This window comes from Kurthia gibsonii, from assembly GCF_006539985.1.
Classification (GTDB): domain Bacteria; phylum Bacillota; class Bacilli; order Bacillales_A; family Planococcaceae; genus Kurthia; species Kurthia gibsonii.
This window is the reverse complement of sequence record NZ_BJOB01000003.1, coordinates 1-57,671: the sequence shown is the minus strand read 5'-3', so window position 1 is coordinate 57,671 and position 57,671 is coordinate 1. Positions and strand designations below refer to the sequence as shown.

The 57,671-nt window shown below is 35.5% G+C and carries 62 protein-coding genes (1 of these 62 running past the window's edge); 12 read left to right on the top strand and 50 right to left on the bottom strand.

All coding sequences use genetic code 11. The annotated features are described in order from the left end of the window. From KGI01_RS01615 to KGI01_RS01520, 20 genes are all read right to left on the bottom strand, one after another. Nucleotides 1-326, bottom strand: the 5' portion of a protein-coding gene (locus KGI01_RS01615) for a DivIVA domain-containing protein (protein WP_068455061.1). Its footprint begins 184 nt before the window's first position; only the first 326 of its 510 coding nucleotides appear in the window; the start codon lies at nt 324-326; its stop codon lies beyond the left edge, outside the window. A 92-nt stretch (nt 327-418) separates the two neighbouring features. Then, entirely contained in the window at nt 419-1,207 is a 789-nt protein-coding gene (locus KGI01_RS01610) for a YlmH family RNA-binding protein (RefSeq protein WP_141272718.1), read from the bottom strand. Nucleotides 1,208-1,290: 83 nt separating this feature from the next. Further along, the gene (locus KGI01_RS01605; protein ID WP_141272716.1) at nt 1,291-1,551 is read right to left on the bottom strand and encodes a YggT family protein; all 261 of its coding nucleotides are present in this window, start codon (nt 1,549-1,551) and stop codon (nt 1,291-1,293) included. A gap of 12 nt (nt 1,552-1,563) precedes the next feature. Continuing rightward, on the bottom strand, nt 1,564-2,079 hold the full coding sequence (locus tag KGI01_RS01600) for a cell division protein SepF (protein ID WP_141272789.1): 516 nt from the start codon (nt 2,077-2,079) through the stop codon (nt 1,564-1,566). A 2-nt stretch (nt 2,080-2,081) separates the two neighbouring features. Continuing rightward, nucleotides 2,082-2,774: a YggS family pyridoxal phosphate-dependent enzyme gene (locus KGI01_RS01595; RefSeq protein WP_068455073.1), complete on the bottom strand. Its 693-nt coding sequence runs from the start codon at nt 2,772-2,774 to the stop codon at nt 2,082-2,084. 169 nt (nt 2,775-2,943) lie between these two features. After that, on the bottom strand, nt 2,944-4,092 hold the full coding sequence (ftsZ, locus tag KGI01_RS01590; protein WP_068455074.1) for a cell division protein FtsZ: 1,149 nt from the start codon (nt 4,090-4,092) through the stop codon (nt 2,944-2,946). Nucleotides 4,093-4,149: 57 nt separating this feature from the next. Then, complete coding sequence (ftsA, locus tag KGI01_RS01585; protein ID WP_141272714.1) at nt 4,150-5,439, bottom strand: cell division protein FtsA; 1,290 nt, start codon at nt 5,437-5,439, stop codon at nt 4,150-4,152. A gap of 313 nt (nt 5,440-5,752) precedes the next feature. Beyond that, nucleotides 5,753-6,502, bottom strand: a complete 750-nt coding sequence (locus tag KGI01_RS01580) for a cell division protein FtsQ/DivIB (protein WP_141272712.1) — start codon at nt 6,500-6,502, stop codon at nt 5,753-5,755. A gap of 12 nt (nt 6,503-6,514) precedes the next feature. Beyond that, a complete protein-coding gene (murD, locus tag KGI01_RS01575) occupies nt 6,515-7,873 on the bottom strand; it encodes a UDP-N-acetylmuramoyl-L-alanine--D-glutamate ligase (protein WP_141272710.1) in 1,359 nt (452 codons plus the stop codon). A gap of 1 nt (nt 7,874) precedes the next feature. Then, on the bottom strand, nt 7,875-8,846 hold the full coding sequence (mraY, locus tag KGI01_RS01570; RefSeq protein WP_141272708.1) for a phospho-N-acetylmuramoyl-pentapeptide-transferase: 972 nt from the start codon (nt 8,844-8,846) through the stop codon (nt 7,875-7,877). Between the two features lie 148 nt (nt 8,847-8,994). Further along, on the bottom strand, nt 8,995-11,139 hold the full coding sequence (locus KGI01_RS01565; RefSeq protein WP_141272706.1) for a penicillin-binding transpeptidase domain-containing protein: 2,145 nt from the start codon (nt 11,137-11,139) through the stop codon (nt 8,995-8,997). A gap of 38 nt (nt 11,140-11,177) precedes the next feature. Further along, the gene (gene ftsL2 / locus KGI01_RS01560) at nt 11,178-11,573 is read right to left on the bottom strand and encodes a cell division protein FtsL (protein ID WP_141272704.1); all 396 of its coding nucleotides are present in this window, start codon (nt 11,571-11,573) and stop codon (nt 11,178-11,180) included. An 18-nt stretch (nt 11,574-11,591) separates the two neighbouring features. Continuing rightward, nucleotides 11,592-12,530, bottom strand: a complete 939-nt coding sequence (rsmH, locus tag KGI01_RS01555) for a 16S rRNA (cytosine(1402)-N(4))-methyltransferase RsmH (protein ID WP_068455098.1) — start codon at nt 12,528-12,530, stop codon at nt 11,592-11,594. Nucleotides 12,531-12,954: 424 nt separating this feature from the next. After that, the gene (gene bshC / locus KGI01_RS01550) at nt 12,955-14,568 is read right to left on the bottom strand and encodes a bacillithiol biosynthesis cysteine-adding enzyme BshC (protein ID WP_141272702.1); all 1,614 of its coding nucleotides are present in this window, start codon (nt 14,566-14,568) and stop codon (nt 12,955-12,957) included. Nucleotides 14,569-14,650: 82 nt separating this feature from the next. After that, the gene (locus KGI01_RS01545) at nt 14,651-15,046 is read right to left on the bottom strand and encodes a DUF3397 domain-containing protein (protein WP_141272700.1); all 396 of its coding nucleotides are present in this window, start codon (nt 15,044-15,046) and stop codon (nt 14,651-14,653) included. 59 nt (nt 15,047-15,105) lie between these two features. Continuing rightward, nucleotides 15,106-15,867 carry an enoyl-CoA hydratase/isomerase family protein gene (locus KGI01_RS01540; RefSeq protein ID WP_141272698.1) on the bottom strand — a complete coding sequence of 254 codons (762 nt, stop codon included), beginning with the start codon at nt 15,865-15,867 and terminating at the stop codon, nt 15,106-15,108. A gap of 244 nt (nt 15,868-16,111) precedes the next feature. Continuing rightward, nucleotides 16,112-16,375 (bottom strand): hypothetical protein, encoded by a 264-nt coding sequence (locus KGI01_RS01535; RefSeq protein WP_141272696.1) that lies wholly within the window; start codon nt 16,373-16,375, stop codon nt 16,112-16,114. Nucleotides 16,376-16,460: 85 nt separating this feature from the next. Next, a complete protein-coding gene (locus KGI01_RS01530; protein WP_141272694.1) occupies nt 16,461-17,024 on the bottom strand; it encodes a hypothetical protein in 564 nt (187 codons plus the stop codon). A 459-nt stretch (nt 17,025-17,483) separates the two neighbouring features. Then, a complete protein-coding gene (rpmF, locus tag KGI01_RS01525) occupies nt 17,484-17,657 on the bottom strand; it encodes a 50S ribosomal protein L32 (protein ID WP_068455109.1) in 174 nt (57 codons plus the stop codon). A gap of 26 nt (nt 17,658-17,683) precedes the next feature. After that, nucleotides 17,684-18,214, bottom strand: a complete 531-nt coding sequence (locus KGI01_RS01520) for a YceD family protein (protein ID WP_068455110.1) — start codon at nt 18,212-18,214, stop codon at nt 17,684-17,686. A gap of 126 nt (nt 18,215-18,340) precedes the next feature. On the opposite strand from KGI01_RS01520, the gene KGI01_RS01515 reads away from it, so the two are divergent. Further along, nucleotides 18,341-19,528 carry a nucleotidyltransferase gene (locus KGI01_RS01515; protein ID WP_141272692.1) on the top strand — a complete coding sequence of 396 codons (1,188 nt, stop codon included), beginning with the start codon at nt 18,341-18,343 and terminating at the stop codon, nt 19,526-19,528. Between the two features lie 42 nt (nt 19,529-19,570). Here the strand turns inward: KGI01_RS01515 and KGI01_RS01510 are convergent, their stop codons facing one another. The 4 genes from KGI01_RS01510 to KGI01_RS01495 form a co-directional block, all read right to left on the bottom strand. Continuing rightward, nucleotides 19,571-20,617, bottom strand: a complete 1,047-nt coding sequence (locus KGI01_RS01510) for a SepM family pheromone-processing serine protease (protein ID WP_255314702.1) — start codon at nt 20,615-20,617, stop codon at nt 19,571-19,573. A 200-nt stretch (nt 20,618-20,817) separates the two neighbouring features. Beyond that, complete coding sequence (gene coaD / locus KGI01_RS01505; RefSeq protein WP_068455117.1) at nt 20,818-21,300, bottom strand: pantetheine-phosphate adenylyltransferase; 483 nt, start codon at nt 21,298-21,300, stop codon at nt 20,818-20,820. Then, nucleotides 21,293-21,868 (bottom strand): 16S rRNA (guanine(966)-N(2))-methyltransferase RsmD, encoded by a 576-nt coding sequence (gene rsmD, locus KGI01_RS01500; RefSeq protein ID WP_068455120.1) that lies wholly within the window; start codon nt 21,866-21,868, stop codon nt 21,293-21,295. The genes coaD and rsmD overlap by 8 nt, the downstream gene beginning before the upstream one ends. Nucleotides 21,869-21,932: 64 nt before the next feature. Further along, a complete protein-coding gene (locus tag KGI01_RS01495; protein ID WP_141272690.1) occupies nt 21,933-23,369 on the bottom strand; it encodes a hypothetical protein in 1,437 nt (478 codons plus the stop codon). 55 nt (nt 23,370-23,424) lie between these two features. Here KGI01_RS01495 and KGI01_RS01490 point away from each other — a divergent pair, with 55 nt between their 5' ends. Further along, nucleotides 23,425-23,814, top strand: coding sequence for a DUF7147 family protein (locus KGI01_RS01490; protein ID WP_068455126.1), 390 nt, complete (start codon nt 23,425-23,427; stop codon nt 23,812-23,814). A gap of 72 nt (nt 23,815-23,886) precedes the next feature. Here KGI01_RS01490 and KGI01_RS01485 read toward each other — a convergent pair whose 3' ends face one another. Beyond that, complete coding sequence (locus KGI01_RS01485; protein WP_068455130.1) at nt 23,887-24,159, bottom strand: YlbG family protein; 273 nt, start codon at nt 24,157-24,159, stop codon at nt 23,887-23,889. Nucleotides 24,160-24,294: 135 nt separating this feature from the next. Between KGI01_RS01485 and KGI01_RS01480 the strand changes: the two genes are divergently transcribed. Both KGI01_RS01480 and KGI01_RS01475 read left to right on the top strand, forming a co-directional pair. After that, nucleotides 24,295-25,203: a glycerophosphodiester phosphodiesterase family protein gene (locus tag KGI01_RS01480; RefSeq protein WP_068455133.1), complete on the top strand. Its 909-nt coding sequence runs from the start codon at nt 24,295-24,297 to the stop codon at nt 25,201-25,203. A 138-nt stretch (nt 25,204-25,341) separates the two neighbouring features. After that, nucleotides 25,342-25,593, top strand: a complete 252-nt coding sequence (locus KGI01_RS01475) for a hypothetical protein (protein ID WP_141272688.1) — start codon at nt 25,342-25,344, stop codon at nt 25,591-25,593. Here KGI01_RS01475 and KGI01_RS01470 read toward each other — a convergent pair. The 8 genes from KGI01_RS01470 to KGI01_RS01435 form a co-directional block, all read right to left on the bottom strand. Then, on the bottom strand, nt 25,577-26,314 hold the full coding sequence (locus KGI01_RS01470; protein WP_141272686.1) for an alpha/beta hydrolase: 738 nt from the start codon (nt 26,312-26,314) through the stop codon (nt 25,577-25,579). The two genes, KGI01_RS01475 and KGI01_RS01470, sit on opposite strands and share 17 nt — an antisense overlap. Nucleotides 26,315-26,375: 61 nt before the next feature. Beyond that, nucleotides 26,376-26,822: a YlbF/YmcA family competence regulator gene (locus KGI01_RS01465; protein WP_068455141.1), complete on the bottom strand. Its 447-nt coding sequence runs from the start codon at nt 26,820-26,822 to the stop codon at nt 26,376-26,378. 51 nt (nt 26,823-26,873) lie between these two features. After that, complete coding sequence (locus KGI01_RS01460; RefSeq protein WP_255314700.1) at nt 26,874-27,932, bottom strand: CAP domain-containing protein; 1,059 nt, start codon at nt 27,930-27,932, stop codon at nt 26,874-26,876. Between the two features lie 215 nt (nt 27,933-28,147). Then, nucleotides 28,148-28,606 carry a DUF420 domain-containing protein gene (locus tag KGI01_RS01455; RefSeq protein WP_141272684.1) on the bottom strand — a complete coding sequence of 153 codons (459 nt, stop codon included), beginning with the start codon at nt 28,604-28,606 and terminating at the stop codon, nt 28,148-28,150. 25 nt (nt 28,607-28,631) lie between these two features. After that, nucleotides 28,632-29,480 (bottom strand): cytochrome c oxidase assembly protein, encoded by an 849-nt coding sequence (locus KGI01_RS01450; RefSeq protein ID WP_141272682.1) that lies wholly within the window; start codon nt 29,478-29,480, stop codon nt 28,632-28,634. 148 nt (nt 29,481-29,628) lie between these two features. Continuing rightward, on the bottom strand, nt 29,629-33,063 hold the full coding sequence (gene pyc / locus KGI01_RS01445; protein ID WP_141272680.1) for a pyruvate carboxylase: 3,435 nt from the start codon (nt 33,061-33,063) through the stop codon (nt 29,629-29,631). Nucleotides 33,064-33,089: 26 nt separating this feature from the next. Further along, entirely contained in the window at nt 33,090-34,232 is a 1,143-nt protein-coding gene (locus KGI01_RS01440) for an FtsW/RodA/SpoVE family cell cycle protein (protein ID WP_255314699.1), read from the bottom strand. Nucleotides 34,233-34,319: 87 nt separating this feature from the next. Continuing rightward, nucleotides 34,320-34,601 (bottom strand): Fpa/YlaN family protein, encoded by a 282-nt coding sequence (locus KGI01_RS01435; protein WP_068455160.1) that lies wholly within the window; start codon nt 34,599-34,601, stop codon nt 34,320-34,322. Nucleotides 34,602-34,781: 180 nt separating this feature from the next. Between KGI01_RS01435 and KGI01_RS01430 the strand changes: the two genes are divergently transcribed. Together KGI01_RS01430 and KGI01_RS01425 are read left to right on the top strand one after the other, a co-directional pair. Further along, nucleotides 34,782-35,282 carry a peptidyl-prolyl cis-trans isomerase gene (locus KGI01_RS01430; protein ID WP_174795783.1) on the top strand — a complete coding sequence of 167 codons (501 nt, stop codon included), beginning with the start codon at nt 34,782-34,784 and terminating at the stop codon, nt 35,280-35,282. Between the two features lie 12 nt (nt 35,283-35,294). Next, entirely contained in the window at nt 35,295-35,498 is a 204-nt protein-coding gene (locus tag KGI01_RS01425; protein WP_141272678.1) for a YlaI family protein, read from the top strand. A 106-nt stretch (nt 35,499-35,604) separates the two neighbouring features. Here KGI01_RS01425 and typA read toward each other — a convergent pair whose 3' ends face one another. After that, entirely contained in the window at nt 35,605-37,449 is a 1,845-nt protein-coding gene (typA, locus tag KGI01_RS01420) for a translational GTPase TypA (protein WP_068455171.1), read from the bottom strand. 187 nt (nt 37,450-37,636) lie between these two features. Between typA and KGI01_RS01415 the strand changes: the two genes are divergently transcribed. Then, nucleotides 37,637-37,822, top strand: a complete 186-nt coding sequence (locus KGI01_RS01415) for a DUF5325 family protein (RefSeq protein ID WP_068457524.1) — start codon at nt 37,637-37,639, stop codon at nt 37,820-37,822. A gap of 220 nt (nt 37,823-38,042) precedes the next feature. Here KGI01_RS01415 and KGI01_RS01410 read toward each other — a convergent pair whose 3' ends face one another. After that, nucleotides 38,043-38,837, bottom strand: coding sequence for an inositol monophosphatase family protein (locus KGI01_RS01410; RefSeq protein WP_141272675.1), 795 nt, complete (start codon nt 38,835-38,837; stop codon nt 38,043-38,045). 117 nt (nt 38,838-38,954) lie between these two features. Continuing rightward, nucleotides 38,955-39,152 carry a YkzI domain-containing protein gene (locus tag KGI01_RS01405; RefSeq protein ID WP_068455177.1) on the bottom strand — a complete coding sequence of 66 codons (198 nt, stop codon included), beginning with the start codon at nt 39,150-39,152 and terminating at the stop codon, nt 38,955-38,957. A 143-nt stretch (nt 39,153-39,295) separates the two neighbouring features. Here KGI01_RS01405 and KGI01_RS01400 point away from each other — a divergent pair, with 143 nt between their 5' ends. Next, nucleotides 39,296-39,919 (top strand): YktB family protein, encoded by a 624-nt coding sequence (locus tag KGI01_RS01400; protein ID WP_141272673.1) that lies wholly within the window; start codon nt 39,296-39,298, stop codon nt 39,917-39,919. Between the two features lie 136 nt (nt 39,920-40,055). On the opposite strand, the gene KGI01_RS01395 is transcribed toward KGI01_RS01400, so the two are convergent. The 4 genes from KGI01_RS01395 to KGI01_RS01380 form a co-directional block, all read right to left on the bottom strand. Then, entirely contained in the window at nt 40,056-40,349 is a 294-nt protein-coding gene (locus KGI01_RS01395; protein WP_068455181.1) for a UPF0223 family protein, read from the bottom strand. A 67-nt stretch (nt 40,350-40,416) separates the two neighbouring features. Then, nucleotides 40,417-41,097: an LrgB family protein gene (locus KGI01_RS01390; protein ID WP_141272671.1), complete on the bottom strand. Its 681-nt coding sequence runs from the start codon at nt 41,095-41,097 to the stop codon at nt 40,417-40,419. Beyond that, complete coding sequence (locus tag KGI01_RS01385; RefSeq protein WP_255314698.1) at nt 41,081-41,485, bottom strand: CidA/LrgA family protein; 405 nt, start codon at nt 41,483-41,485, stop codon at nt 41,081-41,083. Before KGI01_RS01385 ends, KGI01_RS01390 begins: the two co-directional genes overlap by 17 nt. A gap of 127 nt (nt 41,486-41,612) precedes the next feature. Further along, nucleotides 41,613-44,738: an efflux RND transporter permease subunit gene (locus KGI01_RS01380; RefSeq protein ID WP_141272669.1), complete on the bottom strand. Its 3,126-nt coding sequence runs from the start codon at nt 44,736-44,738 to the stop codon at nt 41,613-41,615. A 148-nt stretch (nt 44,739-44,886) separates the two neighbouring features. Here KGI01_RS01380 and KGI01_RS14245 point away from each other — a divergent pair, with 148 nt between their 5' ends. Continuing rightward, on the top strand, nt 44,887-45,735 hold the full coding sequence (locus KGI01_RS14245) for a TetR/AcrR family transcriptional regulator (RefSeq protein ID WP_170214696.1): 849 nt from the start codon (nt 44,887-44,889) through the stop codon (nt 45,733-45,735). Between the two features lie 73 nt (nt 45,736-45,808). On the opposite strand, the gene KGI01_RS01370 is transcribed toward KGI01_RS14245, so the two are convergent. The 6 genes from KGI01_RS01370 to pdhA all read right to left on the bottom strand — a co-directional run bounded on the left by KGI01_RS01370 (nt 45,809) and on the right by pdhA (nt 51,944). After that, nucleotides 45,809-46,012, bottom strand: coding sequence for a hypothetical protein (locus tag KGI01_RS01370; RefSeq protein WP_068455190.1), 204 nt, complete (start codon nt 46,010-46,012; stop codon nt 45,809-45,811). 138 nt (nt 46,013-46,150) lie between these two features. After that, on the bottom strand, nt 46,151-46,933 hold the full coding sequence (locus KGI01_RS01365; RefSeq protein ID WP_141272665.1) for an SDR family NAD(P)-dependent oxidoreductase: 783 nt from the start codon (nt 46,931-46,933) through the stop codon (nt 46,151-46,153). 169 nt (nt 46,934-47,102) lie between these two features. After that, nucleotides 47,103-48,518: a dihydrolipoyl dehydrogenase gene (gene lpdA, locus KGI01_RS01360; protein ID WP_141272663.1), complete on the bottom strand. Its 1,416-nt coding sequence runs from the start codon at nt 48,516-48,518 to the stop codon at nt 47,103-47,105. A 4-nt stretch (nt 48,519-48,522) separates the two neighbouring features. Then, entirely contained in the window at nt 48,523-49,824 is a 1,302-nt protein-coding gene (locus KGI01_RS01355; RefSeq protein WP_141272661.1) for a dihydrolipoamide acetyltransferase family protein, read from the bottom strand. 26 nt (nt 49,825-49,850) lie between these two features. Next, nucleotides 49,851-50,828, bottom strand: a complete 978-nt coding sequence (locus KGI01_RS01350; RefSeq protein ID WP_141272659.1) for an alpha-ketoacid dehydrogenase subunit beta — start codon at nt 50,826-50,828, stop codon at nt 49,851-49,853. Nucleotides 50,829-50,831: 3 nt separating this feature from the next. After that, complete coding sequence (gene pdhA, locus KGI01_RS01345) at nt 50,832-51,944, bottom strand: pyruvate dehydrogenase (acetyl-transferring) E1 component subunit alpha (RefSeq protein ID WP_141272657.1); 1,113 nt, start codon at nt 51,942-51,944, stop codon at nt 50,832-50,834. 353 nt (nt 51,945-52,297) lie between these two features. Here pdhA and def point away from each other — a divergent pair, with 353 nt between their 5' ends. After that, nucleotides 52,298-52,855 carry a peptide deformylase gene (gene def / locus KGI01_RS01340; RefSeq protein WP_141272655.1) on the top strand — a complete coding sequence of 186 codons (558 nt, stop codon included), beginning with the start codon at nt 52,298-52,300 and terminating at the stop codon, nt 52,853-52,855. A 52-nt stretch (nt 52,856-52,907) separates the two neighbouring features. Here the strand turns inward: def and KGI01_RS01335 are convergent, their stop codons facing one another. Continuing rightward, on the bottom strand, nt 52,908-53,693 hold the full coding sequence (locus KGI01_RS01335) for a Cof-type HAD-IIB family hydrolase (protein WP_141272653.1): 786 nt from the start codon (nt 53,691-53,693) through the stop codon (nt 52,908-52,910). Nucleotides 53,694-54,097: 404 nt separating this feature from the next. On the opposite strand from KGI01_RS01335, the gene KGI01_RS01330 reads away from it, so the two are divergent. Together KGI01_RS01330 and rnjA are read left to right on the top strand one after the other, a co-directional pair. Next, nucleotides 54,098-54,307: a DNA-dependent RNA polymerase subunit epsilon gene (locus KGI01_RS01330; protein ID WP_068455218.1), complete on the top strand. Its 210-nt coding sequence runs from the start codon at nt 54,098-54,100 to the stop codon at nt 54,305-54,307. A 4-nt stretch (nt 54,308-54,311) separates the two neighbouring features. Continuing rightward, nucleotides 54,312-55,979, top strand: a complete 1,668-nt coding sequence (gene rnjA, locus KGI01_RS01325; protein ID WP_141272651.1) for a ribonuclease J1 — start codon at nt 54,312-54,314, stop codon at nt 55,977-55,979. Between the two features lie 196 nt (nt 55,980-56,175). On the opposite strand, the gene KGI01_RS01320 is transcribed toward rnjA, so the two are convergent. The 3 genes from KGI01_RS01320 to KGI01_RS13765 form a co-directional block, all read right to left on the bottom strand. After that, nucleotides 56,176-56,673 (bottom strand): hypothetical protein, encoded by a 498-nt coding sequence (locus KGI01_RS01320; protein ID WP_087682399.1) that lies wholly within the window; start codon nt 56,671-56,673, stop codon nt 56,176-56,178. After that, nucleotides 56,666-57,319, bottom strand: coding sequence for an ATP-binding cassette domain-containing protein (locus tag KGI01_RS01315; protein ID WP_121175760.1), 654 nt, complete (start codon nt 57,317-57,319; stop codon nt 56,666-56,668). Before KGI01_RS01315 ends, KGI01_RS01320 begins: the two co-directional genes overlap by 8 nt. Nucleotides 57,320-57,332: 13 nt before the next feature. Continuing rightward, nucleotides 57,333-57,671: hypothetical protein (locus KGI01_RS13765; protein ID WP_170214695.1), on the bottom strand; the 339-nt coding region annotated here is incomplete at its 5' end.

The window sequence follows — 57,671 nt, the reverse complement described above, 5'->3', positions numbered from 1 at the left end:
GAAAGTGCTTCGTTCACAATGCGATCGGCATTTTTCTCTGCTTCTTTCACAATTAACTTCGCTTCTTTTTGTGAATTACGACGCACTTCTTCAGCCGCTTCTTGTGCCACAATAATCGACTTTTGAAGTGTATCTTCTAAAGAGTTATAATGACCAATTTGCTCATTCATCGATACCAGACGGTTTTCCAATTCCTTTTTTTCGTCTAAAATGACTTTCAAATCTTCCATGACTTGTTCTAAAAACTCATTAACCTCATCTTCATTATATCCACGAAACGCGCGGTTGAATTCCTTATTATGTATATCGATTGGTGATATTGGCATATTTTTCTCCCCTTTTTCCTGTCAATATAGATAGGTTTATTATACCCCTCATTAGGTATAACTTCATCTACTATTATTATTTTTTATAATTTTTATCTTTTTCTTTCTAATTTCCCAAATACAATACGAATTTTATCTTTTTTTGTACGTCCTTCGATTGAACGAATCATAGAGCGACCAAACCCCCGAATTGAGATTAAATCTTGTTCTTCTAACTCCATTGTTCCTTGCTCTTGTTGCTGATGATTCACTTTTACTTTTCCAGCTTGAATCAATTGGGATGCCTTTTGACGTGATATTTTATAAACAGATGCAATTACTGTATCTAAACGTAACGAAGATACCGTATCATATTGTTCCGTCCATTGATCTTGTGGCAAAAGATAATGAGCTTCTTCTGTCACTTCCATTAAATGAACCTTCGCTTTATGAATGGACTCTAAATTAACCATAATAAAGGATGCAAATGCTTTTTGTATAACAAATTGGATTTTTTCTCCATCTATTCTAATATCCCCAAACTTACCACGATCTAAACCTGTCGCCATTAACGCACCTAAAACATCACCGTGTTTTAATTGTAAGAATTTTGCAGGGTAACGTAATTCATATACCACTAACTCGAAATCATTCTTTTCTGGCTCAAAGTAATCTGGGTATAGCAGTACACGTTGTCTTTCTGCTTCTACAAAACCACCAGATGTTTGAATCTTTACATCACCATTTTGACCTACTAAAGATGTAATAATAGCAATTTGGCGTGGATCTAAAAAAGCGGTTAGTTTCGGTGTATATCTTAATGCCACATCTGCAATCCATTCTTTCGCTTGAATAACAAAAGGCTGCTCATCTTCTCGAAAGTGTTGTAAAATTTCTTCCATGTTTTCACCTCAAAAAAATGACCTTCTCTCAGTATAGTGACTTACGAACGATACTGTGAAAAGGTCACCCTTCAACATTCTATTTAATACATTAGATAAAACAATACTTTGATTACACCAAGTTGAATAAAATTCAGTGCGATGATTGCAACAATTGGTGAAATATCAATCATACCAATCGGTGGAATAATCTTTCTGAAAATTTCCAAATAAGGTTCAACAATCTTGCCAATCACTTGACCAAAAGTAGACTCTTGTAATGCCGGTAACCATGACATCAATACATAAGCAATAATGACATAAAAATAAATTTCAAACGCGATATTAATTACGTTTATTAACATGTAATATCTCCTCTAATCATCAAAATGATAATTTGAAATAGTCCCATCTACTTCAACATTATCAGGTGTGCATAAAAATATATTTGAACCGACTTGTTTAATATCACCATTTAAAGCGAAAATGACACCACTTAGAAAATCAATCATACGACTTCCTTGTACTTTATCAATACGCTGTAAATTTACAACTGCTGCTCGTTTATTTTTTAAACAGTCTCCGATATTTTCTACTTCTGTATAAGAAAATGGTTCAAATAAAATCACTTTTGATGTTTTTTGTGTAAAACTCACCACGTTATGAATCGAGCCTACCTGCTCATTTTCAATAACAGTTGGTACTGCTGTCGGCTTTTTTGACTTATTCGGACGTGGTCGATTTGGAATCGCCATTGCATTCTTTGATACTTCTTGAACAGGTGGTTGTGCTTCTGGTTGTTGTTTTGATTTTACTTGTGTCGATGTTGTTTCCTCTTCTTCATAGAATTCTTCATCATCTAGTCTAAAAAAGTTTTTAACGACATTTTTCATTTTCACTCTGAAACACTTCCTTCACTTCCAACTAAAGCCGTACCAATTCTCACAAAGGTTGCACCTTCTTCAATTGCAATTGCATAATCATTCGACATACCCATCGAAAGTTCTGAACATGGCGCATACGGGATTTGTAAATCTACGACTTGTTGTTGTAATTTTTTTAAACCCTTAAATGTGTAGCGAATAATTTCTTCGTCCTCTGTATTTGGTGCCATCGTCATTAAGCCTACAATTTGAATTTTAGAATACGCTGCTAAATCTTTAATAAATGGAATCGTTTCTTCTACACTTAAACCATGCTTAGCTTCTTCTTCTGAAACATTGACCTGTACGAAACACTTTACTACTTGATTTGCTCTTTTTTCAATTTCTTCTGCTAAGCTAAGACGATCTAATGAATGTAAATAATCAATTTGATTAATTACTTTACGCACTTTTCTAGTTTGTAAAGAACCAATATAATGCCAGATTGCTTGTTTACCAATTACTTCTTCTTTAGCAATCAATCCTTCAGGGCGATTTTCACCTAAATGTCGCAAACCATTGCTAATTGCTTCTTGCGCGCGTTCAATTGATACTTGTTTTGTAACTGCAATAATTTGAACATCCTCGGTATTACGCTGTGCTTTTTCAGCTGCGTCTATTATATGTTGTTGAATATTTTTTAGATTCTCTGTAATTGTTTTCATATTCTTCCCAACTTTTCAAAGTTACTTATAGTCTCATTGTATCAAGCATATAAAGAGATTTCAATGAATAGCACCCTACATGTCTACACTGTTATGTGCTTGTAATAAAAGCCAACAAATGTTAGTGTGCAACACTTGTTGGCTCAAAATGATACTCACCTATATTATTTTATCGGCGATTTTTACGATTTCTTAAGAATGCCGGGATTTCATACGTATCTTCAGACATCGTATTATTTGAAGTTGTTGCTGTCTCTTCTTGAACCGGTTGTTGTACTGGTTGAGGGGACTGTTGTACTTGTTGTGGGCGCGCAGTCTGATTCAGACCCGGACGCATCATTTGGCGTGGATCTGGCACAACAGCTGCTTCATTAAAATCTGTTGCAATAACTGTCACAACAATCTCATCTTTTAAGTCATCATTAATAACAGAACCGAAGATAATATTAACATCTTCGTCTGATGCAGACGCAACGATTGCTGCCGCTTCCTGTACTTCAAACAGACTTAAACTTGCTCCACCCGTAATATTCATTAGAACACCTTTTGCACCTGTAATGGATGTTTCAAGTAACGGACTTGAGATAGCTTTTTTCGCCGCTTCTACAGCGCGTGTTTCACCCGAGGCTACACCGATACCCATTAATGCTGAGCCCTTATTAGACATAATCGTTTTTACGTCTGCAAAGTCTAAGTTAATTAAACCTGGTACAGCGATTAAATCCGAAATACCTTGAACCCCTTGACGAAGTACATTATCAGCTTCGCGGAATGCTTCAAGCATTGGTGTACTCTTATCAACAATTTCTAATAAGCGATCATTTGGAATAACGATTAATGTATCTACCGCTTCTTTCATTGCTTGTGTACCAGCTAATGCTTGTGATTGGCGTTTACGACCTTCGAATGTAAATGGACGTGTAACAACACCTACTGTTAAAGCGCCTAAATCGCGAGCGATTTGTGCAATAACAGGTGCCGCACCAGTACCTGTACCACCGCCCATTCCAGCAGTAACAAATACCATATCTGCTCCAGCTAATGCTTCTTCTAATTGTTCTTTACTTTCTTCCGCTGCTTTTTTACCAACTTCTGGGTTAGCACCTGCACCTAATCCACGTGTTGATTTAGCACCGATTTGTAATTTTATTTCAGCACTTGATAGCTTTAATGCTTGTGCATCTGTATTAACAGCAATAAATTCTACACCTTGAACACCATGCTCAATCATACGATTTACAGCATTATTACCACCACCGCCAACACCAATTACTTTAATTACGGCTAGTGCATCATCATTTGTATCAAATTCTAACATGCCATTTCCTCCTCTTTTGCTTATCTTTGTAGAAATATTCAGTTCGTTTCTCTATCTTTACTCGATTAGATTATTTACAAGTCGCTTCAATTTACCAACAATACCTTCTTTAGGTGGTGCTTCTTCGTCATCATACTCTTTAGCTTTGCGTTCTTTACGTGGTTCTTCTGGTTCTGGAACCTCGATTGACATTTCTTCAGAGTAATCATTATAAAATTCACTATCTTTATAAGCATAACGAATCAAACTAACTGCTCCCGATAGCTCAGGATCGCGCGCACCAATTTGAGTTGGTGTATATAATCGAACGCTTGATTGTAATTTCTCTGTTGCTAACTCTTGTAAGCCTTCTAGCTTTGCCACACCACCAGTAATAACGACACCACCTGGTAAATCTTCTACTTGCTGTGCATATAGTTCGTCTAAAATTAAGTCAAAAATTTCTTCTACACGAGCTCCAATAATCTCTGAAATAAATCGTTGGCTATACTGCTCTTTAGAATCTGTTCCAATGATTGGCACTGTAAACATTTCATGGTCAGAAGCTGTATCGTAAAACGCATGACCATAATCTTTTTTGATTTTCTCTGCTTGTTCCATTGATGTTTTTAAAATAATTGACAAATCTTTTGTAATATTTTCGCCACCAATTGGAATCATCGCAACATTCGTAAAGCGACTGTCTTTATAAACACCGATTGTTGTTGTATCTGCACCCATATCAATAAATAATGTGCCACGTGACTTTTCATCTTCTGTCAATGCATAATAACCTGATACATGTGGCTGTAAATAAATTTGTTGGATTTCAACTCCAGTTCTTTCTACACATCGTACGATATTATGTAAATACGTATCTGGAGATGTTGCAACTGTAGCATCCATCTCTAAACGAATTCCTAACATACCACGTGGGTCGCTAATCTCTGGCAAATTATCAACAATAAACTGCTCTGGAATAAGCTCCACTCTTGTATGACCATGTGCTCCTACCATTGACTCTGCAGATTCCATTACTCGATCTAAATCTTCATCTGTAATTTCACGATTATCGTTACTAATCGCAACGACACCTTTTACTTTTTGAAGTGCTACTTGATTTGCTGGAATACCTACTACAACTTTTTTAACGCTAATACCTAGCATGCGTTCGGCTTGGTTAATGGCTTTTCGAATCGATTGACCTGCTGCATCAATATCGACGATACTTCCTTTTTTAATTCCAGAAGATTTCTCTTTACCTACACCAATCATATGGATAGTTGTATGGTCTACAACTTCACCAATGATACATTTCACAGAACTTGAACCAATGTCTAATGAAACAAACAATTCTGACTGACTCAATGAATAGCACCTCCTCTTATTTCTCTTTAGTTTATATTTTATTGTATATTGCTATATTTGTCTAAATAACTTTAGGATTTTTTACCACATTATTAGGGTTTTTGTCGATTAAACAAATAAAAACAAATACGACTTAAACCCTAGCACTAACTTATGCTGAAGATTGTACTTTATATCTAACACATACATTAAGACAAAGCACCACTACTCTGTACCCTAAAAAACTCTTTTATACATACTTATAGAAAAATAATTTTTAGGTTACTCATATTATTCCATAGATTTTTAAAAAAAGATATTCTGGATAGGTAGTCTATTTATATTCTAATTTAAAAGAATTATAATAGCCACCAATCTCCAAATGAATAACACCTTTTTTATTTTGATTTAATTGCGCAATAATTGAAGGATAGTACTTCATTTTTGATGCAATCTTTGGAATATCAATTCGCACTTCAAATCCATCATTCATATACATCTTTAATAATTCTGGATTTGATTTTGTAGGTGCTGGTTCAATTTGAGAAATCATTTGCAATAAATCTGGCGACAATTGCATTAATTGTTTCGCTAGTTCTTTGCGTTGCTTTTCATCATGTAAATTTAAGAAAATAGGCAACTCATAACTTTTCGGTTTAATTCTACCAGGTAACAGTTCACCGTTTTCAAGTACATAATATTGTGCATTACTCGTTCTTAGAATAGCTACTCGTCGATTCTCTTTTATTTTAATCGCTACGCTATTTAACCATTTTCTTTCGACTGTTACTTGTTTTACAAAATCTAGCTTTTCTAAATTTTGTACTACTTGATCTTTTTTAAATCCCCACAATGAATCTCCAACAGTTAATCCACTTTTTTCTATGTAATATTGATTTGTTTCAAAATGATTCCCTTTTATAGTTACTTTTGAAATATGACTTAATGGTGATTGCACATACACTAAAATAAGTAAGACAATGCCGAGAATAATGAATAGTGTGATTATATTACGTTTTTTCTGTTTTTTTCTTCGCTCAATAATCGCACTTTGATGCTCTTTTAATTCAATTATTTTTTGCATTGTCTCACTTCCTTAATTTACTTTTAATTTTTTTACCGCTTCAACAAAACGTTCGCCGCGATTTTCAAAACTTGGATACTGATCCCAACTCGCACATGAGGGAGATAATAAAATGGTATCTCCTTCTTCAGATAACGCGTATGCTTTTGGCACAGCATCTTCCATAATTTCAGCTGTTTCAATTACCGATACACCACAAGAGTTTGCAAATTCAGCAAATCGCTCTTTTGTTTCACCGGATACAACTACAGCCTTTACATTATTCATATATGGTCGTAGGGCTTCGAATGAATGCCCTCGATCCAGTCCGCCTGCTAGAAGAATGATTGGTGTATGGAAAGCTGAAAGGGCACTTTTTGTTGCTAATGTATTCGTTGCTTTGGAATCATTATAAAATTTCCGTCCATTATACATACCAACAAATTGTGTGCGATGCTCTACACCTGCAAAAGTTTGCAGCACGTGTGTTAATGCTTCTTTTGGACACGCCATTAAAATAGCTGTTGCTACTACACAAAGTACGTTCTCTAAATTATGTTTACCTGGTAATGCAATTACAGAGCGTTCTAAATAAGGTTCACCCATCCAATAAATCATTTCATCATCTGCACTAATACCATCTTTTAAAATACGGGTAGATGAAAATGGAATTTTTGTAGCTTTAGAAGCCATTACTTCATTTACAACAATCTCTTGATCCGCATTATAAATCAGGTAGTCACTTTCGTCTTGATTACGCGTTACATTAAATTTTGCTTTTGCATAGTCTTCCATCGTACCGTGGTAATCAATATGTGCTTCAAATAAATTTGTCCAAATAGCGATTTTCGGCTTGAATTGCTCTGTACCCATTAATTGAAAAGAAGATAATTCTGTTACAACCACTTCATCTTTTGTCGCTTCTGCTGTAACACCACAAGCAACTGTACCAATATTCCCAGCAATTAATGGATGTAAATTCCCTTCTTTTAATACTTCAAATAATAAAGAAGTGGTTGTTGTTTTGCCATTTGAGCCAGTAATACCAATCATAGGCGCCTCGCTTATACGATAAGCGAGCTCAACCTCTGTCCAAACAGGTAATTTACGCATTAATGCATCTTCTATGATTGGGTTTGTATATGGGATACCTGGATTTTTAACGACTAATTCAAAACCATCATCAAGTATGTCCTTTGGGTGATGTCCACAAATAACTGTAATACCATGTTGCAATAATAATTGCGCATCTTGATTTTCTTCAAAAGGCTTTGCGTCATTTACTGTTACAAAAGCACCTAACTTGTGAAGAAGTTTCGCAGCGGCTACCCCACTTTTAGCAAGGCCAAGTACAAGTACTTTTTTATCTTTCATCGATTCAACCATTTTCATGCTATAAAACCTCCGGTAGCACTGCAATTAACGCACAAATGATTCCGACAACCCAGAATGTCACAACAACACGCTGTTCTGACCAACCTGATAATTCAAAGTGATGATGAATTGGAGCCATTTTGAAAATACGTTTTTTACGAATTTTAAAACTTCCAACTTGTAACATAACAGAGGCTGTTTCAACTACAAACACTAAACCAATTAATAAAAGTAATAACTCTTGATGAGTTAAAATCGATACAATTCCAAGCGCACCACCAAGTGCCAGTGAACCTGTATCCCCCATAAATACTTTGGCAGGGTTTTTATTAAATATTAGAAATCCTAACAACGCTCCCGCCACTGCAAAAGAGAAGATCGATAAGTCTGTTTGGTCTTGTACATAAGCAATTACACCAAAAGCTGCAAAGGCTATTGCACCTGTACCTGCTACCAAACCATCTAATCCGTCTGTTAGATTCACAGCATTTGAGAATCCAACTAACCAAAATACCATAAATAAAATATAAAACGTACCAAAGTTTAATACGATCTCTGTATAAGGTACTGATAATTCATTTGCAAAGCCAGTTCCTTTTAATAAGAAATAGGCTAATACTGAAATAACGATTTGAGCGATTAACTTTTGAAGTGATGTTAAACCTAAATTTCTTTTAAAAATAATTTTCAATCCATCGTCTAAAAATCCAACAATACCAAAACCAAGTAATACGATTAGTAGCACAACGGATTGTACGGTAAATTCGCCATAATAAATACTTACACCAAATGTTGAGATTACAATTGAAAATAGGAAGATAACGCCTCCCATAGTTGGTGTTCCTTGCTTCTTCATATGAGATTGCGGACCTTCTTCACGAATACTTTGTCCGAACTTCATACGTCTTAAAAACGGGATTGCTAATGGTCCAATAATTGCAGAGAATAAAAAACCTGCAAATAAAGTAATTAGCATGATTGAAATTGTCATTCTAATTCTCCTTTAATTACGTTTAAGTACATGTTCTATCATAGTAGTTTCACATTGAAATTTAAAGGTCAAATGGCTTAAAACCTTGTTTTTTTCATGTGTTTTGCAGAATTCATTTGACGAAAAGTGATTCCTTTTAGCTTCTACATTATTTTGTTTTCTTATATTGCTCTTGAGGGGTCTTTAACTGAACTTTAATTTTTTGTTTTGGTTTTACTACCGTTCCTGCGGGCACGCTTTGTTTCTGTACATAACCACTTCCACTAATTTCAATGTTAAGACCACTTAGTTCTTTGAAAGTAAGGAGATCTCGAAGTGACCATCCTTTAAAGTCTGGTAGCGTTACATCTCCATATGTTTTCAAGAATATTTTGTTACCTTTTAAAAGTGGCGTATTTTTTTGTGGATATTGTTCTGCTACAGCTAAACCATCTCCAATAACAACCGGGACAAACCCTTCTTTTGTAATAGCTGATGTTGCTGCGTTTGTTTCTTGTTGTGCATAATCTGCTATTTTTACAGAATCATTTTTTTTCTGTTTCGTTGTACCTACATTTAAATATTTTAAGCTACTTTCCATAACTGCATTGAAAATTTTAGAAGTTGGTTCTGATCCCCCTTCTGTTACCTTCAATTTTGGCTTCTTCACTGCTACATACATGACCAATTTCGGGTCTTTCGCAGGTGCCATACCTAAGAAAGAATATAAAAATTGATTTTTCCCCCATGAATAGCCTCCAGAGGAGTTAGCTACTTGTGCTGTCCCTGTCTTCCCAGAAACTTCATAATCAGTACTTGCAAACTTCTGCGCTGTTCCTTTTTCTGAAGTTATAGTCGTCGCTAAGATACGTCTCACTTCTTTCGCTGTATCTGCTGATACAGGTGAGCTTTTTACTTTAGGCTTGTTTTCTTTCACAACTTTTTTTGTGGTTGGATTTACAATTTTTTGAATAACATATGGTTGCATCATTTTACCGTCATTTGCAATCGCAGATACTGCTTGGATTAGTTGAATTGGTGTAACAGTCGAGCCTTGACCATACGTGGTCGTTACTTTATTAATTTTATATTGATCTAAAATTTGACCAGTTGCCTCTTTCGGTAAATCAATTCCTGTTTTTTCGCCAAAACCAAATTTATGAATCGATTTAAGGAAATAGTCTTCACCAATTAAATTCAATAAATTAGCCATCCCTACATTCGAAGATCGTTGAATCCCCTCTAAATAACTAATACGCCCCCAACCAACTTGATTTGCATCACGAATAACGCGATCTCCTACACGATACTGTCCTGACATGAAAGTTGCATTCTCGTTCCATACGCCCTTTTCAATTGCAGTTGCTAACGTAAATATTTTCATTGTAGAACCAGGTTCAATTGTAATTTGCGTTAATTGATTTAACCAACTTGAGTTAATTCCTTCACCTGTTTGCGGATTATATGTTGGACGTTGAGTAGACGCTAAAATCTCACCTGTTTTAGGGTTTGCAACCACTGCTACAATTGATTCAGGTTTGTACTCTGCATCTACACGTGATACTTCATTGTCTAAAATACTTTGAATCGTTTGATCAATCGTTAAATAAATTTCATCCCCATCTTTTGCTGGTGTCACTAATTTATCAGTTCCAGGAAGTAAATACCCCCATCGATCAATTTCAAAGTTAGCAGTACCATCTTTTCCGGCTAACTCCTGATTGTACGTTTTTTCAAGACCTGCTTGTCCCACTTCTATGTACTTAAGTTTTCTCTCATCCCATACTTTTTGTGTAAAGCCAATAATATTAGATGCGAAAACTCCTTTTGGATAATAGCGTTTCATTGTTTCTTCAAACTCAATGCCAGGTAATTTTTCTTTTTCAATCTGCTGTTTAATATCGTAAGGTAAGTCACGTCCTGCAGATTTAAATTCAACTTGGTAAGGTGTTTCGCCTTTTGCTGTTTTACGCATTAAAATATTCAATATTTCAGTTTCTTTCAAGTCTAAATAACGCGCTAAAACTTTTGCTGTTTTTTCTTTATCATGTACATGACGATATTGTCCTTCCGGCATACCTTTAGATGCTTTAGGAGTAAGTACAGCCGTAACATTATAACTTACTACATTCGTCGCAATTACCGAACCATTACGGTCTAAAATCTCGCCTCGTTTTGCTTTTTGTACCGTTTCAATATCATGACGATTTTTAGCTTCTGAAACTAAATCATGTCCATCAACTTTTCCAACCACCTGAATATAAAATACTCTCAAAAACATAAGCAAAAATAAGAAGCCAAAAATGACTAGCATTAAAAAGGCTCCTTTTCGTCCAAATCGTCTATTATTATTCATTCTTTTGTCACTGCCTTAACATTGTCAGAGTTTGGTGTTAAACCTAATTCCTTCGCTTTTTGTAAGAAATGTTCATATGTAGACTTTTTAGCGATTTTATTTTCAAGTACTTCATTTTCTTTTTGCAATGTTTTAATTTCTCGGTCAACTTCAACATTTTTAATCGTTGTTTGGCTAATTGAAGATTGCAAATTCAAACTAACTAATGATGTCGCAACAACAACGATAATCATCATCACTGTTAATATTTTTTCACCCTTCGTCCATTTTCGTCGTCGTGGTCGATGGCTCGGCTTCGGTATCTGTTTTTGCGGTTGTTGTGGTTGAACTCTCGGTTGAACAGGTGCTGTCTGTGTATAATCTCTTTGTGGTCTAAACTGTGGTGCTGCCATCGTCTCACTCCTCATCTTTTATGATTTGATTTTTTCAATTACACGTAATTTTGCTGATCTCGAACGATTATTTACAGCAAGTTCTTCTTCAGTTGGAAGAATTGGTTTACGGTTTACTAGCTTATATTTAGGTTGCAAGTGGTCTGGAATAATCGGCAGACCTGGTGGTAATTCTGGAACAGATGATACTTCTTTAAAAATTGTTTTTGTTAAACGATCTTCTAAAGAATGGAATGTGATAACACTTACACGTCCACCTACATCAATGACATCCAGTGCTTGTTGAAGGGATTCTTCCGCTGCACCTAATTCATCATTTACAGCAATTCGAATTGCTTGGAAAATTCGTTTCGCAGGGTGCCCACCTTTACGTCGTGCTGCTGCTGGAATACCTGCTTTAATTAATTCAACAAGTTGTCCTGTTGTTTCAATCGGTGATTTTTCACGTGCTTCTTCGATTTTACGTGCTACTTGTTTTGAGAACTTCTCTTCTCCATAACGATAAAAGATACGAACAAGTTCCGCATATGACCATTCGTTCACTACTTCAAAAGCTGTTAGCGGAGCTGTTTGATCCATCCGCATATCAAGTGCTGCATCTTGATGATAACTAAATCCACGCTCTGCATTATCTAATTGCGGGGAAGATACACCCAAATCATACAAAACACCATCTACTTTTGAAATCCCTAAATTCGCAAGCTCTTGTTGTAAATAACGAAAATTAGAATGAACAAATGTTACACGGTCTATGTATGGCGCTAATTTTATTTTTGCATTTTCAATTGCTGTTGTATCTTGATCAAAACAAATCAAGCGTCCTTGTTCAGAAAGTTGTTGTACAAGGTATTCACTATGACCTGCTCCACCAAGTGTACAATCTACATAAATTCCATCCGGACGAACGTTCAATTCATCGACTGTTTCCTTTAATAATACTGTTGTGTGATTGAACATGTTCAAATCCTCCATATTTCTTAAATCTTTTATTTATTCGTAAAACCCTTTAACTATATCGGTTTTTATTCAAATAATTTTATCATACACAAGTAAATAAAGTCCTATGTATGAAATTAATGTACCACATTCCTTGCTTTTCCACCACCATATACGGTAGTTTAACTAAATTTCACATCAACATATAAATTTAGCATGGGTAAATTCAGTGTTATTCAGTTGTTTTTATATTTTTCTATTATTTTCCAGTAATATACTATACTCTTTTACCTGAAAGTACAACTATATACTTAAAAGTTTTTCAGTTCTTTAGACTCAACATTATTCCATATAAAAATTGCACACTTATTATTTACCCATTCTTTTACATAAAAAACATAAAAAATAGGTTTTAGCATTTTTTGAGCTAAAACCTACTTTACGCTTATAAATAAATAATTTGATGCAACTTAGATGTTTTTAGAGATAATGTGAATAAATCACGAATAAATAGTTTTCCATATTGATTTAAGTAAGGGAACGGCGTGTAAACACGTTCTTGGAATCCCCCCATCGGAAGTAATTCCTGTTCCACTTGTTCAAAACGACGATAAGCAACATCATGTTTTAAACGGACATCTTTTTCAATTTGTTTCATTAAGAAGTCAAACTGTTCTTTATGAAAAGCAAGATTCTTTTTCACAACACGCTCTACATGTAAATCATGTTCTTCAATATGACGTTGAATTATTTCGTATTGTTCAGCTAGCAATCGCTTCGCACGTTCAATCGCTTCTTTCGCTTCACGATCATATACTTTAGCATCAAATGCTTCTTTTTTCGAAGAAATACCACCTTCAATTGCTTCTTTCGCAGTGAGACCGATTAATTCTAAATTAGAAGCTGTCTCTCTCGTTACATAAGTAAAGTTCATACGTGGTGTGAAGATTGGCACACGTAAGCCTAGTACTTCAAAACCATCTTTCAAAGTAGCCCAGTATGCAAGCTCACCTGCGCCGCCTACGAATGATAAAACAGGTAATACCATTTCTTGCATCATTGGACGCGTCACAACATTATTACTTAAACAGACTTCTTCATCTACTAACTGCATTAATTGTTCTTTCGTAAAGCGAACATTAGCAGATTGATTCATAAAATACCCATCATGTCGTGTTAATAAATAACGCTCTCCATCACGTACATAGAATAGATTCGCTGCATTTTCTGTCGCACCAATCGGCGAACCGTATCCTGCTTCTTCTAAATCTCTCTCACGCTTCGTCACAACTGTAGCAATCTCTGCCGCATGCTCAATTAAACGTTTAAAATAAGGCGCTTCATATTGACGCAGTGCTGGATCTGCAGCATCTAAATATAGTAACCCCTGCTCTTTAAATAAGTCATTCATTAATTTCACGAAGAAATCTGTATATGTATGACTTGTTTGAGCAACTTCTAAAACATATGCTAATAATTCTTTTGTATAAGCTGTTTCACCGAATTGCTTAAATAGCTGCTTAATCCATTTCTCTACCTCATCTAGACGAAGCTTCGTTGCAGAAGCCATCGTTTTAACACGACCTTCTTCTACATATGTGTGTTTTAATAAACGATTACCTGCTGCATAGAATGTATGGTTAATCTCATCTAAATCATGATCTTCTCCTGCCACCCAAAAAATCGGCACAACAGGTACACCCAATTGTTCGCGTTGTTCTTTCGCTAACAACAATACAGAGATTGCTTTATTAACCGAATAAAGTGGCCCTGTTAAAAGACCTGCTTGTTGGCCACCAACAACTGCTACTGCATCTTGTTCTAATTCTTTTAAATGTTGCTCGATTTTTTCAGATGTTGCAAATTTTTGCATATATTGACGCATCACACTGACTAATTCTTTTCGACGAATCGGGTGTTGCTTTAATTCTTGTAAACGCGCTTCAAAAGCGGATTGTTCATTTTTGAAATGAAAAAAACGACAAATTGCTTCTTGCTGATTTTGATAATCTTGAAGTAATTGGTTTGTATTTTCCACTTGTACTTGTTCCAATTTCATTATTACGTTCTCCTCTTCAAACAGTGAATATGAAAAGTATAGCACTATCTAGGTCGTTGTAGAAAAAAACTGCTCACTGTCTTTAAAATAATTCAATAGATTTTAAAATAGCATAGACGAGTAACATAGTTAAATAGATACTTGATAATACTAAAAAAAGAATCCGCCAAAATTTTTTAAAGATTTTCGCTACTTGTACTTCTGGATTCTTGTACCATTTGCGAAGTACAATCGCCATAAAAGTAAGCGTAACAAGAATCTGAATGAGAACACCTAAATCATAGCCATATACTGTTTGACAAAGCGCTTGAATTGAAAATAGTAATATACATGTTGTGACATCCATCGCTCGATGCATCGCATTTCCTTTTGTACGTTTGAATCTTTTCAATAAGAAAAAAAGAAAAAAGAACACTAAAAAAGGATAGAGTACGATGAGATGAAGGACGCTAAATAATACACTCACTTGATTACACATCCGTTCTGTTTATTCTTACATCAGTATAATAAGTGCATTTCTAGATTTCAATGTTATCCTTATTTCGATTTTGCTAAAAATCGTTCTACTGCTTCTAAATGCGCATCTGCTTCCCATAATTTCGCACATTGCGCCACTTCTTCCATTACACGTTGTTTTAAATTTTTCTCCGTCCACTTACGTATTTCAATCTCTTTATAAGCACGATGTACGCCAGGATTAATTTTACGCATATACTCAATAAATTGATCTAATGCTACAAATTTATCCCCATCATAAATCTTTGTCGCAAAGCCCACTTCTTCTAATTGTGCACTATCATAAACTTGTGCATCGACTAACATTTTTAATGCGCGGTCATGACGGAGTCCACGTTCAAATAAATATGTTGCACCGCCCCAACCAGAAGTGATTGCTAATGTACCTTGGATAAAACCACACTTCGCTTCACGTGCAATGATACGGAAGTCGCAAGCAGTGGCAATTTCACAACCACCACCAACTGCTGCACCATTAATTAAGGCAATTGTCGGAATAGGTAGCGTTGCCCATTCATATAAGATTTCTGCCATCTTACTGAGCATTGAAAAAGCCTGTTCTTCTGTCACAAGCGAATGGAACTCTGCTAAATCTCCCCCTGAACAAAAAGCTTTTTCACCACTCCCTGTAATCACTAAAAAACGCACCGTATCATGTGTATGTACGTAATGAATCACTTCTTTAAATCCTTCCATCAACTCATCATTAATCGCATTGCGGCGTTTTGGTCGATTTAATGTAAATAATAGTACGCCTTCTTTTTCTTCGATTGTATAACTCATACAAACACCCCTTTTTATGAATAATGGTTCATTATTACCTAGTAATAGCGTAGCGTTTTTTTGAAATGAGCGCAATATTTTTAATTTTTACATAAAAAAACATATAAAGTGATCATTCACCTTATATGTCTCTATTTAAACTAAAATCATACCTGGTTCTACTATAACTACACGTTTCAACAACTTTATAATATTAATTGTCCTAATAATAATATTTAAAAACTTTAGATTAAACTTCTTTCAATTAATGATTTTCATTTTCTATACTACTACTTTTTTCAATTTCTTTCTTTTTTTGCAATGTTTTCGCTAAATCTGAATCAATATTGCCATCTAACTTCTCTAATAATTCTTCAAATCTAACTTCTAATTCACAAATATTTTTCGCTAAAGAGCCATGTGCCTTATTTTGTGTTTTTTCATAATAATTCCCTTTACTCAGCTTATTTAAAATTTGTTTAATATTAGATATTTCATAAGAATATTTGCGAGTATATTTTCCATGCATTTTCTCACCTCATATATTATATTATTAGTTTTGGAGCATCTTGAGAATAAACTTGTAACTAAATTCCCCTTATTGAACATACTATTTAATTATTTTCTAATTTAAATTCTTCTACGAGATCCAAAATATAATTGTACTTGGTAGCAAGCGTTTTATAATCGTCTTTATAAATCCTTAAATACGTAGAATCATTTTTCGAGCAGTATTCTATTAAATAATTATAAGAAACACTTCTATGAGTTATAGCTTCCGAAATAAATCCATAAAGTTCTTGATCTGCCTCTGTTACTGGAATAAGTTTTATGCTGTTTAAATTTCTTTTTCCTTCTTGTACGAGTTTCAAAAGTTTTGCAAGGTTTTCTTCGTCAGAAAGATAATTTGAATCATTTTGAATTTCTCTTATCATCTCATTAATCTCTCCTGTAGAAGTTATAAATTCTGTATCAATATAATTTTTAACTCCGTCATAAAAAGCTGGAGATATCGTTCCATCTTGTACACCTTCTGGATATTCTGATAAATTAGCTTGCGAAGAAACCGAAATAGAACCAACATAACTTTCTGAATCATTAGATTCTTTATCCGAACCACATGCTACTAAAAATAAAGACACAATTAAAACGGATAACGAATAAATACTTTTTTTCACATTTAATCTCCTAATATGCATTTTTAGTAAATAATAACATATAATACTTATTAAGTTAAGTTTATTTTAGTTTTAAATTACAAATTTGATTAAATTTGATTTTCTATTTAGATTATTCAACGTATTTATTAACTGCCCCACTATATATCAATCGGATAAACATCTCCTTACAAAAACTTTGAATTATAAACTTCGTATTTTAATGAGAATAGAAAATAATAAAGACACGATTTTCTAAAAAGAGAATACAATGCGTGAACGCTGAGAAAACGACTCCTACTGAAAGTGGCATGAACTGAAAACTCCACAGGATCGAAGCGACGAGGAGCTTAAAGCTATGTACACAGAAAACGTTTTTCGAAGAGAAAAGTGATGATTAGTTTTTCTAAAAACAAAAAGAAAAAGACCGTTAAAGAGCCATGGTCTCTTTAACGGTCTTTGTAAGTGCAAATACTGTAATTATTTGCTTACTACTTCTTTACCTTTGTATTGTCCACATGCTTTACATACGTGGTGAGCTAATTTTAGTTCGCCACAGTTAGAGCAAGCTACCATACCTGGTACAGCAAGTTTGAAATGCGTACGACGTTGACGTTTCGCAGTTTTAGAAGTTCTTCTAAATGGTACAGCCATTGATGATGGCACCTCCTTACAGATATTTATTCATCTGTTTGATCAAAATACTTAGCTAAATCAGCCAGTCTTGGATCCACTTTTTTTTCGTCTTTTTCAGACTGTTGAGCAAGTTCTTCGTCCGTAGTATATGACCAAGCGTCATTTTTCGGTTGAATGATTTGCGCGTCTTCCTTGTACACTTGCATTGGAATCTCTAATAGAATTAGTTCTTCTAATACAGGTGTGACATCGATAACATCTCCCTCTACAGGATGAACATTATCCTGTTCGTCTTCACCAGCAATTTCGCCCCATCTGAAAATTTCATCTGATTCGAAATCAAGCGGGAACACGACATCTTCCCATGTACGAGAACAAGGAAGCGTTAATTCACCAGTTACATGAAAATGACAGTTCATTTGCTCTGCACCAAAGGTACAAAAGCCTTTTACATGAACAGGTGTAATATGGCGAATATCTTTATTACGAGACATTACACCATCCAGTTGAACAATTTGATCAACCGGCATCCCGTTTTGGCGATATTTAGATAATTGTGGGATTGCCCATTTCATATTTTATCACCTCAAGACAACAGAATTGATTATATAATGTGAAATAATAGATGTCAAGATATTTTCTTGTCACTACTATATAACTCTGTTTATAATCATAATTACTATTATAAAGGAGGAACGCCAATGATTGCAACAGGAGTTATTGTGGAATATAATCCCTTTCACAACGGGCATCATTATCAAGTGAAAACAGCACGAAAAGAGACGCAAGCTGATGTCTTAGTTGCTGTGATGAGTGGGCATTTTTTACAGCGCGGTGAACCTGCTTTATTAAACAAATGGCAACGAGCGAAAATGGGGCTTCAAAATGGTGTAGACCTCGTCATTGAGCTTCCCTATGCTTTTGCAACTGGTCATGCAACGGACTTTGCATATGGTGGTGTTACGTTATTAGAAGCATTAAATTGTCAGTCAATCTCTTTTGGTAGCGAGAGTGGGCAAATTGAGCTATTTAAAAGCACATATGACGCTTTTGAGCAACATCACGAGCAAACTCAACAAATCATTCAAGAAGCAGTTAAAAAAGGTTTAAGCTATCCTCAAGCGCTTCAAACTGCACATAAACAGATTCAGTCACAAACTGAACATAAATTACTTGATTTAGCACAGCCTAATAATATACTCGGATATCATTATTATGAACAAATACAAAAACATCAATATCGTCTACAATCAACCACTGTAAAGAGAAAAGGTGCAGGCTATCATGACGATGTAGATGACCGTAAAACGATTGCAAGTGCCACAGGAATTCGAAAGGCTCTTTTTGAAACCAAGCAATTAGAGACACTCGAAAAATTTATGCCGTCTACAGCATATGACATATTAAAAGGAGCGCAAAACTACGCAAGTTGGGCACATTTTTATCCATTCTTTCGTTTCACAGTATTACGCATGAAGCCTGAGACTTTGCGTCAGTATGTCGATGTGTCAGAAGGAATTGAATTCTTATTTTTAGAAGCTGCAAAAGAGCATGCAACATTTGAAGGCTTTATGAAACATGTAAAATCAAAACGATATACATGGACGCGTCTGCAACGTATGATGACGCATATACTTGTCGGCTATACAAAAGAACATCGAGCAATATTTCAAACACCGTCGTATATTCGTGTACTCGGCATGACAGAAAAAGGCCAACAATATTTATCACAAGAAAAGAAAAGACTAACATTACCTTTAATCAGTCGCATTCCTAAAAAACATGATGACATGTTGGCGCTAGATTTGCGTGCAACTGACTTATACATGATTGGAACAGGTGCCAATACCACACGCCTCGACTTCCAAACACCACCAATTCGCTTATAAAAATAACCTCCAACGCTGAAGTGTAGCATTGGAGGTTATTTTTTATTTTTGTTTTAATTCATTTAAATAAGTCATCGCATCATCTAATGTTTTCACAGGAACGATTTCCATTTTACTATCAATTTTTTTTGCTGTTTCTTTTGCAAGTTCATAGTTTGATTGAATATCTGGAACTGCTTTTTTCATTTCAGGTGTAATTTCATCATCTGGCGCAAAGAAAATTTCGATGCCTTGGTTGTTTGCGGCAATGACTTTTTTATCAATACCACCAATTCTTCCGACTTTACCATTCTCCAACATCTCACCTGTTCCAGCAATTTTATAACCTTTTGCTAAATTGCCTGTTGTTAATTGATCGATAATTTCAAGCGTGAACATCAAACCAGCTGAAGGTCCACCAATTTCATCTGAATCAATCTTCACTTCTGGTGTAGTTGAAATCGATTTACTGTCTGAGAATGTAATACCTAGACCAACCTTACCTTTTGCACCTGGTATTGGTTTTAACGTGACATCTTTTGTATAAACTTTGTCATCACGTTTAAATGTTAAGCTTACACGCTCGCCATCTTTTTTGTCTGCTAAGTAATCAACTAATTGTTGGTGTGTTTTAATTTTCTCACCATCAATTGCTTTTACTTCATCTCCTGCTTTTAAAACATTTGAGGCGGCCGCATTTTCTAACACATAAATCACATAAACACCTTTGTAGTCTACTTTATATGGTCTTCCTAGCGTTTTAAAGGCCATATATTTCGCATTAAACTGCGAGTCGGTCATGAGCTTCAATTGTCGTAAATTATACTCTGTATCGGACTCTTCTGGTGCACGTACTTCTTCTTCTTTTAAAATATCTTTTTCATCTGAGAACTTCGCCAATACATATGTAAAAGGCGTTGCCCCACTTACAGCTACAGTCATCATACTGAGCGATCCATCTGTCGGCGTTTTCGCATCCTCTACCTTTACATACTTCGTTAAATCATACGCCGCTCCTGGAGACATAATGTAATAGTTTAAAGGATAGACAAAAAACGTCACAACCATAGCTAAAATGACTAAAAATAAGGCAAACTTCTTTTTCGACACCCTCATGCACCTCCTCTTTCGATATAAATGGACGTTTTGATGAATATTTTGATTCCACTTCTTTTTTATTCTATCATTTTTTTCTGTTTTGTAGATAGTTTTCCGCAAAAAAAGAAACGTTTGTTCTCATTGTTTTTCAAAAAAAAAAAAAACAGCCACCAACTTAGGTAAGTTGTTATGACTGTTCTTTTACCCTTATCTTACGCTTTAAACTTCTCTTTTAAAGCTTTATTCACAATCGCAGGCACAAGGCTCTCGATATCGCCTCCGTACTGTGATACTTCTTTTACAATACTTGAGCTTAAAAATGAATGTTGATTCTTCGTCATAATGAAAAACGTCTCAATATGATGATCTAAATAACGGTTCATTGATGTAATTTGCATTTCGTATTCAAAATCCGAAACAGCACGTAATCCACGAACAATGACATGCGCATTTTTTTCTTTCGCATAATGAATTAATAAACCTGAAGACGACTCTACTTTTACGTTTGGCATATCTTTTGTTACTTGTTGGATTAAATCGATTCTTTCTTCTACGTTAAACAATGGTTTTTTTGCTGAATTGTTCATAACGGCTACATAGACCACATCAAAAATGTCTGCTGCACGTTGAATGATGTCTAAATGACCATTTGTAATCGGGTCAAAGCTACCTGGAACGACTGCAATCTTATCCATGTTCATCCCCCTCTTCCTCCATCAGTCGATAGAACGATATAATCGTACTACCATACTTTTCTTCACGATATTTTGTAAAGTTTTCGACTTGCTCAGGTAGCTGTAATTCAAAATCATGTTCACAAACAATCACGCCATCTGGATGAATGATATTATGTGTAATTAATTCTTTTACTAAATCATAATAAACATGCTTTTTATATGGTGGATCTAAAAAGATTAAATCCGCTTGAAATTCTCTTTTAATGAGGTGCTTCAACGCTCTTGTTGCATCATTACGATAAATTTCTGCACGATCTTCATAGCGACATTTCTGGATATTTTCTTTTAAATTTTGAAATGCACGACTATCTTTTTCAATGAATACGCCTTTTTCCATCCCTCTACTTAGCGCTTCAATACCAAGTCCACCACTACCTGCAAATAAATCTAACACAGTTCCTCCATGAAAAAAAGGACCTAATATATTAAATAGTGATTCTTTCACTTTATCTGTAGTAGGTCTTGTCGTTACACCATTTACTGCTTTCAGTGGCATTCCTTTTCGTTCGCCAGAAATTACTCTCATTTTGTCACCAAGCCTTTATAAAATAATAATCAGTGAGGACGGCCCCACTGACTATTATTGTACATTATTTTTGTTCGTTTAGTTCAATACGATCTTCTTTTTTCTCAGGTATTGTACGGAATAGCTTGATTAACCAACCTTCTTCCACATAATAGGTTCCTGCTATTTTAATAAGCGGCTGAACACCTGGAACGTCCTGTCGTAAATCATTATAAACATAAAAATCATATGGCTCTCCTGGGAATCGGAACGAGCGTGAAGCATTCTTCACATAATATCCATTCTCTCCAATTCGTGCATCATATCCTAATTGTTTTAATAATGGGTTTGCTGTATAGAGTATCATATCATCTTTTAATATAATTTTGACATTATCCACTTTTTGTCCATTCACATAAATCGGACGTTTTTCTTCAAACATTAGTGGCACAACTGCTTTTGCATTCGCTTCATTCATTTGGAAATAAGACGTTTTTAACTGTAAAATATCGCTCAGCAGTCTGTCCAATACAGAAGATGTCACTTTCTTACCTTCTAATTCTTGTAAACCATCTTTCCATTGTGTTCGTTGATTCGAACTAAAATAATCATTTAATGTTTTAACCATTGTTCGGGCTTTTGAATTCCCAATCAGTGTATTCGTTTCAAATGATGCTAATATACTCGATAGCACTTGATCTTGTTGATTAATTTGGTATTTCCTCTTTACTTGCGTTACTGCTACACGTTCTTGCAGTGCTGATTTTTCAAGCGTATTCGTAAATAAAATACGGCTACCGCTTTTTTGATTAGAAGGTGTTTCGATAATATCCATATGGTTACTATTCAATAACTCTAATTTTGATAAAGCTTTTGTTAAGTTAGCAGGCTGTGTTCGCGTTGAATAAACGGTTAATTCGTCACTCTCGAACGCTTTCTTCACTTTATTTTTCGACCAATACAGCTCATACACCCCGCCGTTACCTGTGAAGTAAGCATAGTCTACTAAATTAAGTGACTGTTCTCCGATTTTCGGAAGTCCAGTAAACCATTGACCACCTTTACGGTTTTCATCAATAATTTGCAACTTCGTGTTCAAAACAATCCCTTGTTTCAACGTAAGGAACATCTCGTCATATAACTTCCCTGACTCAAGACCACCTTTAGGGAGTGGTATACGATATGAGATAGACTGTGTAGTCTCGGTTCCTTCTTTAAAACCATTCACATTACTTTTAAAACGTGAACAGTTCTTTTTATCTTCTTTACCTTCTGCATCTTTTGGACAAGCCTTTTGCTTTGCAGCTTCCGGCCATAGAATTGTCATTTCTTGTTCAGGTAAATTTTTAAATGTATGCTTTACGTAAAAAGCATTTCCTTTATGCTTGATTTCAATATCTTGTGTATAAGAAAAGGCTTTTTCTGTATCAGCTGGATTTGTCGAAAAGACATGGTACTGAAAGGACAGAAGAATACCATTGATGAATAACAAGATTGAAAATAAGATGGCTGCAAATTTCATGTGCGAATCCTCCTGCATCATGATACTATATTTTAGGAAAGGAAGTGTTATAAAAATGATTCAAAGATTTATCGAGCTAGGACAAGGCTATGGTGATTTATTCGAGCTTTGTGAGCTAATGAAAACAAATCACAATCGAATTCATCATACCTTCGTCTTCGTCTCAGAAAAAGACGGTAATAAAGTTGCTTCAGTTGCAGTTGCACTAAAGCCTGTTGGCGAAAGCAAATTCATGCCAATTTATATTTGTCGCGAAGGGATTCCATATAATCCTGAAAAACAATCTAAACGTTTTGAGATTTTCGAAAACGCTGTAAAAGAGCGCGATCAATTACTGATTACGTTAGAAGTAAAGCATTCATCTATTTATGTAGATCCAACGCTTTATTATCAATACCTAATTGGTGTTCTTCGACTTTATCACTATATCCCTTATCTTCATTAGGCTACACGACCTTACGTAAACATAGCCAAATATGACTATTTTCTATTTGTATCGTCCGTAGAAGTAAAAGTTTTAGAGTCCAGTTTTATAATCGTACTCTTTTGCTTTATCTGGTTTTGCATTTTCAAATTCTGTATTTACAAATCGACGATAGGATGGCACAACCGATTTAACATAGGGTAAACGAGATACCTTATTCATTGTAGCTTCAATCTCATCATAGTCACAGTAAATGACAACATACTTCATCTTACGTGATATATAGTGTACATGACCATAACGACGTAAAGATTTCGCTTGCTTCAAGTGGTGTACATAGACAATTAATCCTTGGCGCTCTTTCATTAGTAGGCTACCCCCATTTCTATGTTTCAAGAATACCATAGCGAAGAATTTAGAATCAACCAGCGTTTAAATGACAGATGGGTCTCCTTTCCGTTATAATATGAAAGAGAAGTCTGCAATTAGAGGAGGACGAATATGGGAAAGAAAACAAAAGTAGCCATTGCAATCGCTGCGGCTAGTGCAGCAGCATGGGCTGGTTCAAAAGCACTTTCTAATCCACAAAAACGTGAAAACAAAACAGCACTCACATATGAGCATCCAATTATACTTGCTCACCGTGGTGGTTCGTTGCTAGCTCCAGAATGTACAATGGAAGCATTCGAAATAGCTGCGGGCCTAGGTGTACATGGCTTTGAAATTGATATCCGACTAACAAAAGATGAAGAAATTGTCGTATTCCATGATGAATACGTCGATCGTGTGAGTGAAGGTAGCGGACGTATTGCAGATATGACATTAGCAGAATTAAAAGAATTAAATTTTGGTTATCATTTTGCAGATTTAGACGGTTATTTAAAATACCGCGAAGACCCTGCACGTATTATTACATTACGTGAACTATTAGAACGCTATCCAAATAAGTTAATTAATATTGATATGAAGGATGCACCAAACACATACGAGGGAGGCTTAATGCCTTCTAAACTATGGCGTTTAATCGAAGAATTAGGTGCTGAAGATCAAGTTGTCATTACAAGTTTCCATGACGAACAAATTGATCGCTTTAATTTATACGCTCAAAACCGAGTAGCTTTAGGTGCTGGTGTTGGTGAAGTTCGTAAAGCTTATACTGCATTTACAAGTCAATTCGGTCATCTTTATAGTCCAAAAGTAGATGTATTCCAAATCCCTACAAAATATGGCGTATTACCATTAGATACACCTGGATTCATTCAATTTTTAAATAACTTGAATGTACCTGTTCATTATTGGACAATTAACGATGTAAATGAGATGAAACGTCTAATTGAAAGTGGCGCAAAAGGTATTGTGACAGACCGTCCAGACCTTGCTATGCAAGCTTTACTTGATATTGTAGAGTAAAAATAAAAAAGAGCTTTGGCATTTTCAAAATGCTAAAGCTCTTTTTGTATTTTTATGGCTTTGTTTCTTTTTTTATCAAATAAGGTAAAGAAGTATAGAGTTTTTATACAAATTTTTCACGTAAAGGAGTTGAAATAGATGAAAAAACTCGATATTGTTTCCGCAGTCATCTTCTTCGCAGCCGCTATTTTTTATTTTGTTTTTACATTCATTACTAAAGAAATGATACCTAGCACGTTAATGATTAATACGATGATTATCGTATCAATTATCGGATTAATTCTTGCCTTATTATCAAAAGGTCGATTAAAAACAATTAGTATTATCGGTAATTTACTTGTTTTATTATTAATCGGTGTCTTACCAATAATTATTATGAACACAAGATAGTTTGAATGATTCGCGCAATTTCTTTTGGTTTTTCAGCAATTATTTCATGGGATCCCTCGACTTCAATCTGTTGCAGTTGAGGGGTTTTTTGTTTTAACTTTTCGATTGCTGCAATTCGAATATTTGTTAATTCTTTTGGTTGCGTTACAGTGATTAAAAAAATAGGCACACAGAGGATTTTTTCATCATCCTCATAAAAAATTTCACTATAAGCAGCTGCTACTTCTAGCTGGATTCGTAATGACCCGCTCCCATCTTTCTCGATTTTATACCGCGCGCGAATCGATTCAGCAATTTCCTCAGTAAAGCGTCCGAGTTCTTTTTGTTCATCTAAAACAACTTGTTCAACAGAACTTACTCGAGATTGGTCGACGAACATTTTTGTTTGTTCAATGACTTCTTCAATAGATTGTCCAAAATCCTTTGGTGAAAAATAACCACCATCAATGAATATTAATTTTTCAACAAGATGTGGATATGTATAGGCAAAATCAATTAGAATGTGACAACTAATAGAATAGCCAATAAAACTAGTCGGCTCTTTCACATATTTCGTAAGCCATTCAATTAAGCTTTCCTTTGTAAAATATTCTAGAGTTGGCTGTTTTCCATGACCAGGTAAGTCAATGGCTGTTATGTTAAAAGACGCTAACTCATTTTGCACTTCTAAATACACTTCTTTTGTTCCGCCCAAACCATGCAATGCTATAATTGATTCCATTAATCCCCTTCTCCTTCTATAAAAAAATGCTGTACGCTTTTACACGTACAACATGTTTATTTTATGCTGAGCATGAACAGCCGCCACCTGTTCCACAACTTCCACCGCATCCCGTATCCGTTTGGAAAAATGGATTGCTTACTGGCACTTTTACAGCTTCTGAAATGGTCTTTCCTATAATGATACCTATTTCATCAAGTAAATCTTGAAACTCATTTTCGGCAACCTTTAAAGCTGAAATTGTTTCGTCCATATCTAATTCGCGCTTTTGTGTACGAATTAATTTCATAATTTGTGTATAATCTGGATGATATTTACCAAAACGCTGTACATCTTCATATAAATCTTTTGTTTTGTTAAATTCCGTAATTTTTTGAACTAGTGACGGGTTTGAGTACACAGCTTCTGTCGCGTCAACTAGTTGACGATGTACGTCTGAATTAAGGATTAAATCATTTAATTGATCGACTTCATCCAAAATCATGACCCATTCTGATGTCATTTTCATAAAAAGCCCCCGTTTCTTTACTATCATATCAAAAACAGGGCCAGTTGTATGTTATTTTGAGTCACTTTCTGGTTTTTGTTCAATAAAAATTTGCGCAAAATTATTTTCAAAAGAAGCCGTTCCCAAATGGTTATATGTTGCATTGAGTAAATCTTGGCGATGTTTTTCAGAATTTAAAATACCACTAATTGCATCTGCTGCATCAGCATAATCTTCCGCAATATTTTCAGCAGTTTCTTCAAAGTCTACATCATTTTCTTTTAATAAAGATTGCAAATCCGTATCAGGTGCGTCTGATTTCGCTAATCGTTCCATTACAAGTCCTTTTAGTTGTGTACTTGTCACTTCACTTAATTTCCCATCTTTTTCAAGAGCAGGTAAATCATTTATTTCACGATATACATTAGATAATTCAAATAACTGTTGCGCATTTTCTTGATTGATTTTTTCTTGTTCAAAAGAAGAAGGCTTTTTCGTTTCGATGACTTCGCCCACATAGGTCATGTCATATGGCTTCTGTTTAACAAGCGTCTCGCCATCAATATATCGAACTGCCATTAGTTTTTTCGTTGCAGAATCAAAATACAATTGAGCTAAAACACCATTATACATAATCAATAAACGTGATTGTAAATCTTCTTCGCTCAATACCATCGTATAGATATTTTGCTGAATTTTAATATTAACTTCCATATCTGTAATCGTTGTACGATATAATTCATCGAGTGTTTGTCCCATTTTAAATGGCGCAAAGTCGACTCTCGTACCTGTAACATAGACCTGGTTAATTTTATCCTTTTCTACCCCTACAAGCATATATTGATTTTCGTCGCCATATACCCACCATGTAAACCCATAAGCTGAAGGGCCTTTGCGAATTGGTTGCCCCATTTTCTTTTCAAATGTAGAAATATCTTTTCCAACATATGTAGACCAGCCTGTTTTAGGGCGTTGCTGTACATCTCCTGATAGCTGAGGCGCAGTTGTATTCGGCACTGTTTTTGTGGGACCTTTAAGAGGCTCGTTTTCTTTTACAGGTTGATCGAAGTAGAAAAATCCGATTAATAAAATGACAAATAGTACTAAAAATCGTAATAGTGCCTTCAACATTCTGTCTCCTTCTTTTTAAAATTCTTATTTATTATTATAACACTCTTTCATACATCTTATAAAATAGTAAAAGATCTTTTATAATCCATCTACTCGAATACGGTTTAACCTCTTATTTTAAAACACAAAGAAAAAACCGCGCTACCGCACGATTTTTTCTCACTTACATTCATTTTATATGTTGTTCAATTATTTCAATATGTAAACCAACATACTTAAGGATTAATAATCGCTTTGATTACAGACGTTGTTTCTCCACCTTTATAAAATACATAAAGTAATAAGTATACTGCTACACCTGTAATTGCTACAAAAAACCATATAACGGATGTGATTGGTGCAATTTTACGGTGACGTACAAGATTGTTCGTGTAACCTGCAATTAATGTCACGATTCCAAATACCGCTCCTGTTGTTGCTAAAATAATATGGAATACAAGGAATGTTGTGTAATATACTTTTAAATCTTCAGGTCCGCCAAATGCTGTGTTTCCAATAAATATCGTACGAGAAGCATAAATGATAAAGAATGTTAATGCAGAAATTGCTGCTGCTGTCATTGTCTTTTTATGCGCTTCAATTTTTCTATTCTTTACTTGAATCCAGCCGATTGCGATAAGCACTGCACTTAATACAATAAAAAATGTACTAATCGTTGGTAAAATAGGTAACATACGTTTTTGCTCCTTATATCAAATTTTAATCATCACAATGTTGTGATGTGCTGAATGTGCGACTTTTTTGATTCCATCGCATTGCAATTAGTATTATACCAAAAATAATGGTTTGTATAACTTGGATTAGCTTACTGCCTAATTGTTGATCTTGTTTTGGTGTCATATTTGTGAACAATGATGGTCCTGAAAAAGCGCTTAATTGATTCAGCGTATCAGCTGGAACGCATAAGGCCATTGCTTGTATCCACATTGCACCATCTGTATATGTCTTATACAAATCTACCGGACTAAAAAAGACGATGGACGCAACTAATGTCATCATAATATACATGAGTAGGAGCGGCTTCCAAACCAAGTTGAATCGTTTTCCTTTCATTGACCACATGAAAATAAAAGAACACATAAACAATAAAATCGTATAGATGCTCTCTGCTGTTTCATGTAGACGTAAGTAATCAAACACAATCGGAATTTGTCTACACACAAATAGAATACTCCACACCACACTCAAATAAATGGGCGAACATAATAAAGTTGATACAAAGGGTGTAGAACGAATATAGGCGAGTAAATAGTTCGGTATTCCTCTCACCACTAAAAAAGGAACGAGAACAAATAAAATCACTGTCTGAATAGTATAGGCTGTATAAATAAGATAGGTCATTATTTGAATAGGCGCACCTTTTACAGCATATAAAAATAGTAGTGCCAGAATGAAAGAGAAAGCTTCTGAAATACTTAAAGGCGTACTGTTTTTAAAATCTTTTCGCCACTTAATTGTCATCAGTAGATAAATACTGAGGATAAAAAGACAAACAATCATCATTCCTGGACTCCATAATTCGCGAAAACCAAATAGCGATAAAAACATCTTACACCTCCTATTCTTTCTACATGTTATTATACACAAAAAGGCACTTATAACATCTTATGTCATAAGCGCCTTTTTATTTTGTGTCTAAAGTGTGAACTGTAATTTAACATAAATTACTGTTCAATAACAGCGTTTTAAGGTGCAATTAGTCTTCCAATTCGATTAATAAGTCACCTGTCGAAATTGCTTCGCCTTCTTTAACGAAGATTTCTTTTACAATACCGTCACGCGGTGCTTGTACAGTTGTTTCCATCTTCATCGCTTCTGTGATTAATAAATGCTCACCACGACGTACGCGACTACCTGGTGATACAACTACTTTTAATGTTGTACCTGGCATTGTTGCACCAATTTGATTTGGATTTGATGGATTTGCTTTTGGTTTTTTCTCACCAGAAACTTCAACATTTAAATCTTGAACAACGATTTCACGTGGTTGTCCGTTTAATTCGAAGTAAATAACGCGTGTTCCATCATGTTGTGGTTCACCAATCGATACTAATTTAATAATTAGTGTTTTACCTTTTTCGATTGTTACTTCAATTTCTTCGCCTAGACGTAAACCATGTAAGAATGTAGGTGTATCTAATACAGACACATTGCCAAATTGATCATATGTTGTCATATATTGTTCAAATACTTTTGGATATAGCACATATGCAAGTACATCTTGATGTGTCATATCACGATTATATTTTTCATCTAATTCTTTTTTAATTGCATCAAAATCGACTGCTTCTAATAATTCGCCTGGACGTACTGTAATTGCTTCACGCTCTTTTAAAATCACCTTTTGTAATTCTTCAGGGAATCCACCTACTGGTTGACCTAAGTATCCTTGGAAGAATTCAATAACTGAATCTGGGAAGTCAATTGTTTGTCCTTTTTCAATTACATTTTCATCTGTTAAATCATTTTGTACCATGAATAATGCCATGTCGCCTACTACTTTTGAAGACGGTGTTACTTTTACAACATCACCGAATAGTAAGTTCACATCTGAGTACATCTTCTTCACTTCATCCCAACGATCACCAAGGCCTACACCTTTTGCTTGTTGTTGTAAGTTTGAATATTGTCCACCTGGCATTTCGTGCACATAAACTTCTGAATGCGGGCTGTTCATGCCACTTTCGAAATCCTTGTAGTATTTACGGATATCTTCCCAGTAGTACGATAATTTTTCGATTCCTTCAATATCAGCACGTACTTGACGTTTGCTACCCTTCATTGCATAGTATAACGAGTTCGCACTTGGTTGAGATGTTAAGCCTGCCATCGAACCGATTGCTGTATCGATAATATCTACACCTGCTTCAATCGCTTTCGCATATAAGTAAATACCGTTACCACTTGTATCATGCGTGTGTAAGTGAATTGGTAAATCTGTTGATTCTTTTAGCTCTGTAATCAATTGGTATGCTGCTTCTGGTTTTAATAAACCTGCCATATCTTTAATTGCGATGATATGTGCACCTGCTGATTCTAAATCTTTTGCTAATTGTTTGTAGTAATTTACTGTGTATTTTGTACGTGTATCATCTAAGATATCACCTGTATAACACATTGTTGCTTCTGCTACTTTACCGCTATCACGTACCGCATCAATTGCTGTTTGCATACCTGGTAACCAGTTTAAGCTATCGAATACGCGGAATACATCGATTCCTTCTTTAGCTGATTCTTTAATGAATTCACGAATGACGTTGTCTGGATAGTTTTTATATCCAACTGCATTCGCACCACGAAGTAACATTTGGAATAATACGTTTGGCATTTTTTCTCTTAATACACGTAATCTTTCCCATGGATTTTCTTTTAGGAAACGATAAGCTACATCAAATGTCGCGCCGCCCCACATTTCTAATGAGAAGAAGTTATGCATAATTTGTGCAGTGTAATCTGCAATTTCGTATAAGTCTTTTGAACGTACACGTGTTGCAAGTAATGATTGGTGTGCATCACGCATCGTCGTATCTGTTAATAACACATCATTTTGTTCTTTAATCCACTGAACTAAGCCTTCTGGACCTTTTTCGTCTAGAATTTGTTTTGTACCTGTTGGAATCTCATTTAATAGTTGAATTTTTGGCTTATGCGGTTGTGGTAGGATTGGTTTTTGACTATCTGCAATCCCCGGGAAACCGTTTACTGTAACATTGCCAATGTAACTCAATAACTTATTACCACGGTCACGCGCTGACTTATAGTTTAATAATTCTGGTGTTGTATCAATAAAGCTCGTATTGAAATCTCCATTGATAAAGTTTTCATGACGTACTACATTTTCAAGGAATGGAATATTCGTTTTTACACCACGAATACGGAACTCTTGTAAGTTACGATCCATTTTCTCTGCTGCTTCTTTAAATGTGTTACCCCACGTTGATAATTTTACAAGTAATGAATCATAATGTGGTGAGATGACTGCACCTTGGAAACCATTACCTGCATCTAAACGAACACCAAAACCGCCACTTGAACGATATACAGTTAATTTTCCTGTATCTGGCATAAAGTTATTTTGTGGATCTTCCGTTGTAATACGTGATTGAATTGCATAACCAAATAAAGGAATATCTTTTTGCGCTGGAATTTGTAATACATCGTCATGTAAATCATGACCATCTGCAATTAAAATTTGCGCATGTACAATATCAATTCCTGTTACCATCTCCGTAATCGTATGCTCTACTTGCACACGTGGATTTACTTCGATGAAGTAAAACTTGTCGCCCGATACTAAAAATTCTACTGTTCCTGCATTTAAGTAATCGACATTTTTCATTAACTTCACAGCTGCGTTACAAATATCCTGACGTAATTCATCTGATAATGAGTTTGAAGGCGCAATTTCAACTACTTTTTGATGACGACGTTGAATTGAACAATCACGCTCATATAAATGTACGATATTTCCGTTTTTATCACCTAGAATTTGAACTTCAATGTGTTTTGGACGGTCAACGTACTTCTCAACATATACTTCATCAGAACCGAATGCTGCTTTTGCTTCTGACTTAGCACGGTCATAGGCTTCTTGCGCTTCATCTGCACTATGTACAACACGCATACCACGACCGCCACCGCCAAGTGCCGCTTTAATCATAATCGGATATTCATGCTTTTCACCAAAAGCAAGAACATCATTAATTGAATCCACAGGACCACCTGAACCTGGAATAACTGGAATATCAGCTAAAACAGCTTGTTCACGTGCTTTTACTTTGTCCCCAAACATATCAAGATGTTTTGAAGTTGGGCCAATGAAAATGATACCTTCTTCTTCACAACGTTTTGCAAATTCTAAGTTTTCAGATAAAAAACCGTAGCCTGGGTGAATCGCATCTACACCAGACTCTTTTGCAATGTCTAAAATTCCTTCGATATCTAAATAAGCATCAATTGGCTTTTTGCCGTCCCCAACAAGATAAGCTTCATCTGCTTTATAACGATGATATGAACCGCTATCCTCTCGAGAATAAATTGCGACTGTACGAATTTTCATTTCTGTACATGCGCGGAACACACGAATCGCGATTTCGCCACGATTCGCTACAAGAATTTTTTGAATTGCCATTAAAACACTACCCCCTATAAAGTCTTCTATCTTTTGTTTTGGTCTCTTTTAACGTACATCGTAATGTTCATTAAAATACCGAGTGCGAAAGAAAGGATCACGAGAGAGGTACCTCCATAACTAATGAATGGAAGTGTGACACCTGTTAACGGGATAATGCCCGATAAACCACCTATATTCAAAAATGTTTGGAAGCCAATCCAAGAACCAATCCCTACCGCCATCATACGGATCATTGGATCTTTCGCTCTTAAAGCTGTGACAAATGCTCGCATAACGATAAAGCCCAATCCCCCAACTACTATAAGTAAACCAAGAGTCCCCAACTCTTCAATAATAATTGCTAGAATGAAATCTGTGTGTGGTTCGGGTATATACCCTAACTTTTGAACAGACTCACCCAACCCTGAACCTGAAACTCCTCCAAGCGCAATCGCATAATAACCATTGATTATTTGCAGTCCTTCTTCTTTCACAAAAGCATAAGGATCCCATGTCGCTTGAATACGATTCGCCATCTTTTCAGTTAATATTTTACTAAGTAGCTTATCTCTATATATATACACAATTGATAATAAAAGTACAATTCCAATCCAGAATACCTTATTTGTTTTTTTGAATATACGTTTAAAAGACATGCCACTAGCTAAGATAATTGTTGACATAATCGCTGTAATTAAAGCAATTGCGCCATTATCTGGTTCTTTATACAAAAAGATTAAGGGTATAATTATAATTATACTTATAGGTATTAAAGATTCCTTTATCGAATCTATTGTACCATTAGAATACTTCTTGGCAAGTACCGCTGAGACATAAATTATCAATGAAATTTTCAACAATTCAGACGGTTGAAAATTAAATCCTCCAATACGTAACCAAGACTGTGCACCTGACCCTGGTGGGCTATAACCTACTACTAATACCAATGTTAATAAAACGATATTTACAACTGCTATTAATTTCAACATCCATTTTTCACGATAACGTTTGTATGGAATCAACATTCCAAGAACGAAAGCGCCAAAACCAACGATAACAGCAAGTAGTTGTTTCTTATAAAAATTGTCTGCTGGTGCGTTATAACGATTAACTGATACCATAGCACTTGCGCTATATACCATCACAACCCCGAATACGCAGAGTAAAAAATATGTAACAAACAGCAAGTAGTCGAACTCTTTTAAAAATTTCTTCAATTCATTACTCCTAACTACAAAAAAACTCAAACATCGGTAGGTGTTTGAGTTTTTTTATCATTTTTTCGTGAATGCATCGTGCAATGCTGATAATTCTTTCTCAAGGGAATCTAAAATTTCACGACCTTTATCGCGATTTAATAGGCCTAGCTTAACAGCAAAATCGATTTCACGTGAAAGACCAAACATTTGTGTATCTAAAACTTCTTCATACAATGGACATTGTGGCATTGTTAAGTTTTCCATTTGCACTCTAATTAATTGAGCAATTTTGTCAGCATCAGCAAATAGGAGTTCCAATGCCTTTTCCTGATACGAATTTTGAGATGTAGTATCCATGAGGACGCCCCCATTACCTGATATTTCTTGAGTTCTATCATTCTAAATTTTAGCTTTTCATATAGAAAAATGCAAGTATCTATACGTCATTCTTCTAACTTAAGTCATTTTGTTTTCTCAAATGTCTTAAAAGACGTTATACTATAGGAGTGAAACATCTATATCTAGGAGGAATGAATGATGGATTCTATTATTCAAATTAAAGGTGCTGTTAACTTTAACATCACACTCGATCCAACAATCTGGATCTTTGATGACCGTAAAGTAGACTTAGATACATACTTTACGTCAGACAAAGTGGCAGTCGATCAAGATGAAGTGTATCTAGAAGATGCAGGGAAATTCTGGTCTCGTGAAATCATGGAGGGTGCTGCTTACCCACCAACTTTAGAAACAGAAAAGAAATTTGATCGCCAAAAGATGCAGACTGGTACATTTGGTATGGTTTTAGAACCTTTCATCAACAACGCATCTCCAGCACCAGAAGCAACACAAGTAACATTTATCGATCGTGAGAATAACGAATATACGTACTCAATGGAAGAAGCAAAAACACTTTTATTCCAATTCAGTGTTGAAGGTAAAATGTTAACTGATGGTGGTCCTGTGTATTTATTACATGCAGATGGTTCAAATTACAAAAATCCAATTAAAAATATTGTAGGTATTAAAATTAGCTAGGAGGACCTCCTCATGAAAGTAAAATGCGTAATTTGTGAAACAGTCAATGATATTCCAGACTTTTCACCATTAGCTAAACGTCTTCGAAACCGTCCGATTCATACATATATGTGTGATTCATGTGATGAGCGAATCGCAACGAAAACATATGCGCGCTTAGCAACAGGTGAGTTTCGTTTTTTCAAAGGTCATACAACAGAAGATGAAGAATTTTAATACGACGCTTTTATTTATTGTAAAAGGAGAATGGGTTTTTCCATTCTCCTTTTTGTATACAAAAAGAGGCCACATTTACATGTGACTTCTTTTTTTACATTATCTATTATTGTTCAGCACTACGTGATTTTTTTGCTGCTTTTTCACGTTCGTTTTTGTTTAAGATTTGTTTACGTAAACGAATTGACTCAGGTGTTACTTCTAAGTACTCATCTTCATCTAAGAATTCTAATGCTTCTTCAAGCGTTAAAATTTTAGGTGCTTTGATTACGTTTGTTTGGTCTTTGTTTGCTGAACGTACGTTTGTTTTAGCTTTCATTTTTGTGATGTTTACAGTAATATCTGCATCACGGTTGTTTTGACCAACAACCATACCTTCGTAAATTTCAACACCTGGTTCTAAGAATAGAACACCACGGTCTTCAATTTGCATCATACCGTAAGTAGTTGCTTTACCTGTTTCCATAGAAACTAAAGCACCGTTACGACGACCACCTACACGACCTGATACTGCTGGTTTGTAAGAATCGAATGTGTGGTTAATAATACCGAAACCTTTTGTTAATGACATGAATTCAGTAGTGTAACCGATTAAGCCACGTGCTGGAACCATGAAAATTAAACGGATTTGACCAGTACCATCATTGATCATATCAACCATTTCACCTTTACGTTCATTTAATGATTCGATGATTGAACCTAAAGATTCTTCAGGAACGTCGATTTGAACACGTTCTACTGGCTCACATTTAACACCATCGATTTCGCGGATGATTACTTTTGGTTTTGATACTTGTAACTCATAGCCTTCACGACGCATGTTTTCAACTAAGATTGATAAGTGCAGCTCACCACGACCAGATACAGTCCATGCATCTGGAGAATCTGTTGGATCTACACGTAATGATACGTCAGTTTGTAATTGTGCAAGTAAGCGTTCTTCAATTTTACGAGAAGTTACCCATTTACCTTCGCGACCTGCGAAAGGTGAGTTGTTTACTAAGAATGTCATTTGTAATGTTGGTTCATCGATACGCATTGGTGGTAGTGGATCGATGTTATCTTGTGGACAAACTGTCTCACCAACATTGATTTCTTCCATACCAGAAACAGCGATTAAGTCGCCTGAGTATGCTTCTTGAATTTCTTCACGTTTTAAACCGAAGAAACCGAAGATTTTTGTTACACGGAAGTTTTTCACAGTACCATCTAATTTAGAAAGTGCTACTGATTGGCCTACGTGGATTTTACCGCGGAATACACGTCCAATACCGATACGACCTAAGAAGTCATTATAGTCAAGTAATGCTACTTGGAATTGTAATGGCTCATCGCGTGTATCTGCTGGTGCTGGAATATGTTCGATAATTTTTTCGAATAAACATTTCATGTTTTCTTCTTGTTTTGATGGGTCTGGGTCTAATGAAGCTGTACCGTTTACACCTGAAGCATATACAACAGGGAAATCAAGTTGTTCTTCATCTGCACCAAGTTCGATTAATAAGTCTAATACTTCATCTACAACTTCTTCAGGACGTGCTGAATCTTTGTCGACTTTGTTCACGACTACGATTGGTGTTAAACCTTGTTCTAAAGCTTTTTTCAGTACGAAACGAGTTTGTGGCATACAACCTTCGTATGCATCGACAACTAATAATACACCGTCGACCATTTTTAAAATACGTTCTACTTCTCCACCAAAATCGGCGTGTCCAGGTGTATCTAAAATGTTGATGCGTGTACCTTCGTAATTTACTGCTGTATTTTTCGCTAAAATCGTGATACCACGTTCGCGTTCAATATCGTTAGAGTCCATTGCGCGTTCTTCAACTTGTTCGTTTGAACGGAATGTACCTGATTGTTTTAATAATTGGTCAACCAATGTTGTTTTACCATGGTCAACGTGGGCAATAATTGCAATGTTTCTTAAATCTTCACGTAAGTTCGTCATTGTTCCACTCCACTTTTCTTATTTCGAGTCCATAACTGTGTTATTATAGCACAATTTTCTTCAAAAAGATATTTTTTTCGTACTCGATGTTCTTTTTCAAAAATTGGCAAGTAAAAACCCTTGCGAAAAAATGCGTTTCGCATGACAATAGAGGATGTAAAACCACTAATGGAGGTTTCGATTGATTATGAATATAGCAAAAGTTGTTATGGCAATCATGGCTTTAGCTGGCATTTTAGCAATGTGCTCAATTGGCTATGCAATTGCAGTTGGTAATGTTTTAGGGATTTTAGGTGGAATTGTATTAGTCATCGCCGTTTTTGGATACGCGTTCACAATGAAGCGTAAATTCCGCGAGCGAGGACTTCTCTAATCCTTCGATAAAAAGATTGCTCATTCTTCGGAATGGGTAATTTTTTTATCGTAAAATCCACTAAAAACACTTTTTTCACTTTATTCATCATCTCTTGCACAAAATTCATAGTATCACTGATTGTCTTTGAAACACAATATTTTTATTTGCAAATAATCGAAGAATTTGTCTCAAAAAGAAAAAAGAAGAATTCACAATTGTGTAAATTCCTCTCCTAATCTTAGATTAATTCAATATATTCGCTAATTAATTGTTCATGAATCGAAGGATTGGCAATAATAAATGTATCTTGCGCTAATAAATTCATCGGTTCTCCTTTTAGCGTTGTACATTTCGCTCCAACCTCGTGTGCAATAACAGCTCCAGCTGCAATGTCCCATGGAGATAGGCGCATCGACATATACGACTCCAAGCGACCTGTTGCAACATACATCATTTCAATTGTCGCAGAACCATATGAGCGTGTACCACGAACAGTATGAATCAATTTTGCAATTTTTTCGGTATTTAAACGATTATTTTTCGCCACCCACGAAGCATTAATTCCGATAATTGCTTTATTTAATTCAATTGGTTCAAGTGGCTGAATACGTTTTTCATTTACATAAGCACCTTGTCCCGCAATTGCATAATATAGTTCATCACGCGCTACATCATAAATGTAGCCTAACTTCCCTATACCATCTTCATAAATCGCAATTGAAATTGTAAAGTTGCGTTGTTGGCGAATAAAATTCATCGTCCCATCTATTGGATCTACAATCCATACGACACCTTTTAAATCAGCAAACTGTTCTTCACTCATACCTTCTTCACCAAAAATTCGATGTGACGCGTCGTATGCTTGAATTTTTTCTACAATAAATTTTTCTGTTTCTTTATCTATATTCGTTACAAGGTCATTAGCGTTCGCTTTCGTTTCAATTTCCATTTTCTCTGTAAAAGATTGACGAATACGCGTAGCTGCTTCTTGTATCATCTCCATCGTGTATTCATGTATTGAAATTACATCCACATTTTATTCCCCCATTCCCCATTATCTACTTATTTGTACTAGTATAACAAATATCACAAAAAAACACTTGCTACTCGTATGGATTAGCAAGTGTTTCTTCAAAGTTTTTTTAAATCCTTATGAGAATACATGGAATGCCTCCAGTTCCATATGGATTTCTTTTAGTCTGCGTTTACTAGCTTCAATTTGTTGCTCGTCATTTGTATTTAAAGCATCATATAATGTCGCTAATTCGTAGTCTAATTCTAGCTGCAATCCTTTAATGTATTGCTTCTCAAATTCAACTTTTTGAAGGATATGGACAACCTGTTTCATTCCAATCAACTCCTCTAAAAGGTATTTAGATGAATGAACTTTGCTATGTTATGATTAGCTTATCATTTCATCTATGTTAAAAGATTTTTTCCCTTATATCGAAATGAATAAACCTAATAATCATTATTTGGAGGATGTAAATTATGACTAACTTAACATGGGCCAATCAAGATTTTGATGTTTTTACAATTGATGGATTAGAACCACGTATGGATGCTTTAAAAGAGCGAATCCGTCCTAAATTTGAAGAACTTGGTGCGATTTTCTCGAATTATTTCACAACACAATTAGGTGAAGAATTTTTCCCACATGTTGCTAAACATGCACGTCGAAAAACAAACCCGCCAAATGATAGTTGGGTTGCTTTTGCTCCTTATAAACGCGGCTATAAAGCGATGCCACATTTTCAAATTGGCTTATTCGAATCACATTTATTTATTAACTTAGCAGTTATTTATGAAGCACCGAATAAGATTGCGATTGCTAATCATTTGTTAAAGCATGAAGATTTAATTACTGCATTACCTTCTTCTTTCTATATTTCTGGTGATCATATGTCACCGAAAACAGATGAAATTTCAGTTGAATCAGCTGAAAAAATTTTAACGCGCTTTCGTGATGTTAAAAAAGGTGAAGTATTAATCGGCGTCAAAGTATTGCGTGATGATGCGATTCAATTGTCTGAAAAAGAATTGTTAGCATTAATTGAACAAACATTTGAAACATTACTTCCTATTTATCGTGCAATGGTTAGTGTACCAAAATAAACAAGACTGGGACAAAACATGTTATCTCCCTTTTTTAGGGCTCTAAACGAAAAACTGGAACCGTGCCACAGCGCGATTCCAGTTTTTCTTATGCTCATGTGGGATGTGTTTTTTGCACTTATGTCCCAGCTTCTGTTTATTTTTTTCTTCGTTCATTTTTACTTGCTTTAATGACCTCACCATTCGCTGCTTTCTTCGCATCACGAATAACAGGGAAGCTTGCATAACCACTTACTTCTTCAAACTCTTTAAAGTATGTCTTTTCTTCTGATTTCGCTGGAACAATCTCATTAAAGCGACGATACGTTGTCAGTACATCTTCTCGCTTCACGCCTGTTTCATAAGCTTTTTCAATCATTTGAAAAAATGCAATGACATCGACAATTTCAGTTGTTGACCAATCGGGTGAGAACGGGTATGAATAATCCATTTTTATAACCTGCCTTTATTAGTTGCTGCTCTTATTCTAATGAATGATTGATATCGTTGCAAACATTCTAGAAAAATAAATAAATGACAACTGGGCAAAGGAATGACCCTAAAATCGCACTCAATGTCATCGCTACTGAACCGATAGACAGAGTTAGCTCACCGTATTCAGTTAACTTACTCACACCAATACCATGTGCGGCACTTCCCATCGCTACACCCTTGCTAACAGGTGTATCAATTTTTAATAATCGATAAATTCCTGGTCCTCCAATCGCACCTGTAATACCTGCGATAATAACGAATAGTACGGTCATCTGAGGAATTCCGCCAATCGCGTCACTAATTTGGATGGCAACCGGTGATGTAATCGACTTTGGTAAAAATGAACGTAACATTTGCTCATCTAACTGAAAGAGTAACCCTAAAGCGATGACACTAGTCATACCTGCAAGCATCGCCACTATCACACTGGAGAGAATGGTCTTTTTAAAACGCATAATGACATCCCACTGCGTATATAAAGGATAAGCCATACCTACAACAGCTGGTCCTAAGAAGAAATTAATCACACGCCCACCTTGCATATATGTATCATATGGAATTTTAGCAAAGATTAAAATAAGTAAGAGAACGATTGTTGATGTTAGGATTGGAAATAAAAAAGAGATTCCTGTTCTCTTGTATAGCCACGTCATAAAGAAGAAAATGACAATTGTTAAAAGCATATAACTAATCGTTTGGAGCATAGACTTCTACCTCCTCTTTCTGTCGTTCTGTTTGCTCTAGCTTTTGTGCGAATTTTGCAGTCACCCCTAAAGAAAAAATCGTACTAATGATTGTAATAATTAAAAGTGATACGCCTAACCATGATAATAATTCCGGATAATTCATGACACCTACAGTAGCTGGAATAAAGAGTAGCGTTAAAATCGGCAGTAAAAAGCCAGCTCCGTCTGCTACATATTCTTTCTTTACAATCTTCATATGAAGTAATAGTAATAAAATAATTAAACCTATGATACTGCCCGGAAGTGGTACATGTAAAAATTCGACAATGATGCCACCAAGTAAGGACAATACATAAAGAAAAGCAATTTGAAGTGTTATGTTTAATAGCTTCACTAGTTTTCGCATCCCCGTTTCCCCCTTGTTGTTTTTTACATTGTAACTCTTTTTAGATAATTCTGTCTATTTAAAGAAAACAATTTTTCCCATATGAAAAGGACATACTCATATAGTACGAGCATGTCCTTCCTATTAATTAAGATTCGCGATCTTCATGTGCACGATCTTTTTTCAATACTTTTGATAAGAATTCATAAACAAGTGGTACGACAACGAGCGTTAAAGCAGTTGAACTAATTAAACCACCAATTACGGTAATTCCTAAACCTTTCGAAATTAGACCGCCACCTTCAGCGCCAATGGCAAGTGGAATTAGTGCACCAATTGTTGCGATAGCTGTCATTAGAATTGGGCGTAAACGTGTTGCACCTGCTTCTAAAATTGCTTCACGCATTGGTAACCCATCATGTTCCATATGAATGATTCGGTCAACCAATACAATCGCATTCGTGACAACAATGCCGACGAGCATCAGTACCCCAATGAGCGAAGATACGGAAATTGTTTCGCCACCAATCCATAGTGCAACAAGTGCACCAATAACTGTGAATGGTAGTGAGAATAAAATTGAGAATGGTGCAAGACCTTCTCCAAATGTAACAACAAGTGTGAAGTATACAATCGCAATTGCTGCTACAATAGCAAGCGCTAATTTCGTGAATGAATCACGAATATCTTCTGTTACACCGCCTGTTTTAATTTCTACGTTATTTGGAAGATCTAATTTATCAATTTTTTCTTGTGCTACAGATGAAGCTTTTGTGACGTCTTTACTTGTTACAGTTGCTGTAACTGTTGCATAGTACTTACCTTCACTACGGCTAATTTGTGTCTGTGCACGATCTTCTTTTACAGTAACAAGATTTTTCAGTTTCACTTCTTGTCCTGTAGGTGTTTTAATTTTTTGCTCTAATACACGATCAAATGTATCTGGTTCTTTTACAGAAGAATACACTTCTACGTTGATTTCTTTTCCTTCATCCATAACCGTTGTTAAAACTGTTGCTGGGATGTTTGGATTAATCATTAAAGCTACTTGGTTCGTTGTTAAACCATATTTATTCAACTCATCTTCTTTTACAACTAAGTTTTTCTCATCGAATGCTTCTTGTAATGAAGATTTTGCATCTTTTACATTTTTGTTATCTTGTAAGATTTTTTCGACTTTTGCTACAACAGGGCGGATATCTTCGATTGTATTACCATAGACTGAATATGATAATTCATTATTTGAAGCACCACCAGCGAAGTTTTGTTGTTTCCATTCACCTGGTTGTTTAATTGCGCGCACGTCTTTTACAAGCTTTTCGCTCTTCGTTGCGAAGTCTTTTGTATCTGGGTCATAAATAATAAACATTAAAGCACTATTTGATGAACCAGGGTTTAAAGGATTTTGCCCACCAATTGATGTCTGGATGGTTTCAACTTCTTTATTTTTTGAAACAATTTGCTCGATTTCATCTACGTTTTCAACTACTTGATCACGTGTTTGACCAGCTTTTGGTGTGTACGTTAAATACACTAGTTTTTGTTCGTCATCTGGTAAGAAACTGAACCCTACGACAGGTGCTAAGAATAGACTAGCTACAAGCACAACAATTGAGCCACCAAATGTTACAAGCTTATGGTTTAACACCCAATTTAATAGCTTTTTATAGCCTGTTGCTACTTTACCATGATGTTCTTTTTTAACAATCTTATCTCCATAAATCTTCTTTTTAAAGAGTGTATGGGCAAGTGCTGGAACAATTGTAATCGCAATGACAAGTGACGCAATTAATGCGACAGCCATTGTAATACCAAATGGTAAGAATAGCTCACCTACAAGTCCTCCAACTAATCCTACAGGTAAGAATACGGCAATTGTTACGACTGTAGAAGATAGAATTGGTCGGAACATTTCAAGTGTTGCTGAACTAATTAAAGCACGTCCGCGTAACTTTTCATTTTCTAAATGAATTCGGCGATAAATATTTTCGACGACGACAATGGAGTCATCAATTACACGTCCAATCGCAACTGTCATCGCACCAAGTGTCATAACATTCAGTGAGATATCTAAGTATCGTAAGACAATGACTGCAATTAATAATGACATTGGAATCGAAATGATTGAAATGATTGTAGAACGAATATCACGTAAGAATAACATGATGATAATAACAGCAAAAATAGCACCGAATAATGCTTTATCTAACATCGTGCTTACTGAATCTTCAATCGGTTTTCCTTGATCAAGTGTGACATCAATTGCCATACCTTTATTATCTTTTTCAAACTGATCTGCTGTTTTCTTTACGTCATTAACCACATCCACTGTATTTGCTTCTTGTGATTTCACAACTTGAACAGCGATTGCATCTTTACCATTTGTACGTGAAATGGATTCCACTTCACCTTTTAATTGAATTTTTGCTAACTCTTTCAATTTAACAACTGACTTTGTTTGTTGCTGTTGTGCCGCTGCTGCTGCAGCTGGATTTGCTGCTAATGCAGCTTGTTGCTGTGCTGATGCCTGATTTTGAACAGGAATCTCTAAATTTTCTAATTGTTTTAATGATGTTAATTTACCATCTACTAATACAACTTGTTCTGAATTTTTAAATTGGAAAATACCTAGTGGCGATTCGACATCCATATCTTGAACGAATTGTTTAATAGAATCTTCTGTTAAGCTATATTCTTTTAGCTTATCGTTGTTGTATGTAACGAGTACTTTCTTAACTTGTTGACCTGATACAGATACAGAAGAAACACCATCTACACCTTCAACCTTTGGAACAAAGTAATCTTCGACTGTTTTTGTTAATTGATCAATTGTTTGGTCTTTGTCACTTACACTAAGTGCTAAAACAGGGAAAGTATTGATACTTACGCGATCGATAACAGGTGTTGTCGCAGCGTCAGGTAATTTTACCTTTTCAATTGCTTCTTTGATATCTGCACGTGCTTCTTTCATATCTGTGCCATATTTAAACTCGATTTGAATACTTGAGGCATTTTCATATGAATTTGAATAAACATTTTCAACGTTTTTTAAATTTTGAACTGCTTTTTCAAACGGGGTGGATACTTTTTCTTCGACTTGTTGTGGACTCGCTCCTGGATATGCTGTATTCATTGTAATAATTGGTACAGAAATATCAGGAATTGTCTCCATCTTCATTTTTAATCCTGAATATACACCAGCAGCAGCTAATATTAAGGTCATGAGCCAAACTGCTAATTTGTTTTTCAGAACAAATTGAATAAACTTTTTCACACTTGCACCGCCTTTTGACTTTTTCTTTAAACTTTACTTATAATACTGACTGATGGACATTCTTTTAGCAAGTTTTGACTAAACAGTCATTAATGTTAATATTAAGTGACTATTTGGTCACATGTCAAATAAAAGGAGGCGATTTACGTTGACTAAAAAAGAAATAATTATTGAAAAAGCTATCGAACTCTTCTCAAAAAATTCAATCGCCAATACTTCCATTCAAGATATTACTAATGCTTGTGGCATTTCAAAAGGTGCGTTTTATTTATCTTTTCGTTCTAAAGATGACTTGTTGATTGAAATTATCGATCAATTTATTAAAGAACTAACAGTTTCTTTTGAACTCTTAATGAATGACCCACGTCCGCCGAGACAAAAATTAGAAAAGTTTTGTGATTCTACTTTACGCGTTTTTAATGAACGCTTCCCTTTACTTGAAATGCTTATTACAGAGAGTAGTAAAAGCTTAAAAACAGAATTGCTTGAACGTATTCAAATTTTTAATCGTAGCCTTAATGATATTACTCTTTTCTTACTCGAAAATACGTATGGTGCAAAAATTAAAAAAAATAAATATGACTTACAATTATGCTTTAAAGGTATTGTGCAAAGTTATATTGATTTTATTATTCATCATAAAAACGACTTAGAATTCAAAAAAATTTCGCATATGATTATGCAGTATATGGATGCACTTGTTGAACAACAGTTCGAACCAACATTAGACGCGTCTGTTTTCGCCTCACAGTTTTCATGTGCACCAGAACCTCAAGCAGTTCAGCAAATTATTTCAACTGAAATTGAACGTTGTAAAAAATTATATAGTGCGGATCATTTTTATGGACAGACTATTCTTGCAATCGAAAAAGAAATGATTAAAGATAATCCACAGCTTGTTATTTTAAATGCACTTGCTACAAATCTTATGTCTGAAAAAGAGTTGCGTTGGCTAGCTACTTTAGTAAGAAGGTTGTACCCAAAACCCACTACTTGATTTTCAAAAATAGAACCAAAAAACGAGAAATCATTTGATTTCTCGTTTGATATTTAAACTATTTCAAATATATTTACATATCTTCGTTACGCTTCTTTTTTTTACTAAAGAACCAAGTAAATAGAAGAGCGAAGAAGAAGATTGGAATCGCTACCCCTTGCCCTGCTAAGACTCTTGCTATAACACCCTCATCCGAGTGGCGGTTAATCAGTCCCATAGCAAACAGCCCAACTGCGATTACATATAGAGCAATAGGTATCCATAATAATTTCATCATATTAATTCCTCCCTGTACCCAATATTTATCCTACTCACATAAGAATAAACATCATAACCTAAAAACAGGAAATTTGTTTTATTTGTATGGATATAATTACTATAAAAGAATTATTTTAACAGGTATATAATCGTAATGTTATAAAACTGGTGAGCTACCTCCATCAATATTCAAAGATGTTCCCGTTATATACGATGCCGCATCAGATAATAAAAATAGAATCGCTTTTGCAGCTTCTTCTGCTTCTCCAATTCGACCAAGAGGAATGTCACGCCCTATCTCATTACTATATTCTTCCCACGTTAAATTCGGTGCTTCTTTCTTCCATTTTCTTTCTACTTGCGCACTACGTATTAATCCAATGCATACCGTATTTACACGAATACCATATTCACCTAAATCTTTACTCATTGTATTTGTTAAAGCCAGTCCTGCAGCTCGACTAACAGATGTAGGCATCGAATGTTTCCAACCTGCTTTTCCAGAAATCGCTGTCACATTGACAATTGCTCCTACACCTCTTTCTTTCATATGTGGAACTGCTGCTTGAGAACAATTGATGGCACCAAATAGTTTTAAATTTAAGTCTTGCTCCCACTGTTCTGCAGAAATATCCATAAAGGCATTCGTAGATGAAATGCCTGCGTTATTTACTAATAAATCAATGCGCTTAAATTTAGTTACAGCACTCATTATTAATTTTTCACAGTCAGACTTTCTTGTAACATCAGCCACAATCGCGAGGACTCGCTGACCCGTTTCTTTTTCAATCTTATTTGCAGCTTCCATTAATGTATCTTCTTGACGACCACAAATGACAACATTTGCACCTTCGATTACAAGTTGCTTAGCTGTTGCAAAACCGATTCCTCTCGACCCTCCAGTTACAATTGCGGTCTTTCCAAGTAATCCTAAATTCATATGTATGAACCTCCCAATTCTAAAACGCAACAAACTCTTTACTCATTATTTTACATAATTACTTTAAATAGACAACAGTTTATTAAAATAACGAAAAAAACACTCACCTTTACCTAAATAAAAGTGAGTGTTTTAACATACATATTTTTTTAGAAATAAGATGTTCTATTTATTTTTTAGCTACCATGTGAATAGGAGTTCCTAAAGCAACTTCTGCAGCTTCCATGATAATTTCGCCTAATGTTGGGTGAGCATGAATTGTCATTGCTACGTCTTCTAATGTCATACCGCCTTCGATTGCTAATGCAAGTTCAGCGATTGTATCAGAAGCACCAACACCTACGATTTGACCCCCAAGGATTAAACCGTCTTCTTTACGAGCAACAATTTTAACAAAACCGTCTGTTTCGTTAAGAGCTAATGCACGACCATTTGCACCAAATGCAAATTTACCTACTGATACTTCATAACCTTCAGCTTTTGCTTGTTCTTCGTTAAGACCTACAGAAGCCATTTCTGGATCTGTGAAGCATACTGCTGGAATTGCAAGGTAATCAACGATTGACGCTTCACCTGCGATTGCTTCAGCCGCTACTTTACCTTCGTAAGAAGCTTTGTGTGCTAATTGTAAACCTGGTACAACGTCACCAATTGCATAGATGTTCGATACGCTTGTACGGCATTGTTTATCAACTTTGATTAGACCACGTTCTGCAAATTCGATACCTACAGATTCAAGACCCATTTCGTCTGTATTTGGACGACGGCCTACTGTTACTAATACGTAATCAGCTTCAACTGTTTTTGTTTCGCCTTTTACTTCATAAGTAACTTTAACGCCCTCTTCTGATTCTTCAACACCTTGTGCTAAAGCTTCAACTTCTACAGTAACGCCTTTTTTCTTAAGACCTTTTTTAACAATTTGTGTCATTTGTTTTTCGAAACCAGCAAGAATATCTTTACCGCCTTCAAGAATTGTTACTTCAGAACCTAAATTTGCGTAAGCAGAACCTAATTCAGTACCGATGTATCCACCGCCGATTACAACTAATTTCTTAGGTAATTCAGTTAGGTTTAGAGCACCTGTTGAGTTGATTACACGCTTTGTAAATTTGAAGCTTGGAATCTCAACTGGACGTGAACCAGTAGCGATAATTAAGTTTTTGAAGTTGTAGTGTTGAGAACCTGATTCAGTTGCAACAGTTAAAGAATTTGTGTCGTTTAGGTATGCTTCACCCATAACCACTTCAATGCCGTTACCTTTTAATAAACCAGAAACACCGCCAGTTAATTTTTTAACAACGCTTTCTTTGAATGCTTGCGCTTTAGCGAAGTCTAATTTAACTTCTGAAGCGATTACACCCATGTCATCAGATTCTTTTGCTTGAACAAAACGATGACCTACAGAGATCATAGCTTTTGATGGAATACAACCAACGTTTAGACAAACGCCGCCTACGTATTCTTTTTCGATTACTGTTACTTTTTGTCCTAATTGTGCTGCACGAATTGCTGCAACGTATCCACCAGGGCCTGCTCCAATTACTATTGTATCTGTCTCGATTGGGAAATCTCCTACTACCATGATATTACGCCTCCATTAATAATAATTCTGGCTCACTTAACAAACGTTTTAAATGATTCATAGCGTTTTGCGCAGTGGCACCATCGATCATACGATGATCAAAGCTCAATGATAATGCTAACACAGGTGCGGCTACAATTTCACCATTTTTTATTACAGGTTTTTCTGCAATACGTCCAATACCTAAAATTGCAACCTCTGGATGATTAATAACAGGTGTAAACCATTGACCACCAGCTGAACCAATATTTGAGATTGAACATGAAGCACCTTGCATCTCATTAGGTGCTAGTTTACCATCTCTCGCTTTTTCTGCAAGTGTATTTATTTCATCCGAAATCGCAAACACTGATTTACGATCAGCATGTTTAATTACAGGAACTAGCAATCCGCGTTCTGTATCTGCTGCAATTCCAATGTTGTAATAATGTTTTTGAATGATTTCGTTTGTTGCGTCATCCAACGAACGATTGAATTCTTTGAATTTGCGTAGGGTACTTACTAGAGCTTTTACCACGTATGGTAAATATGTTAGCTTAATACCGTCTTCAGCTGCAATATTTTTGAACTTTTTACGATGTGCAACAAGATTCGTAACATCTACTTCATCCATCAATGTTACATGCGGCGCAGTATGTTTTGAATTTACCATTGCTTTTGCAATCGCACGACGAATTCCAGACATTTTTTCACGTGTTTCTGGGAATTCACCTTCTAAGTTTACAGGAGTTGAAGCTACTTCAGGTGCTTCAGTAGTTTCTTCTGTATTTTCAGAAGCGACAGTTGTTTCTACTGGTTGTTTACCATGATTTAGAATATCTTCTTTTGTTACGCGTCCGTTCTTACCTGTTCCCTCTACTACAGAGATATCTACACCTTGTTCACGCGCAAACTTACGAACAGATGGTAAAGCAATGACACGTTTCGAAGTATTTGAAGGTTCAACAATCTCTGATGCTTTTGAAGTTTCTACAGTTTCTTCTTTTACTGGAGCTTCTTCTTTTGCTGGTGTTTCTTCTTCTTCCTCTTCTTCATCATGATGACCTTTTAATTGAAGATCTTCATATCCAGGTGCATCAATTTTCAGTAGAACCGTACCTACAGTTGTTAATGTACCTTCTTCTACTAAAACTTCTAAAATCGTACCGTCCACAGGAGATGGAATTTCAACAACCGCTTTATCATTTTGAACCTCTGCTAAAATATCGTCTTCTTTTACTTCTTGACCTGGTTTAACAAACCACTGAACGATTTCCCCTTCGTGGATTCCCTCTCCAATATCTGGTAATCGGAATTCAAATGCCATGTTGCTTCACCCTTCCTTTTTTATGATTAGAATGTTAAAACTTTTTTCGCTGTTGCCATAACATCTTTATAATTTGGTAACCAAGCTGCTTCTGCTTGCGGATAAGAATAAATTGTATCTGGTGCTGTTACACGTAATACAGGTGCTTCTAAACTTAGAATTGCACGTTCTGTAATTTCAGTTACAACGTTCGCTGCAATACCTGCTTGTTTTTGTGCTTCTTGTACAACGATTGCACGATTTGTTTTCTCAACAGATGCAATAATTGTTTCAATATCAAGTGGTTGAACTGTACGTAAGTCTACTACTTCTACTGAGTAACCATCTTTTTCTAATGCTTCAGCTGCTTTTAATGATTCTTGAACCATTGCACCATATGCAAAGATTGATAAATCTGTACCTTCACGTTTTACATCCGCTTTTCCAAGTGGAATTGTGTATGACTCTTCTGGAACTTCTTCACGGAATGAGCGGTATAATTTTAAATGCTCTAAGAAAATAACAGGGTCATTATCACGAATAGATGAGATTAATAATCCTTTTGCATCGTATGGTGTTGAAGGAATAACTACTTTTAAACCTGGTTGTGAAGTCATTAAACCTTCTAAACTATCTGAGTGCATTTCAGGTGTGTGTACACCACCGCCGAATGGCGAACGAATTGTTACAGGTGCATTTAATGTGCCGCCTGAACGGTAGCTCATACGTGCTAATTGACCTGAAATTGAATCCATTACTTCATATACAAAGCCGAAGAATTGAATCTCTGGCACTGGTCGGAAACCTTGAAGTGCTAAACCGATTGCTAAACCACCGATTCCTGATTCTGCAAGTGGTGTATCGAATACGCGATCGACACCGAATTCTTTTTGAAGACCTTCAGTGGCACGGAATACCCCACCGTTTACACCAACGTCCTCACCAAAAACGAGCACGTTTTCATTGTCTTTTAACTCACATCTTAAAGCGTCTGTAATTGCTTGAACCATTGTCATTTGTGCCATCGGTTATTTCGACTCCTTCTCTTTGTAGATTTCATATTGCTCTTTTAAGTTATATGGAAGTTCATCTTTATGCATGATTGAAATTAAATCTGTTACTTTTTGTTTTTGCACACCGTCTGCTTGTTTAATCGCTGCTTTGATTTCTTCTTTTGCTTTTTCGATTACTTCAGTTTCTTTTTCTTCGCTCCAAATACCTTTTGCTTCAAGGTATTTACGGAAACGAACAACAGGATCTTTTTTCTCCCACTCGCTATCTGTTTCTGATGAACGGTAACGTGTTGGATCATCACCAGCCATTGTATGTGGACCATAACGATAACATACTGTTTCGATGAATGATGGTCCTTCTCCAGCTACTGCACGTTCACGCGCATCACGTGTTGCTACATATACTGCTAATGGGTCCATACCATCTACTTGAATACTTGGAATACCAGCTGCTACACCTTTTTGTGCAATTGTTGTTGCAGATGTTTGTAAAGCACGTGGTGTTGAAATCGCGAATTGGTTATTTTGTACGATGAAAATTGCAGGTGACTTGAATGCACCAGCAAAGTTAATTCCTTCGTAAAAATCACCTTGTGAAGAACCGCCATCACCAGTGTATGTGACAGCAACTGATTTTTTACCGCGTTTTTGCATACCAAGTGCTACACCAGCCGTTTGAATGTATTGTGCACCGATAATAATTTGTGGTGGTAATACGTTTACGTCCTCAGGAATTTGACCACCTACGAAATGACCACGTGACCATAGGAACGCTTTCCATAAAGGTAAACCATGTAATATGATTTGTGGTACATCACGGTAACCTGGGAGAATATAATCTTCTTTTTCAAGTGCAAAGTGTGATGCAATTTGTGATGCCTCTTGTCCAGCTGTAGGTGCATAGAAACCTAAGCGTCCTTGTCTATTTAAAGAGATTGAACGTTGATCTAAGATACGTGTAAATACCATACGTGACATTAATTCAACTAACTCTTCATCTGATAATTTAGGATCTAAAGCGTCATTTACGATTTCGCCGTTTTCATTTAAAATTTGAACCATTTCAAACTTCTCTTCAATTTCTTGTAAGTTTTTTACTGGATCAAAAAGGTTATTGTTTGAAGTCATCCTCTTACATCTCCTTTGTAACTGTATTATTTAAAATTCCAAAATCATTAGTACAACTATATCTATCTTCAGTATACTGAATTCGTTTTCATACGTCAATCACTTAATTCACTGTTTTGTCATATTATTTTCTTTTAGGTGCTGTATTATATATTTTAATATACCTGTATTATAATACAGATGGTTTTTTCTTGTTTTAATGTAGCACAGACACAAGCCTATACGTTTGATTATTCCCACCCCACATACGAGTGAAACAATGGAGAATATTGGATTGTCGGTCTTTTTTTATTGCTGAATTGACTTATTGTTATATACTTATGAATAGATATTGTTTGGAAAGGGAGATTACCATGATTTTAATGAAAGATATTATTCGCGAAGGGCATGAAACACTTCGCATGAAAGCAGAGGAAGTACCATTTCCTCTAACAGACGAATTACGCAAATTCGGTGAAGAATTACTTGAATTCTTAATCAATAGCCAAGACCCTGAAATAGCTGAAAAGTATGAGCTGCGTTCAGGAATCGGCATTGCAGCGCCACAAGTAAATCGTTCAATTCGCATGTTTGCCCTACATGTACCAAAAGACAACGGTGAGATGTTAAGTGAAATCATTATCAACCCGAAAATTGTCAGTCATTCTGTAGAAGAAACATATCTTCCAGGCGGCGAAGGTTGTCTATCAGTTGATCGTGATGTACCTGGATACGTTCCACGCCCACAACGCATTACCGTAAAATATAAAGACTTAGATGGCGTAGAGAAAAAAGTACGTTTGAAAAATCTTCCTGCAATTGCTTTCCAACATGAGCTAGACCACTTAAATGGTGTTATGTTCTATGATCGAATCAATAAGGAAAATCCTTTTTACGAGGCACCTAACTCACATCCTTTAGAGGAAGCATAATTACAAAGAAGAGGAATCGCTCGTTTCAATCGTGCGATTCCTCTTTTCTTCATTATTCGCAAAGACCTAAACGGCGCATAGCCTTTGATAAGCCATCTTCATCTACATGTTCTGTTACAATGCTCGCTGCTTCTTTTACACGCTCAGGGCTATTCCCCATTGCAACACTCGTACCATTTTTTGCAACAAGTTCAAGCATTTCAATATCATTTAACCCATCGCCAAAGACCATTGTATCTGCTAATGTAAAATCAGTATGTTGAATAAATTGTTCAATGCCATATGCTTTAGACACATCATGATTGATCACATCATCTGAATACTTATGCCAACGAATAAATGCTAACTCTGGAAAAGCCTTTAAATAACGTGGTTTTTCTTCTTCTGGAACATACAAAAGCGCTTGATAAATATCCGCTTCTTTCCAGTGATTCAAATCGTACTCAGGCATTGGGTAGAATAATGAATCCATACTTGCTTTTACGTGGTCATCATATTCTGTTGTCGATGTCATACGTTGCTCGTCTAAATAAACAACAGGATAACCATCTTTTTCTGCTTCTATTGCAAGTCGTTCAAGTACATCTGCTGGGATTGGACGTTTAGAAATTGTTTTCCCTTGATAAACGACAAATTGACCATTAAAACTAACGTAGCTGTCAATGTCTAGCTCTTCACTTACTTCTTTTAAAAAGAACGGAGAGCGCCCTGTTGCGATGGCTACTTCATGACCATTTGCTCTCGCCTCTTCAATTGCTCTCTTTGTTGCTTCAGGAATTTTTTTTGATGTGTTATAGAGTGTACCGTCTATATCAAAAAACAATAACTTTTTCTTCAATTCCTAAACTCCTCTCTAACTGCTCATACTTTTATATGTTCTTAATTCTAACACACTCTAAACTTTTTTGTTGTTCTCACTCTTTCTTCCTTATTATATGTCAAGTTAAATAACTTTACTCTCATGTCGTTATCACTTATACTATACCTAGGGAGTGATACGCCATGTTTAAACGTCTTAAAAAACGACTGTTGAAAAGGCTTCGTGGCTTACTCGAAAAGAAAACGGTAGCTTAGTGATGAAGAGAGGTGGGACTTGATGTACTTCGAGTCTGATCTCTCTTCCTTTTGACATCCAAACCTGAAATGCAATTTTTATCGGGGTTTTCTTTATTTTATATTGGTGTCATGATAATATATAAGAAATGCAACATATTTTGAACGTGTTAAAGGAGAGCAAATAAAATGATTTACAAAGTTTATTATCAAGAAAGCCAGCTTCAAGTTCCAGTTCGCGAAAATACTAAAAGCCTATATCTTGAAGCAGCAGATCCACGTGAAGTACGTGCACTGTTAGCTGATCGTGGCTACAACATCGAATTAATTCAATTGCTTGAGGGTAATTACCTAGAGTATGAACAAGCAAGCGAAAACTTCCACTTGGAGCAATTCTAAGTAGATGAAATTCGTCAAAAATGACCAAACAGCTGTTTTCGCACTTGGCGGACTGGGCGAAATCGGCAAAAATACGTATGCGGTTCAATTTCAGGATGAAATCATTCTGATTGACGCAGGAATTAAGTTTCCAGAAGATGACCTACTAGGCATCGACTATGTAATCCCTGATTACACTTATCTTGTTAGAAATGTTGATAAAATTAAAGGTCTCTTTATTACGCATGGTCACGAAGATCATATTGGCGGTATTCCTTACTTATTACGCCAAATTAATGTTCCTGTCTATGGTGGTAAACTAGCACTTGGTTTATTACGTAATAAATTAGACGAACATGGTTTACTACGCACAACAAAATTAATCGAAATTAAAGAAGAAGATGTTATCAAATTCAGAAAAACATCTGTTAGTTTCTTTAGAACAACTCACAGTATTCCAGATGCTTTAGGTGTAGTCGTTAAAACACCTCCTGGTAATATCGTGCATACAGGTGACTTCAAATTTGATTTCACACCTGTTGGAGAACCAGCCAACTTAACAAAAATGGCTGAAATCGGTAAAGAAGGCGTACTATGCCTACTATCTGATAGTACAAATGCTGAGGTTCCTAACTTTACAATGTCTGAACGTAAAGTCGGCGAAAGCATTGACGAAATCATGCGTAAAGTAGATGGTCGTATTATTTTTGCAACATTTGCATCAAATATTCACCGTTTACAACAAGTAACAGATGCTGCGGCTAAATTCGGTCGTAAAGTAGCTGTATTCGGACGCAGTATGGATAATGCCATCACGATTGGTCGTGAACTCGGCTACATTACAGCTCCAAAAGAAACATTTGTTGACACACAAACTTTAAATCGCCTTCCAGCGAATGAAGTGATGATTTTATGTACGGGTTCTCAAGGTGAACCAATGGCAGCACTTTCTCGTATTGCAAATGGTACACATCGTCAAATTCAAATTCAACCTGACGATACAGTGATTTTCTCTTCTTCACCAATTCCAGGTAACACAGCGAGCGTGAATAAGATTATCAACTTATTATATCGTGCAGGTGCAGATGTTATTCACGGTTCATTGAATAACATTCACACATCTGGTCATGGTTCTCAGCAAGAACAAAAATTAATGTTACGTTTAATGAAGCCTAAATTTTTCATGCCAATTCACGGTGAATACCGTATGCTTCGTATGCATGCAAGTCTTGCTGTTGATTGTGACGTACCTGAAGAGAATATCTTCATCATGGAAAACGGTGATGTTCTTGCATTAAGTTCTGATGAGGCACATGTTGCTGGTCGCATTCCTTCTGGTGATGTGTACATCGATGGTAACGGAATCGGTGATATCGGTAACATCGTATTACGCGATCGTCGTATTCTTTCAGAAGAAGGTCTTGTGATTGTTGTTGTAAGTGTTGATATGGAAAACCAACGTATCGTATCAGGTCCAGATATCATTTCACGTGGCTTCGTTTACATGCGTGAGTCAGGTATGATGATTAATGAAGCACAACAAATGCTAAATCGTCATCTACAAGAATCAGTTAAGGAAAAAACAACACAGTGGTCAGATTTGAAAAATGAAATTACTGATGTGTTAACACCTTATCTATACGAAAAAACAAAACGTCGTCCAATGGTTTTACCAATCATTATGGAAGTCTAAATAGAAAAAGGAGTCGCAGTTGCGGCTCCTTTTTTATATTTTCATCTATATACTATAAAAGTTTCACCAACTCATCGCATATTTACCTTAAGTTGATTACTATCCAGTAAAAATACACGATGAGTTGCATGTATTCAAATTACTGTAGCCATAAAATTTGAAACAGAATTACCAAAAGCTAATAACAATGTACTCATTAAAAATTAAATTTAACAAGATCTCGCTTTTCTTTTTGCCACATACCAATCGGTAGTGCTAAATAAAATGGACCTTTTGAATGAACCACTTCTTTTGGAACAATGAAATTTAACGTATAGTTCCCGTTATTTTTAGTTTGTATTAATGAATTGTCTGCATACCTTATAAAAGCTCCTTTATTTAGTTGAAACTGTCCTATTACAAGCTTTTCATCCGTCTTACTAATCTTTTTCACCGTTAGATTAACAGAAAGAACGGTATCAGATGTTTCGATAAATAAGGTTGGATTTGCTTTTTTTTGTTTGTTAACTTCAGCTTCCGACATTTCATAAACTTTTTTCACTTTAAATGAATAACCTTTACTTTTAAATTGGTCATTTAGTGAATGAATGGTATCTTTATACGTGAACGCAGAGACATTTACTTGATAAATTCTTACACTGACTATGGCAACAACAATAAGTAGAACAAATAAATAGAGCCACTTTTTATTCATATATAGCCTCTACTTTCTTCGATAAAATCCCACTTTCCATTTCATAAATTTCATCGGATAAATAATTAATTTCATTCTCATTATGGCTGGCAATTAAAATTGTTTTTCCTTGTCCTTTTAATTGCATCATTAGATTTTTAAACATTTGGCTGCCCTCTTTATCTAATGCATTAGTTGGTTCATCAAAGATAAGTAAGTCTTGATCTTCCATGATTGCTTGAGCAATACCGAGACGCTGTTTCATACCTAAAGAATATTTCTTAGTCTTAATATGAGCACGATCTTTTAATCCGACAACTTCAAGTGCTTCCCATATTTTTGATTGTGGAATTTTATTGTCAATTGCAGCTAAATAAGCTAGATTTTTAAATCCACTATATTGTGGAATAAAACCAGGATTTTCTATGATAACACCTGCATTTCTAGGAAACGAAATATCTTTCCCAATAACTTCTCCATTAATGATGATTTGACCTGAAGTTAATTTAATGAAACCACAAATAGCTCGGAATAACATTGTTTTACCAGAACCATTATGACCAATAAAACCATAAATGTGACCCTTTTCTAAATTTAATTGGATATTATTTAACACCGTTGTCTTATTAATTACTTTTGAAGCTGCTTTTATTTCAAGATAACTCATCTATAAAACCTCCCTAATTTCGATAAAGTAAATCGACACGCTTGTAGTAAAATTGTCCAACGAAAATTACTAATAACATCCATAATAGTTGAAGGACTACCCCTAGAGTAAACGACTGTTCACCATTGAAGACAGAATAAGCAAAAACATCGACTATATTCCCAGGGATAATAGATAACTCCAAAACCATGTTGACTACAAGCAGTATAATCGATAGCACAATTCCGAAAATAGGAGTTACGAGCATCGATAAAACGGATTGAAGGAGTACAAGTGTGAAGCTACCTAATAAAAATGCAAGAAAAATAGTAAGAACATCGACAAAGGTTAGATAACTTTCAAACAACATTGG

What these genes read in the sequence shown, in the direction of transcription:
- KGI01_RS01610 (WP_141272718.1), bottom strand. Translation starts at nt 1,207, where the DNA reads ATGGAAGAAATTTTACAACACTTTCGAGAAGATGAGCAGCCTTTTGTT.
- KGI01_RS01605 (WP_141272716.1), bottom strand. Translation starts at nt 1,551, where the DNA reads ATGTTAATAAACGTAATTAATATCGCGTTTGAAATTTATTTTTATGTC.
- KGI01_RS01600 (WP_141272789.1), bottom strand. Translation starts at nt 2,079, where the DNA reads ATGAAAAATGTCGTTAAAAACTTTTTTAGACTAGATGATGAAGAATTC.
- KGI01_RS01595 (WP_068455073.1), bottom strand. Translation starts at nt 2,774, where the DNA reads ATGAAAACAATTACAGAGAATCTAAAAAATATTCAACAACATATAATA.
- ftsZ (WP_068455074.1), bottom strand. Translation starts at nt 4,092, where the DNA reads ATGTTAGAATTTGATACAAATGATGATGCACTAGCCGTAATTAAAGTA.
- KGI01_RS01580 (WP_141272712.1), bottom strand. Translation starts at nt 6,502, where the DNA reads ATGCAAAAAATAATTGAATTAAAAGAGCATCAAAGTGCGATTATTGAG.
- murD (WP_141272710.1), bottom strand. Translation starts at nt 7,873, where the DNA reads ATGAAAATGGTTGAATCGATGAAAGATAAAAAAGTACTTGTACTTGGC.
- mraY (WP_141272708.1), bottom strand. Translation starts at nt 8,846, where the DNA reads ATGACAATTTCAATCATGCTAATTACTTTATTTGCAGGTTTTTTATTC.
- KGI01_RS01565 (WP_141272706.1), bottom strand. Translation starts at nt 11,139, where the DNA reads ATGCTAGTCATTTTTGGCTTCTTATTTTTGCTTATGTTTTTGAGAGTA.
- ftsL2 (WP_141272704.1), bottom strand. Translation starts at nt 11,573, where the DNA reads ATGGCAGCACCACAGTTTAGACCACAAAGAGATTATACACAGACAGCA.
- rsmH (WP_068455098.1), bottom strand. Translation starts at nt 12,530, where the DNA reads ATGTTCAATCACACAACAGTATTATTAAAGGAAACAGTCGATGAATTG.
- bshC (WP_141272702.1), bottom strand. Translation starts at nt 14,568, where the DNA reads ATGAAATTGGAACAAGTACAAGTGGAAAATACAAACCAATTACTTCAA.
- KGI01_RS01545 (WP_141272700.1), bottom strand. Translation starts at nt 15,046, where the DNA reads ATGTGTAATCAAGTGAGTGTATTATTTAGCGTCCTTCATCTCATCGTA.
- KGI01_RS01540 (WP_141272698.1), bottom strand. Translation starts at nt 15,867, where the DNA reads ATGAGTTATACAATCGAAGAAAAAGAAGGCGTACTATTATTTACATTA.
- KGI01_RS01535 (WP_141272696.1), bottom strand. Translation starts at nt 16,375, where the DNA reads ATGCATGGAAAATATACTCGCAAATATTCTTATGAAATATCTAATATT.
- rpmF (WP_068455109.1), bottom strand. Translation starts at nt 17,657, where the DNA reads ATGGCTGTACCATTTAGAAGAACTTCTAAAACTGCGAAACGTCAACGT.
- KGI01_RS01520 (WP_068455110.1), bottom strand. Translation starts at nt 18,214, where the DNA reads ATGAAATGGGCAATCCCACAATTATCTAAATATCGCCAAAACGGGATG.
- KGI01_RS01515 (WP_141272692.1), top strand. Translation starts at nt 18,341, where the DNA reads ATGATTGCAACAGGAGTTATTGTGGAATATAATCCCTTTCACAACGGG.
- coaD (WP_068455117.1), bottom strand. Translation starts at nt 21,300, where the DNA reads ATGGATAAGATTGCAGTCGTTCCAGGTAGCTTTGACCCGATTACAAAT.
- rsmD (WP_068455120.1), bottom strand. Translation starts at nt 21,868, where the DNA reads ATGAGAGTAATTTCTGGCGAACGAAAAGGAATGCCACTGAAAGCAGTA.
- KGI01_RS01495 (WP_141272690.1), bottom strand. Translation starts at nt 23,369, where the DNA reads ATGAAATTTGCAGCCATCTTATTTTCAATCTTGTTATTCATCAATGGT.
- KGI01_RS01490 (WP_068455126.1), top strand. Translation starts at nt 23,425, where the DNA reads ATGATTCAAAGATTTATCGAGCTAGGACAAGGCTATGGTGATTTATTC.
- KGI01_RS01485 (WP_068455130.1), bottom strand. Translation starts at nt 24,159, where the DNA reads ATGAAAGAGCGCCAAGGATTAATTGTCTATGTACACCACTTGAAGCAA.
- KGI01_RS01480 (WP_068455133.1), top strand. Translation starts at nt 24,295, where the DNA reads ATGGGAAAGAAAACAAAAGTAGCCATTGCAATCGCTGCGGCTAGTGCA.
- KGI01_RS01475 (WP_141272688.1), top strand. Translation starts at nt 25,342, where the DNA reads ATGAAAAAACTCGATATTGTTTCCGCAGTCATCTTCTTCGCAGCCGCT.
- KGI01_RS01470 (WP_141272686.1), bottom strand. Translation starts at nt 26,314, where the DNA reads ATGGAATCAATTATAGCATTGCATGGTTTGGGCGGAACAAAAGAAGTG.
- KGI01_RS01465 (WP_068455141.1), bottom strand. Translation starts at nt 26,822, where the DNA reads ATGAAAATGACATCAGAATGGGTCATGATTTTGGATGAAGTCGATCAA.
- KGI01_RS01460 (WP_255314700.1), bottom strand. Translation starts at nt 27,932, where the DNA reads ATGTTGAAGGCACTATTACGATTTTTAGTACTATTTGTCATTTTATTA.
- KGI01_RS01455 (WP_141272684.1), bottom strand. Translation starts at nt 28,606, where the DNA reads ATGTTACCTATTTTACCAACGATTAGTACATTTTTTATTGTATTAAGT.
- KGI01_RS01450 (WP_141272682.1), bottom strand. Translation starts at nt 29,480, where the DNA reads ATGTTTTTATCGCTATTTGGTTTTCGCGAATTATGGAGTCCAGGAATG.
- pyc (WP_141272680.1), bottom strand. Translation starts at nt 33,063, where the DNA reads ATGGCAATTCAAAAAATTCTTGTAGCGAATCGTGGCGAAATCGCGATT.
- KGI01_RS01435 (WP_068455160.1), bottom strand. Translation starts at nt 34,601, where the DNA reads ATGGATACTACATCTCAAAATTCGTATCAGGAAAAGGCATTGGAACTC.
- KGI01_RS01430 (WP_174795783.1), top strand. Translation starts at nt 34,782, where the DNA reads ATGGATTCTATTATTCAAATTAAAGGTGCTGTTAACTTTAACATCACA.
- KGI01_RS01425 (WP_141272678.1), top strand. Translation starts at nt 35,295, where the DNA reads ATGAAAGTAAAATGCGTAATTTGTGAAACAGTCAATGATATTCCAGAC.
- typA (WP_068455171.1), bottom strand. Translation starts at nt 37,449, where the DNA reads ATGACGAACTTACGTGAAGATTTAAGAAACATTGCAATTATTGCCCAC.
- KGI01_RS01415 (WP_068457524.1), top strand. Translation starts at nt 37,637, where the DNA reads ATGAATATAGCAAAAGTTGTTATGGCAATCATGGCTTTAGCTGGCATT.
- KGI01_RS01405 (WP_068455177.1), bottom strand. Translation starts at nt 39,152, where the DNA reads ATGAAACAGGTTGTCCATATCCTTCAAAAAGTTGAATTTGAGAAGCAA.
- KGI01_RS01400 (WP_141272673.1), top strand. Translation starts at nt 39,296, where the DNA reads ATGACTAACTTAACATGGGCCAATCAAGATTTTGATGTTTTTACAATT.
- KGI01_RS01395 (WP_068455181.1), bottom strand. Translation starts at nt 40,349, where the DNA reads ATGGATTATTCATACCCGTTCTCACCCGATTGGTCAACAACTGAAATT.
- KGI01_RS01390 (WP_141272671.1), bottom strand. Translation starts at nt 41,097, where the DNA reads ATGCTCCAAACGATTAGTTATATGCTTTTAACAATTGTCATTTTCTTC.
- KGI01_RS01385 (WP_255314698.1), bottom strand. Translation starts at nt 41,485, where the DNA reads ATGCGAAAACTAGTGAAGCTATTAAACATAACACTTCAAATTGCTTTT.
- KGI01_RS01370 (WP_068455190.1), bottom strand. Translation starts at nt 46,012, where the DNA reads ATGATGAAATTATTATGGATACCTATTGCTCTATATGTAATCGCAGTT.
- KGI01_RS01365 (WP_141272665.1), bottom strand. Translation starts at nt 46,933, where the DNA reads ATGAATTTAGGATTACTTGGAAAGACCGCAATTGTAACTGGAGGGTCG.
- lpdA (WP_141272663.1), bottom strand. Translation starts at nt 48,518, where the DNA reads ATGGTAGTAGGAGATTTCCCAATCGAGACAGATACAATAGTAATTGGA.
- KGI01_RS01355 (WP_141272661.1), bottom strand. Translation starts at nt 49,824, where the DNA reads ATGGCATTTGAATTCCGATTACCAGATATTGGAGAGGGAATCCACGAA.
- KGI01_RS01350 (WP_141272659.1), bottom strand. Translation starts at nt 50,828, where the DNA reads ATGGCACAAATGACAATGGTTCAAGCAATTACAGACGCTTTAAGATGT.
- pdhA (WP_141272657.1), bottom strand. Translation starts at nt 51,944, where the DNA reads ATGACTTCAAACAATAACCTTTTTGATCCAGTAAAAAACTTACAAGAA.
- def (WP_141272655.1), top strand. Translation starts at nt 52,298, where the DNA reads ATGATTTTAATGAAAGATATTATTCGCGAAGGGCATGAAACACTTCGC.
- KGI01_RS01330 (WP_068455218.1), top strand. Translation starts at nt 54,098, where the DNA reads ATGATTTACAAAGTTTATTATCAAGAAAGCCAGCTTCAAGTTCCAGTT.
- rnjA (WP_141272651.1), top strand. Translation starts at nt 54,312, where the DNA reads ATGAAATTCGTCAAAAATGACCAAACAGCTGTTTTCGCACTTGGCGGA.
- KGI01_RS01320 (WP_087682399.1), bottom strand. Translation starts at nt 56,673, where the DNA reads ATGAATAAAAAGTGGCTCTATTTATTTGTTCTACTTATTGTTGTTGCC.
- KGI01_RS01315 (WP_121175760.1), bottom strand. Translation starts at nt 57,319, where the DNA reads ATGAGTTATCTTGAAATAAAAGCAGCTTCAAAAGTAATTAATAAGACA.